We start from the raw sequence: 57,671 nt of genomic DNA on the forward strand, positions 1-57,671 counted from the left end.
TGACGAGGCGATTGTGCGCTATATGCGCAAAAAGCATAATCTGTTGATTGGTGAGAGGACTGCGGAGGATTTGAAAATCAAGATTGGCTCCGCGTACAAGCGGCCCGAAGTAGATTACATGGATGTAAGGGGCCGCAATCTGGTGACCGGTCTGCCCAAGACCGTGAAAGTATCCTCCGAAGAGACGGAGGAGGCTCTCCGGGAGACCACATCCCAGGTGGTGGAGACCATCCACAGCGTGTTGGAGAAGACTCCCCCGGAGCTTGCGGCGGATATCGCTGACAGAGGGATTGTGCTGACGGGAGGCGGAAGCCTTCTGCGGGGGCTGGAGGAACTGATTTCCTCCAAGACAGGCATCAATACCATCACTGCCGAGGACCCTATGACGGCAGTGGCCATCGGAACCGGAAAATATGTGGAGTTCCTCTCAGGCTACAATGAGAGATAGTTTTTGGGAATCAGGAGGCAACAAGACAAATGCTAAAAGGATTATATACCGCTTACACCGCCATGGTCAACGAGCAGCACAGGCTCGACACCATGACCAATAATCTGGCTAACGCGTCCACAGTGGGATTTAAGAAAGAGGGGGCTACCAGCGAGAGTTTCAAGGATGTGCTGACTGTGAAGATTAAGGATGCTTCTGCAGGGCATGTGGGGCCTGAGCTTATCGGCAGGAACAATCCCGGCGTGAAAATCGGGGAGAACTATACGGATTATACCCAGGGCTCTTTCCGCATCACGGACAATACCTATGATTTGGCGTTGTCAGGAGACGGCTTTTTCGCCATCGAGTTCACCAACAAGGCGGGAGAGACTTCCACCATGTATACCCGGGCCGGTCAGTTCACCCTGAACAGGGAGGGCTATCTGGTGACGGAGGACGGCGATTATGTGCTGGACAATCAAAGCCGGAGGATACGGCTGAATACCTTGCTGGATTCAAAGATTGACGAAAACGGGACCATTTATCAGAATGACGTTGCCGTGGCCAGAATCGGACTCACTGACTTTGAGGATTATGATTATCTGGAAAAATACGGGGAGACCTATTACAGGCCCATAGAGGGAGCAAGGACCACGCAGGCCAACGCGGAGATTAACTCAGGCTACCTGGAGATGTCCAATGTGCAGGTGGTATCGGAAATGGTGAACCTGATTGCCATCACCCGGAATTATGAGAGCAGTCAGAAGATTATCCAGACCTATGACGGTTCGCTGGAAATCGCGGCGACTCAGCTGGGCAGGGTTTAATGTAGCGGAAAACCGAGGAAGAGGACGGAATAAGAGAGCTGATTAAATCAGCCGGAGGACGGAAAGGAAGGAATCGGCATTATGGTACGTAGTTTATGGACAGCGGCAACGGGCATGATTGCGCAGCAGACGAATCTTGACACGATCGCGCACAATCTGGCCAATGTAAATACACAGGGTTATAAGACGCAGGTGAATGAATTCAAGACCTTGCTGTATCAGACCCTGCAGACGAAGACCACCACGGCCAACGGCGAGCAGAAGCCCACCAGCGCTCAGGTGGGACTGGGTGTGCGCAATTCCGCCATCACCACCATATTCAGAGAGGGCAACGCATTGGCGTCTGACAGCGACACCGCGTTCATGATAGACGGAAAGGGTTTCTTCGCAGTCCGCGGGGAAGACGGCAATACCTATTATACCCGTAACGGTAATTTCCAGTTCACTCTGGCCACCAACGGCAATATGCTGGCTAACGAGGATGGTCTGCCGGTATTGGACACTAATGGACGGCCTATCATCCTGAATCAGAATTACATAGTCAGCAACATCACGGTGAGCGCTGACGGAGAACTGTGCTATCCGGATGCGAGCAAGAATCCGCAAGGTATGGGCATCCGCATCGCGCTGTTCCAGTTCAATAATCCCAACGGCCTGAACCGTCTGGCGGACAGCCTTTATGAGCAGTCTGCAGCCAGCGGCCAGCCTATCAATGAAGCGACCAACACAGCGGTGGAGAAGAGCAAGGTAATCCAGGGTTATCTGGAAGGTTCCAACGTGCAGGTTGTGGATGAGATGGTGAACATGATTGTGGCACAGCGTTCCTATGAATTGAACTCCAAAGCCATCACCGCATCTGACGAGATGCTGCAGCAGGCCAATAACCTGCGCAGATAAGCATAAAGCATAAGGGAGAGAAAAATGGATTTCAGCAATATAACAGCAATGTACAGCGACACATATGCCAATGCGGCTAACCAGAGAGCGGCGAAACTGCAGGATAAGCTCAAGGACGCGGATTATGCGAAAGCTACAGATGCGGAGCTTATGGATGCCTGCAAGCAGTTCGAGGCCTATTTCATCGAGCAGATGTACAAGGGCATGATGAAGACAGTTCCCACCAGTGAGAATACTTCCAATTATACATCTACTATGATGGATTATTACAAGGATCAGATGATTCAGAGCCTGGCGGAGGAGACCACGAATCAGAACGGCGGCCTGGGGCTGGCTCAGATGCTGTATGATCAGATGAAGCGGAACTTCAGCACGACGGAACTTCATCCGGATGCCGGAAAGTCTGAGAACAGCGAGACCGTAGCTGCGGTGGGCGAGGATTCATAATCGTAATCCGGCAGGTTCTGCGGAAAAGTCAGATGTATTGGAATCATGAGATACTATGGAATTGGTCTGTGCCGCTGCAGGCGGCATGGTGGAAAGTAGGATAGACATCAATAGAATTCGTGTTCTGTGGGAAATCTATTGTGAAAAATAAATTCAGGACAAGGCTGCTTGCATGAATAAGCAGCCTTGTTCTGATATATGAGATTGTGGGGAAGCCGGATGGAGACGGTCAAGGGATATGTGGAACATATCATCTTTCAGAATAATGAGAACGGCTATACGGTCATGAATCTGATGACAGAGGGCAGTGAGATTATCTGTGTGGGTATGGGAAAGGGCCTGACCCAGGGAGAGAATATCGCTGTCCAGGGAGAATATGTGGACCATCCGGTCTATGGGACCCAGCTGAAGATGGCCAGTTTCCAGGTGGTGGTGCCCAAGGACAGTATCGGCATGGAGCGGTATCTGGGCTCAGGCGCCATAAAGGGAGTGGGGCCTGCGCTGGCGGCCAGAATCGTGAGGCAGTTCGGAGACGACACTTTCCGGATCATCGAGGAGGAGCCGGAGCGACTGGCGGAAATCCGGGGCGTCAGCGAGCGGAAAGCCCGGGACATCGCCGTGCAGATGGAGGAAAAGCGGGATCTGCGGGACGCGCTGGTCTTTCTGCAGCAGTACGGCATCTCCAATGCGCTGGCCGTGAAAATATACGAGACTTACGGAGCGAATCTCTATGGCGTCATGAAAGAGAACCCCTACCGCCTGGCAGAGGACATTCATGGAATCGGCTTTCGGCTGGCGGACGAACTGGCGGAAAAAATCGGCATCCACACAGATTCGGACTATCGCATCCGGAGCGGTATCTTTTATACGCTGCTTCAGACCGTGGGGGAGGGACATTGCTATTTTCCCATGGAAAGCCTGCTGGAGAGAGCCGGGAAGCTGCTGGGGGTGGCGAAAGAGCATATACGTCCCCAGCTGGACAATCTGATGATGGATAAGAAACTGGTGATAAAGGGAGACAATGTCTTTTCCTCTTCTTATTATTACGCGGAGCTCAACTGTGCCCGGATGCTGGAGGAACTGAACATATGGATGCGGCCCGGGGATTCGGAAAGTCCGGCGGAGTCCGGAACGGAACCGCCCGGGAGAGAAAACGGAGGCACTGGCCTGGATCCGGAAGTGGCAGAGCATCTGAAAAAGCTGGCAAAGAGCCTGCACATGGAATTGGACGAGCTGCAGCTTCGCGCGGTGACAGAGGCGATTCACAACGGCCTGTTCATCCTGTCCGGCGGCCCCGGCACAGGCAAGACCACCACCATCAACATGATGATCCGCTATTTTGAGGCGGAGGGCCTGGACATTTTCCTGGCGGCTCCCACGGGCCGCGCGGCCAAGCGCATGACGGAGGCCACGGGCTTCGAGGCCCGGACGATTCACCGCATGCTGGAACTGAACAGCGCGCTGTCGGATGAGGATACGAAAAAAGTAAGATTCGAGAGAAATGAAGAGAACCCGCTGGAAGCGGATGTGATCATCATAGACGAAATGTCCATGGTGGACATTCAGCTGTTCCAGGCGCTGCTAAAGGCGGTTGCCCCGGGAACCAGACTGGTGCTGGTAGGGGATGTGAACCAGCTGCCCAGCGTGGGGCCGGGACAGGTGCTGCGCGATCTCATAGCCAGCAGATGCTTTCCGATGGTGGAGCTGAAGAAAATCTTCCGGCAGGCGGAGGAGAGCGATATCATCGTGAATGCCCACCGAATCAATCGCGGGGAGCAGATCGCCCTGGACAATAAGTCCAAAGACTTCTTCCTGCTGGAAAGAAATGACATAAATGTCATATATAAGCATATGATACAATTGATACAGGAAAAGATGCCCCGGTATGTGAAAGCTACGCCTTTTGACATACAGGTGCTCACTCCCATGCGGAAAGGCCCTCTGGGCTGCGAGACGCTCAACGGCATCCTGCAGAGATACCTGAATCCGTCGGATGGGCGGAAGAAGGAGCACATGAGCGGAGCCGGCATCTACCGCGAGGGAGACAAGGTGATGCAGATCCGGAACAATTACCAGCTGGAATGGGAAATCGTCAGCAAGTACGGCATCCCTGTGGATCGGGGCACGGGAGTCTTCAACGGGGACATGGGCAGAATCGTGGAGATTCAGGAAAATGCCTCCTGCCTGGTAGTGGAGTACGATGAGCAGAGGCGGGTCACCTATCCTTTCTCCCTGCTGGAAGAGCTGGAACTGTCCTATGCCATCACCATCCACAAATCCCAGGGAAGCGAATATCCGGCGGTAGTCATGCCGCTTCTGAGCGGCCCCCGGATGCTGTTCAACCGAAATCTGCTGTATACGGCAATCACCAGGGCCAAAAGCTGCGTCACTATCCTGGGCAGCAGCGCCACTGTGCGGGGCATGATAGACAATGTCAGCGAAAACCGCAGGTATACGGCGCTGGCGGCGAGGATAAGGGAGCAATACGAAAACGCTCCCGGCTAGAAAATGCCTCAGGAAAAAACGCAAAAGGGCGGCGTTTTTTTCCAATATATTTTATAATATCTATAAACTGGAAAAGATAAGTCGGAGAAGGTTCCCGGAACAGGAGGATTCGAGGAACCATGACAAGGAGAACGGAAAAAGCGACAGAGCTACAAAAGCGGGCCATTGCAAGGATGAGACCGAGGGCGGCGGCAAAAGCCTGGGAGGGCGTGCTGCAGCTCCTCTATCCGCTCCGCTGCCCGGCCTGCGACGGCATCGTGACGCCGGCGGGAGAGAAAATCTGCCTGGAATGCCTGGGCAGGCTGCGGCTCCTGACGCCGCCCTGGTGCATGAAATGCGGGAAAAAGCTGGCGGAAGAAGGAGAGTTCTGCGCTGACTGCAGGCGGAAAAGCCATGTGTTTGACAGAGGCAGGGCGCTGTATTCCTACGAGAGCGCTGCAGCCTCTGTCTATCGGTTCAAATACGGCGGCAGACGGGAGTACTCGGATTTTTATGGGGAGCAGCTGACAGAGTATCTGGGGGATTTCATCCGGAGCGTCCGGCCGGATGCCCTTATCCCCATCCCCCTGCACCGGAAAAGGATGGCTGCACGGGGATATAATCAGGCGCAGCTGCTGGCGGAAGCCGTGGAAAAGCGCATGGGGATACCTGTATACAGGGATTTTCTGCTCAGAGTGAAAAATACCGCGCCCCTGAAATATGAAAATCCGAAAGAACGGCAAAATAATTTGAAAAGGGCTTTTAATATAGCGCGAAATGATGTAAAATTAAAGAGAGTGGTAGTTGTGGATGACATCTATACTACCGGCAGCACCATGGACGAAGCGGCAGGGGTTCTGAAAGCGTCCGGCGTTGAGGTGGTCTGTTTCATTGCTTTGGCAAGCGGCGCAGGTATTTGAAATAAGAATAGTGCATAAAGGCACAGAGGAGAATACTATGAATGTGAGAAATTGCAGAAGCTGTGGTTGTATTTTCAATTATGTGGCCGGTCAGGTGATTTGCCCTGCCTGCCGCGACAAGGTGGAGAAGAAGTTCCAGGAAGTGAAAGACTATATCCGGGAGAATAAAGGAGTAGGCATCCAGGAGGTGGCGGAAGCCTGTGATGTGGATGCCGGTCAGATTCGCCAGTGGCTCAGAGAGGAGCGCCTGGAGCTGGCGGAGGGTTCCGCGATGTATCTGAAGTGCGAATCCTGCGGACAGTCCATTCGCAGCGGCAGATTCTGCGACAAGTGCAAGGCGAATATGACCAGGGATCTGCAGGATGCCATCAAGATCAATAAGCCGTTGGATCTGAAGCCTGAAAAGAACCAGGGAGACAGCGCGAAGATGAGGTTTTTGAAATAGGAGGTCTTTCAATGCTCAGTGAAGAACGCATCATCCTGATGACCCGTATGGCTTCCTATGAGAAGGGAGAGGGCAGGGAAAACGTCAAGATAGGAAATTATTTCCGCAGTGACTATATCGCGCTGCAGATTCTCAAGGCTGTAGTCTGCGCAATCATAGCATTCGGGATTATGTTCGGTCTCTATATGTTGTGCAATTTCGAGGATTTTATGGAGAATCTGTACAAGATGGATCTGCTGGCGTTCGCCAAGGATGTACTGACGTATTTTGTCGCCATAGTGGGTGGCTACGCGGTGCTTACGTATAGCGTCTGCACCTGGAGGTATGCCATGGCCAAGAAAAGTCTGAAATGTTATTATCATAATTTAAAAAAGCTGAGTTCCCTTTATAATGAGACGCAGTAGAGGAATCGCAGCTGGAGGTCAGAATGATAGTTTTACTGGAAATGAAGGAAAGGATAAAGCTGATTTACAGCAAATATGAGGCTTTCATCATACCGGTCTTCAAATTTTTGCTTGCCTTTATCGTTTTCAACACACTCAATAGCAGGATGGGCTATATGACGCGGATCGATGATATGACGATTGAGCTGATTACCGCCCTGGCCTGCTCGTTTTTACCGCTCGGGCTGATGGTCCTGATTGCGGCGGTATTCAGCCTGATGCATATGTATGCGCTCTCCATGGAAGTGGCGTTGGTGGGGTTGTGCATGTACCTGATTATGTACCTGCTGTTTTTCCGCTTCAGCCCCAAGGATTCCCTGGTGGTGGTATTGACGCCCCTTTTGTTCGCTTTTAAGATTCCCTATGTGGTTCCGATTGCGGTGGGGCTGTTGTGCGGACCGTCTTCGCTGGTGTCCGTGGGCTGCGGCATAGCCGTGTTCTATCTGCTGCAGACAGTGATTGACAGCGCGCCCAACATCCGGACCATGGGGGATGAGGCAATCCTGGAGAAAGTGCGGATGATGGTGGAGAGCATCGTCGGGAACAAGGCCATGCTGGTGATGATCGCGGCATTTGCGTTCACTGTGCTGGTGGTCTATCTGATTCGCAGGATGTCCGTGGACTATTCCTGGACTATCGCCATGGTGGCGGGAGCCATGATAAATGTGGTCCTGCTTCTGATAGGGGATTTGCTCTATGATGTCAACCTCTCTGTGGGAAGCGTGCTTTTAGGCTCTCTTCTGGCCATAGTGGTGGCCAAGGTGCTGGAGTTCTTCCGTTTCTGTGTGGACTACAGCCGCACGGAGAAAGTGCAGTTTGAGGATGATGAATATTATTATTATGTGAAGGCTGTCCCAAAGATGACAGTCGCCGTGCCCACTAAGACAGTGAAGAGAATCAACTCCCAGCGAGGCGGGGAATCGGAGCCGGGGATGTCCCGGCAGCCGGGCCGGAGCGTTGAGACCCAGAGGACGCCCTCCGACAGGAACGGTTCCAGGGCGGCGCGCCCCCAGGGACGAAGCGGAGCCCGAAAGGGGCAGCGGGGCATGACTATGGGGAATGCCGAGAGGCAGATGGATCCGGATGATAATCTGGAAGAAATATGAAGAGTGGCCCAAACAGGCCCCAAAAGTAAGGTTGGTATGAGATGCAGTGGATTGAGACAGCAAATGAATACCTGAAAAATATCAAAACATACGCGAACACCATTGATTTGTATGATGTGCTGGAAATCCTGATCATAGCCTTTCTGGTATATTCTATCCTGGCGTGGATGAAGACTACCAGATCCTGGAGGGTGCTGCGGGGCCTGGTGGTGATTTTCCTGTTCGTATTGGTAGTGGACCTGATGCAGATGACCACTATCATGTGGATGACCCGGAACGTGCTGGGTTTTGCGGTGACGGCAGTCATCGTGGCCATGCAGCCGGAACTGCGCCAGGCTCTGGAGCAGCTGGGGGAAAAGAATTTCCTGCCATCGTTTTCCAATTCTTCCCGGAAGATGGAGGAGACATTTTCCGAGAAGACGGTAGGTGAAATCGTAAAGGCCTGCGTGGAGATGGGCAAGGTGAAGACCGGTGCCCTAATTGTGGTGGAGAGAAAAGAGTCTTTGAAAGATTACGAGAGGACCGGCATCGAAGTGGACGGAGTTGTGACCAGCCAGCTGCTCATCAATATCTTTGAGCATAATACACCTCTTCATGACGGTGCAGTCATCGTGAGGGGCAACAGGGTGACCTATGCCACCTGCTATCTGCCCCTGTCCGACAATCTGGGCCTGAGCAAGGAGCTGGGCACCAGGCACCGGGCGGGCGTAGGCGTATCGGAAGCGACGGATTCCATGACATTGATCGTATCGGAAGAGACGGGCGGCATCAGCCTGGCTTATGAAGGCGAGCTGCAAAGGCATCTGGGAGCGGAGGAGCTGCGTGACAAAATGCGGCAGATTATGGATTTGAATGGAGAAGAGGATGCAAAAGGCATACACAAACGGAGAGGAAAAAACAGGGCGAAAGGTGAAAAGAAAGATACTGAATAACTTGGGGCTGAAGCTGCTTTCCATCGCGCTTGCCATTGTGTTCTGGTTCCTGGTGGTCATAGCGAACAACCCGAAAGATTCCGTGTCCTTTTCTAATATACAGGTAAACCTGATCAATACGGAACTGCTGGAAAAGGGAAATAAATTCTATGAAGTTCTGGAGAGCTCGGACAGGATCCGGGTCACGGTGGAGGCGCCCAGAAATGTGGTGCAGGAGCTGAACGCGTCCGATATCGTGGCGGAAGCCGATGTGAGCAGGCTGACGGAGGTGAATACCATACCCATCAGCTTCCGGGTGCTGAATGACGATATAGAGATATTGAGTATCACCGGCAGTCGGGACGCCGTGCTGCTGAATGTGGAGGAAAAGGCCAGCAAGTGGGTCAATGTGAGCTGCGACGCCAGGGGAGACGTGGCGGAAGGGTATATCGTTTTCAACACGAAGCTGGATCAGACCCGCATAGAGATCACCGGTCCCCAGTCCGTGGTGGAGAACATCAGGAACGCGGGGATTGAAATCGACGTGACCGGCGCCACCACTAATGTGTCAGGAAACGCGGACATTCATTTCTATGATGCGGAGGGAGAGGTGGTGGACGACTCTGACATCGTGAAGAACGCGGACAGCATGCACGTGGAGGTGCAGGTGCTGGCCACCAAGGAAGTTCCGGTGGAGGCGGCTTTTGCCGGTGCTCCTGAGGAAGGGTATCTTGCTACCGGCGTGGTGGAATGTGAGCCGTCCAGCGTGATGTTGGCCGGGACGGCCTCTGCCCTGGCGGAAATCAGTAAAATCAGCATACCGGAGAAAGAGCTGGACATCACGGGTGAAAGCGGCAATGTGGAAAAGGTCGTCGATATCAGGAAGTATCTGGAAAATGCCAGCCTGGCAGACGGCAGCTTCAACGGAAGGGTGACGGTCACTGTCCATATCGAACCGGTGGTGGAGAGGACGCTGGTGCTTTCCCAGCGAAATATTACTTTGGTCAATCTGCCGGAAGGATATGAATGGGGATTTACGGAAGAGAATGAGACATATAGAGTGAGGATATCCGGTCTGGATGAGGCTATGGCGGCTGTGAACCAGAACACGGTACAGGGTACGATTGATATAGGCGCATGGATGACCGCCGGGAATATGCAGGAACTTACAACAGGAGGATACGAAATTCCGGTAAGCATCGCGCTGCCTGACGGTGTCAGCGCCGAGAATGAGATATCTGTGAGAGTGAATATCGTCAAATTGGAGGATGAATAAGGAATGGCTAGATTGTTTGGGACAGATGGCGTAAGGGGGATTGCCAATGAAGAACTGACTCCTCTGATGGCCATGCAGTTAGGGCAGGCGGGAGCCTGTGTCCTGACCAGGGAAAAAGAGCACAAACCTACCATTATGGTAGGCTGTGATACACGTATTTCCGGTGACATGCTGGCAAATGCGTTGATGGCAGGGGCATGCTCCGTAGGGGCCAACTGCATCTATGTGGGCATCATGCCTACTCCTGCGGTGGCATACCTGACGCAGAAGTACAAAGTGGATGCGGGAGTCGTGATTTCCGCCTCGCACAACCCGGTGGAGTTTAATGGAATCAAGTTCTTTGACGGAAATGGCTACAAGCTGCCCGACGAACTGGAGGACGAAATCGAAAGCCTGATGAAGAACAACATGCCGGGGGTGAAATTCCCTACAGGCACTGCCGTGGGAAAGGTAAAATACCGCACCGATGCCAGGGAGGAGTACATCAATCACGCGATCCAGTCAGTGCCCGTGGCGCTGGACGGGATGAAAATTGTAGTGGACTGTGCGGAGGGGGCTTCCTACTATACTTCAGTGGAGGCTTTAAAAGAGCTGGGAGCCTGCGTGGTCGCGATTCACAACAATCCCGACGGAACCAACATCAACGCCAACTGCGGTTCCACCCATATGGCTGAGCTGCAGGCCAGGGTAGTGTATGAAAAGGCTCAGATCGGACTCGCTTTCGACGGGGACGCGGACAGACTGCTGGCAGTGGATGAAAACGGCGAAATCGTGGACGGCGACCAGATTATGGCCATTGTGGGCAACTATATGCGGGACAACGGGAAGCTGAAAGAGAATACCATCGTGGCTACCATCATGAGCAATCTGGGATTCTTCCTGATGGGGGAAAGGAACGGGCTCACCATAGAGCAGACGAAAGTAGGCGACCGGTATGTGCTGGAGCGTATGAAGGAAATCGGCGCCAGCCTGGGCGGAGAGCAGTCGGGCCATATCATTTTCCTGGATGAGAATACCACCGGTGACGGCCTGCTCAGCGCGCTGCACCTGCTTCAGGTCATGGCGGATACCGGAAAGAGCCTGTCGGAACTGGCGGGCATCATGGAGGTGCTGCCCCAGGCGCTGGTGAACGCCAAGGTGGCCAACCACAAGAAAGAGAAGTACATGGAATATACGGTCATTGCCGAAGCCATCCGGAAACTGGAAAAGACCTTTGCCGGAGAGGGCAGAGTACTGATCAGGCCTTCAGGCACGGAGCCGCTGGTACGCGTCATGATAGAGGGCAAGGATAAGCGGATTATCCGGGAAGAGGCAGAGAAGCTGGCCACGCTGATACAGGATGTGATGTTTTAGAGAAACAGATTGGAGGATAAAAATGGTAAGTCAGAAAGTAGTAATCAAGAATCCTACTGGCTTGCATCTGAGACCGGCAGGGATTTTGTGTAAGGAAGCAATGCAGTTCAAGTCTCTGATCACATTTCAGTTCAGAGGGAGTACGGCCAACGCCAAGAGCGTGCTGAGCGTGCTGGGGGCCTGTGTGAAGAGCGGTGATGAAATCGAATTCTTCTGTGAAGGGGAAGACGAGCAGGAAGCTTTGGACTCGCTGGTGAGGGCTGTGGAAAACGGGTTAGGTGAATAAAAAGGCGCCGCGTATGCGGCGCCTTTTTATCTGAATGTGAAATTGTCATCCTCTTCTATGATGCATATCATGGTCTTTCCCGTATTCAAAATGACTTCGTTCCCATAGTCGTCATAATATCTCGTGGTTCCATAGTCGCCGGTCTTTTCCCATCTGACATGAATGCCCTTTCCGTTTGTGAAGTACCAGCCCTCCCGGGTAGTATCCTGACACTGGAAAGACAGATAACCCTCTCCCAGCTCGTCGTAGCGGATAGACTGTACCAGGATATTCTTGAAAGAAAGCTGGGTTCCGCCTGCGTCCACGTGAGGGCCGTCAGTGCTGCCGGAGAGATGCTGGGAGCGGTAATAGAGGCCGTCCGGCTCATTGAATTCAAAATAGCATCTGGTCAGGGGATAGCAGCCTGACATGTCGATGTAGGTAGCGTTTTTGGCTTCGGTGCCATATTGACTCAGCGTGTTGGGATTCAGCTTGCTGGCAAACCGGAAATGGTTGGACTCTGCCAGGTCCCTGTAGTTCAGGGAATACCCTTTCTGATTGATGACATTGAGCAGACCGGAACCCGTGGCATACCCGTTGTGGGGCGCAGGACGGTCGGAGGAGCGGAAAAACGCGCCGGCATCAGAGTCGAGATTGCCATCGATATACTCCGTGTTGGGAGCGGCAATCAGGTCATTGATGAAGAACGGACCGCCAAAATGAACGATAAAGGCATCCCATTCAAAAGCCCAGTACATATAATATGTGCGCAGACTGCGGACATTTCCGATTTTCTCCAGGTTCTTCCAGTCCTCAAAGACAGCCATCATCCTGGACATGCGGCCTTCCACATTGGCCTCATAGACGACGGAGGCCTTTGACAGGCTGTAATGGGGGATGGCGTTGGCCTCGTTGGGAATCATCACCGCTATGGGGCGGGTATCGGCCACGGCCACATCCACCCATTCGTTGGTCAGGCGGCTGCGCACCATGCCTTCCCTGGGAGGGACGGAATCATCCTCGATCACGATTGAGGGGGAGGCAGGCTGCTGGATATCGGACGGCTGCGATATCTGGGGCGTATCCGGGACCGCAGGCTCGCTGGATTCCGAAACAATCGGATTCGCGGGCGCATCCTCCTGTCCGCAGGCCGCCAGGACTGCAAGCACAGCCAGGAAAAGAATGCTGATTTTTATTTTCTTCATAATGTATTCTCCTATGGTATCTGACTTTACATTATACCACAAAAGATGACGGCAGTCACTTAATTGATGAAAAATTAAGAAATAAACCAGTGATATCCATTATTTTATCTTGCAGATTGCAGAGGAAAAAGGTATACTAAAGCCAAAATACCATGATGGAAGGAAAGATAAAAACCCATGAGCCTGCTGACAGTAATCGTGCCCTGCTACAATGAAGAGGAGAATGTGTCTTTCTTTTATGAAGAGCTTATGAAGAATGAGCCCTTTTTCGTGAAAAAAGGAATAGAGCTGGAGCTGCTCTATGTGGACGATGGATCCAGGGACGGGACGGTTTCCGAGATAAAGAAGCTGCGGGGAAAGGACGAGAGAGTGCACCTGGTCTCATTTTCCAGAAATTTCGGGAAAGAAGCGGCCATTTATGCCGGACTGGAGAACTCCAGAGGCGATTATGTGGTGATGATGGATGTGGATTTGCAGGATCCTCCGTCCCTGCTGCCTGAAATGTTCTCCTTTATAGAGCAGGGATATGATTCCGCGGCCACCAGAAGGGTCTCCAGAAAGGGAGAGCCTCCGGTCAGGAGCTTTTTCGCCAGGATGTTCTACCGCCTCATGAAGAAGATTTCCAGGACGGAGATCATGGACGGCGCCAGAGATTACCGGCTGATGACCAGACAGATGGTGGACGCCATCCTGTCCATGCAGGAGTACAACCGCTTTACCAAAGGAATCTTCGGATGGGTGGGCTTTCGGACCAAGTGGATTGAATATGAAAATGTGGAGAGACTGAAGGGAGAGACCAAGTGGAATTTCTGGAAGCTGTTCCTGTATTCCATAGACGGAATCTGTGCCTTTTCCACAGTGCCTTTGATGCTGGCCTCCGTGATGGGGGTGTTCTTCTGCGTGGTAGCCTTTCTGATGATTGCGTTCATCATTGTCCGCAAGCTGATATTCGGCGATCCGGTATCGGGCTGGCCCTCTCTCGTGTGCATCATCCTGATGACCAGCGGCGTACAGTTCTTCTGCACGGGAATATTGGGCCAATACCTTGCAAAGACCTATATGGAGGTGAAAAAGCGCCCCATTTATCTTGTGCGGGAGAGTTTCTAGGGAGGTTGATAAAAAGTCTTAACGAATTCTTAGCGGTCTTAAGTCTTTTCCTATGCGGATTTTTGTGGTAGAATGTGATATGTTCATCGTAGTAAGCAAGCAGCAGTCAACATAAGAAAGGGGAATTCATATGGAGATTACTGCAGTAAAAGATTGTGATCTTGAAAAATACATTACGGAAATCATGCTAGATGTAGGAGTTCCGGCACATTTGAAGGGATACCACTACCTCAGAAGCGCCATTCTTCTGTCCGGAAGGGATATGGAGGTAGTGACCAGCGTGACGAAACTGCTGTATCCGGCAATTGCCAGAAGATTCAAGACAACAGACCAGAAAGTAGAACGTGCTATTCGTAATGCCATCGAGGTGTCATGGAACAGAGGGAATGTGGAAACCTTTGAAAAAATGTTCGGATATTCCGCGTCGTCAGGCAGAACCAGACCTACCAACAGTGAGTACATAGCCCGCATCGCGGACAAAGTCCGGCTGGATATCAAGGCTATGTAGGTCTGAACCGAAGGAACAACAGAAGATAGAAACGCTTCTTACTGCGGGAATGAAAGGCAGCCGGGTGAAAATCCGGCTGCTTTTGTGGACTTTGCCGGATAAGTGTGGTAGAATGTCCTTATTCAAGACAATGGAGGCTGGAACCGGGCCGGACAGGAGTTTTTGCGGCGTGAAGAAAAATACTTTCGGGGATTATCTGATTATAGGAGAGATTGCCATTATCGGCCTGGCGGAGATTTCGCATCTGACAGGTGTTTTTTTAAAACGGTCTTTTGCGGACTGCGCCATGCTGCTTGCCATTCTGCTGTGTGCGCTGTTGATTACGGGAGTGGGATTTCTGGCAGTGCGGTGGAAGGATATTTTTGCGGAATCAGCGGGGGAACCGCGTGTGAGCGGCACAGAGAAGCTTTTATACGCGATGTTTGCGCTAATAGTAATTTCACAGCTTATTTTCATTGGTATGGGGAATGCTATCTACAGAAAAGGCGACATGACCGTGGAGACAGTGGAGAGCTTCCTGACTTGTGACAGGATTTACCAGGTCAATCCCATGACAGGAATGCCATATACAGAAGGAATGCCGTCCCGGCTGAAGATATTGTGCCTGCCCACGCTGTATGGCAGCCTTTGCAAATGGACAGGACTGCCGCCGGCGCTGGTGGTTCAGAAGATTGTTCCCATGGCGGTATTGCTTGGCAGCTATCTTTCCTTTTCTCTGCTGGGCAGGACATTGTTCGCGGAGGACGGCAGGAAACGGGCCTGTTTTCTGTTGCTGGTATCGCTTCTTTTGTGGGTGGGATCCTACCGTTACGGAATAGAAGGATTTGATTTGCTCTGCTGCGGCTGGCGCGGTGTGGCTGTCCGGGGGGGAGTGCTTCTGCCCTGGGTGGTGTCCCTGTGCCTGCGGCGGAAATGGTTCGGCATCTTATTATGTGCTGCAGCTGAGGGCTGTATAGTCTGGACATTGTATGGATGCGGCGTCTGTCTGGCGGTGGCGGCAGGGATGACGGCGGCAAGGATAATCTGCCGGAGGATTCCGGGCATGGCCGACAGGGGAATGACTGCACGCGCTGGAGAAAAGGGGGACGTGAAATGACGGAGCTCCTTCAAAATGCGAGCCTTAGATGGGTCGGTTACAAGGGCAGCGGGAAAATAGTGGCGCTGTTGCTGGCGGTTCTGCTGTTTTGGTGGTTTGCCGAAAAGGAAAAAAAGCAGAGGGCTCTTTTGCTCTATACCACTGTAGCGGCGGCATGCTGTATCGTGCCTGTGACAGCTGCTTTCCTGATGTTATATCAGACGAAATTTTACGATTATGAGTGGATATGGAGTATGGTGCCCGTGACGGCCGTGACAGCATATGGCCTCACACTGTTCCTGGCAGGACACTGGAAAGAAGCGCAGGGAAACTGGCGCAGGGGATTGCCTGTGACATTGCTGCTGCTGATGGCCATGCTGTTCTGCGGGGATCTGGGTGGAGATATGGAAGCCCGGGCAGAGACGAATGCGGAAAAGGACGAGGCCTATGAGGTAGTCGGGATGCTTTCGGAGAGATGGTCCCGGGAGGATATCTGTCTCCTTGCCCCGCAGAGAATCCTGGAGTACGCCAGAGAGGCGGACGGACGCCTTCGGCTTGCCTATGGAAGAAATATGTGGGATCCGTGGCTGAACGCGTATGCCTATGATACCTATGACGGGAAAGCGGAAGATTTATGTCAGTGGATGGCGTGGGCCGAGCAGGCTTCCTGGATCTGGATGCCTGAGGCGGACAAGGAAGAAATGCTGGACACGCTGGAGAAACAGGTGGAGACGGCAGTGGAAATGGGCGTGAACTGTCTGCTGCTTCCCGCGGGGATACCCTCAGATATGTCGGAGAGGATAGAGAAAGCCATGGGCGCAGAGGTGCAGACACTTGGGGACTATGTCGCCTTTACGCTGTTCTAGGACAGGATTTGAGAGATAAGATTGCCGGAAAAGAGGAAAGCTATGGATGGGCTGGTCAGCATCATCGTGCCTGTATACAATGTAGAGAAATATATCGGGGAAACCATTGCCTGTGTGGAGGCACAGACTTATGGGAACTGGGAACTTCTGCTGGTAGAGGATAACAGCAGCGACAGAACGTTGGCGGTGATAGGGCGCTGTATGGAGGAGAGGGAGGACTCCAGGATACGGCTGATTCGCCAGCCCTCCAACATGGGGGCCGCCAGGGCCAGGAACAGAGGACTGAAAGAGGCCCGGGGAAGATATATCGCCTATCTGGACGCGGATGATCTGTGGGTGCCTGAAAAGCTGGAAAAGGAACTGCGCTTTCTGCGGGAAAAAGAGGCCGCGTTTGCTTTCACCGGCTATGAATTCGCAGATGAGCAGGGCAGAGGCACAGGGAAGGTGGTACATGTGCCGGAGACACTGTGTTACAGGAGGGCTTTGAGCAATACAACGATTTTTACGACTACGGTCATGTTCGATACCGAGAAAATTGACAGAGAACAGCTGGAGATGCCGGTAGTCAAGAGCGAGGACACCGCGCTCTGGTTCCGGGTGTTGAGAAACGGGTATACTGCTTATGGGCTGGATGAGAATCTGGTGCGTTACAGGCGCTCGGACAATACGCTTTCGGCCAACAAGCTGGAGGCGCTGCGGCGCATCTGGCATCTCTACCGGCGATGCGAAAATTTGAGCCTGCCCCGCAGCGCATGGCATTTCTGTTTCTGGGCAATCAGGGCAGTCAGAAGAAGACTGTAGTGATGGGGAGGATTTATTGTGAATCTGAGTACCAATGAAAAGAAACTGAGACATTTGGAGACATTCAAGAGGCTGATCAATCTGGGGCTGACTACGGTGTGCCTGGGACTGGAGATCGCGATATTTGCCTATTGGTGGCAGATGCAGTTCCGCTGGAGCGTGGTGGAAGCGCTGCGGTACTTCCAGGGCAAGGGCCATGTGCTGGAAGTCTCTATCTATGGAGTGGTATTGATTCTGCTGTCCTCCATGTACGGAGGCATCCGCCTGGGCTATCTTAAGAACGTGGAGCTGATTTTTTCCCAGGTCTTTGCCACCCTGATGGCTAATATCTTCATATACGCGGAGCTTTCCGTGATGGCCGCCCAGCCTTTTGTCCCTGACGTGTTCATTCTCATGATGGTGGAACAGACGATTGTGGTAATCATATACATCAATGTGGCCAACCGCCTCTACCGCGCCATTTTCCCGCCCCGCAGGCTGTTGCTGATTCATGGGGACAGGCCCATAGAGAATATCAGCAGCAAATTTGCGCTCCGCAAGGACAAATATATCATCACCAGGACCATTCATGTGGAGGAGGGCTTTGAGGCTGTCTGCAGGACGATTCAGGAGTCCTACGAAAGCGGCGAGTGCAATGCCGTGGTGCTGGGGGACATCTCCGTGGCGGACAGGACGCCTTTGATTAAATTCTGTTACGGGCATTCCATCCGCTTCTACCTGCTGCCCAAGATAACGGATGTGATACTGATGGGGGCAGAGGAGCTCCATGTGTTTGACAGCCCCATGTTATTGACCCGTGAGTACAGCCTCACCATAGAACAGCGGATCATCAAGAGATGCATCGATGTGACGGGCGCATTGATATTGCTGGCGCTGGCATCTCCCTTTATGCTGCTGACGGCTCTTGCCATTAAGCTCTATGACGGCGGCCCCGTCTTGTACAAGCAGGTGCGCTGTACCTTGAATCAGAGGGAATTCTATATCATGAAATTTCGGAGCATGCGGACGGACGCGGAGAAAGACGGCGTGGCGAGGCTCGCTCAGAAGAACGACGACCGCATCACGCCTGTGGGAAAAATCATCCGGAAATGCAGGCTGGACGAGCTGCCGCAGTTAGTAAATATCCTGAGAGGGGACATGTCTTTCATCGGCCCCAGGCCGGAACGGCCGGAAATCATTGCCCAGTATCTGGAGGTCATGCCGGAGTTCGCCTGTCGTATGAAGGTGAAGGCCGGGCTGGCCGGTTTTGCGCAGGTATATGGAAAATATAATACATCCCCTTACGACAAGCTGAAGCTGGATCTGACTTATATCGAAAATTATTCTGTCATGCTGGATATCAAGCTGATGCTGCTGACTCTGAAGATTCTCTTCTGGCCGGACAGCACAGAAGGCGTGGAGGCGGAGCAGATTACGGCTTTGCGGGAAGAGCGCAAAAAGCAGCAGGAGAGGCAGGACAAAAAGGATGAGGAATGATATGTGGAAAGGATATTACGGGAAAGAACCCTTTGACCTGCGTCTGACAGTACTTCGTTTGGCATACCGGCTGCCGCTCATCATAGCCGTCACGGTTCTGGGCACATTGCTTATCGGCGGCGGATATTATGTGAAAAATGTGCTTCTGCAGGGGGAAAAGATATATACGGCCACGTCCTCCTACCGGGTGGAGTATGCGGTGGACAGTGTGGAAGACATTATGAGCGTGTATATCAATGAGATGAGCTGGAATACCTATATGCAGTCCCGGATGTTTCTGGACGCAGTAGAGGACTACCTGGGGGAGGCTGGCGTGAAGGGGATAAGCAGCCAGGAACTGGCGGAGTCGATTTATGCCCGGGTGCTCTCGGATCTCAGGCTGCCCTCCACGACGGTCACTACGGCCAGCCCGGAAAAGAGCGTGGCGATAGCCCGTGCCGTGGAAGCCGCCATGGTGCAGGAACTGGCAGAGGAAGTAAGCGAGATTGACTACATTACGGTAATAGACCCGGGCGATGCTGCGGAGGAGGTACGCCCGGTCCTCAGGGTGAGGAGAGTGTCCGTCTTCGGCGCAATTCTGTCCTGCTTTTCCGTAATCGTGATTCTGCTTTTGAAAGAGACAGGGGATGACTGCATCTGGCTGCCTGCCTCTATCCGGAAGCGGTATGGCGTAAAGGCGGCAGGGACCATAGAGAGCAAAGAACTGGGTGAAAACATAAAGTATTTTTTCCGAAAAGAGGAAGTGCCGAAGGAAAGTCCCGGAAAAGCTGCTGCGGTCGCGGTCTGTCCGGTTCAGGAGGAGCTGGATTCGGAAGAGGTGCTGAAGCGCCTTCAGGAGATATGCCCCGACATCTGCGGAGAGTGGTCCGCCGTTCTGTCTCCGCTGAAGAATCCTCAGGTTGCAGAGCAGCTTAGGGAGGCGGAGGGCATTTTGCTGGCGGTAAAGGCGGGGAGTCATGCGGGCAGGATGTTCGAGCGGGTCCTGGAATACCTGGAACAGCAGGACTGCCAGGTGACAGCGGCAATCCTGTGGGATGCGGATGAGAAGCTGCTTCGGAGATACGACTTTCTTAAGATATGAACCAGAAAGGCTGAGGCATACGGACGGGGAGAAAGATATGAAGGTTCAGGTACTGGCATCTGTCATGAATGAAGAACCGAAAGCGCTTCTGGAGCGTATGAGGCTGGAATCGGACGCGGTCATCATCAATCAGTGCGACAGGCTGGATTTTGAGAAAATAGCATATAAGGGGTATCAGGTGCAGTTCTTTTCCTTTCCGGACAGGGGCGTGGGCAGGAGCCGCAATGAGGCGATCCTCAGGGCGGACGGCGATATCTGTCTTTTCTCGGATGCGGATATTGTGTATGAGCCTGGATACGCGGAAAAAATAGCCGCGGAATTTCAGAACAACCGCCAGGCGGATATGATACTCTTCAATATCACAGTGGAGGAGGCCCGCAGGACCTATCATATCACGGAGCGCAGGCGGGTCCGCTGGTACAATTGCGGCAGATACGGAGCGGTGAGCTTCGCTGTCCGCAGAAAGAGCCTGTTTTCCTCCGGGGTGACTTTTTCTTTGCTGTTCGGCGGCGGAGCAAGATATGGCAGCGGCGAGGACAGCCTGTTCTTAAAAGAATTCATGGATAAGGGTTATTCTGTGTATACGGCGCCCGTCACCATCGGACGGGAGATTTCCGGGAAATCCACATGGTTTTCCGGCTATGATGAGAAATTTTTCCGGGACAAAGGGGTATTGTACCGTTATCTGTACGGAAAGATGGCGTGGGCCATGGCGCTTAGGTTCCTGCTGGCGCATCGGGACAAGCTGTGCGCCGAGGTGCCTCTGGGGCAGGCGTTCCGGTGGATGCGGGATGGAGAGGAATCGCAGGGAAAGGGATAGATGATGGAGTGGAGTGCGCTGGTTTATATCCTGTTGACTGTAATTACGGTGGCTTTTGGGCTGTGCGTGGACAATCAGGACTATGTGCCCGACTATATCAGAGGGGGCCGCAGGTATCCGGGGCCTCCCGGCGCGGGGAGCGGAAACGGGCTGTGCGAACGGCGGCAGGTCAGGAACCGAATTGCGGTGGCCGCAATCTATTGCCTCCTGACAGGAGTGTCCGCCTGCCGGATCGCGGTGGGCAATGACTACTGGGTGTACCGGGACAATTTCAACCTGATTGCGGAAGAGCGCCATGTGGCCTCGGAGTTTGGCTTCAATATGATCGTAAAATGGATACAGGGCGTGTTTGGTTATGATAAATATGTGCCTGTATTTGCTTTCTTTTCCATCGTGACAGTCTGGTTCTTCGTAAGGGCTCTGCACGATCAGGGAAGGCATTTTGCGTTTTCGCTGTATTTACTGATGACAGGAGGATTTTATTTCAACAGCCTGAATTCCGTCAGATATTATCTGGCGCTGGCAATTGCGCTGTTTTCCATGAAATATGTGCTCCGGAGCGAATATGGGAAGTTTGTTCTGATGATACTGGCGGGGGCTATGTTCCACAAGTCCATCCTGCTGGTGATTCCTGTATATCTCGCGGCGCATTTCCTTGCGGCAGCTCCTCTGAAAAAATGGCATTATGCGGCAGGCACCGTTTTCCTCTGCAGCCTTGTATTCGGGCAGAATCTTTACCGGGAAATCATCTTTTTATTCTACCCGTTTTATCGAAATTCCGTATTTGACGACGGGCAGCTTTCCTATGCCAATATTTTGAAATGCGGCAGCGTGCTGATCCTTTGCCTGATTTGCTATCGACAGAGCCTGAGGGAGAATCTGGCGAACCGCTTTTACTTTTTTCTGAATCTGTTCGGGCTGACGGTCTATTGCTGTGGTTCCTTTATTCCGGAGGTGTCCAGAATAGGATATTATATGATCATATCTCAGATATTCCTGGTGCCGGAGCTTCTGGCGCAGATGCCCTGGAAGAGACTGCGCAGGCTGTGCCGTGCGGGGGTGGTAGTAGCGTTTGGATGCTATTTCCTGTTGCTCTTAAAGGGAATGTACGCGATAGATGTAAGGCTGCTGCCATATTTGAACTGGATTTTTGATGACAGCGGCGTAATCAGCGCGCTGTGAGAGACAGGCAGAAAGAGAGGAAATCGATCATGAAAGTCTTATGGCTATGCAATATCGTGCTGCCTATGGCGGCGCGCCAGATGGGGATGGAGGTTTCCAATAAAGAAGGCTGGGTCAGCGGGATGGCGGAATCCGTGCTGGCAGGCCATGGGGAGAACCGCATCGAGCTTTCCGTGGCTTTTCCTCTGCCCCGCTGCAGATTTCCCCGGGGGCAGGAAATCCGCAGCGGGACGGTGGCGGCACAGAGTGGGGGATCCTTTTCTTTCTACGGTTTTCCGGAGGATGTGAACCATGCGGAAAAATATGACGAGAGACTGGAACCAGCGCTTGAAAAAATCGTCTCTATAGTAGAGCCGGACATCGTGCACTGCTTCGGCACGGAATATCCCCACACTCTGGCCATGTGCAGGATTTTCCCCGAAAAAGAAAGGCTGCTGCTGGGCATGCAGGGGCTCTGCACCCTGCTGGCCCAGGGGTATTACGCGGATCTGCCCGAACAGGCCATCCGCCGGGTGACGCTGCGGGACTGGGTGAAAAAGGACAGCTTACGCCGGCAGCAGGAGAAGTTCGTCCTGCGGGGGAATATGGAGCGGGAGGCAGTGGGCCTGGCCGGGAACATCACCGGGCGCACCCGCTGGGACAGGATGTATGCCAGGGATTGGAATCCGAAGGCCCGGTATTTTGAGATGAACGAGAGCCTGCGGCAGGAATTCTACGGGCCGGTGTGGGATTCGGAGGCCTGCGAGCCCTATTCCATCTTCCTGAGCCAGGGGGACTATCCCCTGAAGGGGCTGCACTATATGCTGCGGGCATTGCGGATCATATTGGCGGAATACCCGGAGGCAAAGCTGTATGTGGCGGGAAACAGCCTGGTGGCATACGGTACATGGAAGGAGAAGCTGAAGATATCGGGCTATGGGAGATTCCTGCGCGAAATGCTGACTGGCCTGGGGCTGGAGGGGCGGGTGTGCTTCCTGGGGAAGCTGGACGCGGGGCAGATGCGGGACAGATACTTAAAGTGCGGCCTGTTCGTCTGCTGCTCCTCTGTGGAGAATTCCCCCAATTCCCTGGGGGAGGCCATGCTTTTGGGGGTGCCCTGCGTCAGCGCGGACGTGGGCGGCGTCTCCAGCATATTTACGGGAGGGGTGGACGGCATCCTGTACAGGGGGTCTGACCGCGGCGGCGCATCCGGGGGCCCGGGGGCGGAAGGGGCCGGAGAGCTGGGGGCGGTGTCCGGGCGGCTGGCGGAGGCGGTGCTTGAAATGTGGCGCGATCCCGGGAAAAGGGAGGAATACTGTCGCAATGCCAGGAATCATGCGCTGCGCACCCATGACAGAGAGAAAAATTATCAAAAACTGGTGGAAATATATGGGAAAATCCTGTAAAATAGCTTTTATATCCAACTACATCAATCATCATCAGATTCCTTTCTGTAATGCCATGTACCAGCTTCTGCAGGGAGGCTTCGTATTCGTACAGACGGAACCCATGGAGGAAGGGCGGGTGCGGATGGGATGGCATGCGGCAGAGCGGCCGGCGTATGTACGCTGTTTCTATGAGGAGCCGGCGGGCTGCAGGCAGCTGATTCTGGACTGCGATGTGGCGCTGTTCGGCGGGACGGATGATGAGAGCTATATTCAGGAAAGGCTGGAGGCCGGGAAGACAGTCATCCGCATCAGTGAGAGGCTGTATAAGACCGGACAGTGGAAAGCGGTATCCCCCAGGGGGCTGTGGAAGAAGTACCATGATCACACCCGGCATCGGAAGGCGCCGGTCTACCTGCTTTGCGCGGGAGCCTATGTGGCTTCCGATTTCGCAATCATTCGGGCGTATCCCGGGAAAATGTACTGCTGGGGATATTTTCCGGAGACGAAACATTATGATGTGGATATGCTTTTAAGTGAAAAAGGATACGGAAAAACAAAGATTCCTTATCTGCTCTGGGCGGCCCGGATGATTGATTGGAAACATCCTGAGCTGTCGGTGGAGACGGCAAGGTTTCTGAAAGAAAAGGGGCTGACGTTCCACCTGGATATCATCGGGGATGGACAACTGCGGTCACAGACAGAAGACTTGGCGGAAAAATACGGACTGGGCGACTGTGTTTCGTTTCTGGGCTATCAGCCGCCGGAGGAGGTACGCCGATATATGGAACAGGCGGATATTTTCCTGTTCACCAGCGACAGACAGGAGGGCTGGGGCGCAGTGGCCAATGAGGCCATGAACAGCGCCTGTGCCCTGGTGGCGGATCATATGATCGGCGCGGTGCCTTATCTGGTAAGAAACGGAGAAAACGGCCTGATTTATCAAGACGGAAGAGCGGACCGGCTGTTTGCGGCTGCAGAGCGGCTGGTGCGGGACAGGGCTTTTGGAAAGGAACTGGGAAAGGCGGCTTACCGGACGATTGCCGATGTCTGGAATGCGGAGAATGCAGCGGAAAGGCTGCTGGAGCTGATAGGGCATCTTACAGGGCTCTCATGTGCGGAGACGGATACGGGCGGGAACATGGACAAGCCGGGACAAAGGTCTGCGGAGACAGTCCGGAAGCCGGAAGGACAGCAGATTGCAGGAAGGGCCGGATATGCGCCCTGTGCCCAGGCCGGGGCGCTGTCAGAGCGATTTCAGAAACAGGTTTGATTTCTTGAATATAAAAAGACGTAAAAACATACGGAGCTTAATAAAATGGATAACCCCTTGATTACGGTCATCATACCAGTTTATAATATAAAAGATTATCTGCCCAGATGCGTCCGCTCCATTACGGCACAGACCTACCAGCATCTGGAAATCATTCTGGTGGATGACGGCTCCACGGATGGTACGGGACAGCTCTGCGACAGGCTGGCAGAAGAGGATGAGCGCATCAGGGTCTGTCATAAAGAGAATGGAGGCTCCTCCTCCGCCAGGAATCTGGCGCTTGCGCATGCAAAGGGAGAGTATGTGGGATTTGTGGACAGCGACGACTACATTGCCTCCGATATGTATGAGCTGCTGATGCGGGGGATTCAGGATTTTCATGTATCCGCGGCCCAGGTGGCCAGAGATGAGACAGATGAAAAGGGAAATCCTTTGCCGGATATCTGTGTGCCGCCAGAGGTACCAGAGGTAATAGAAAACAGGGAGTTCATGAAAGAACTGCTGATGCACCGGGGGGACTGCTCTTTCTGTACCAAGCTGATCCGCAGGGACTTATTTCCGCAGGAGGCTTTCCCGGTAGGGAAACTGAATGAGGACTTCCATCTGCTGGTACGGATGCTGCCGCGGATGGGGAGAGTGCTGTCGCTGCCGGAGCAGGCATATCATGTGTTTTATCGAATAGGCAGTAATTCCAGAAAGGCGGATAAGGAGACTTTTTCCCGGGTCTACGCGGACTGTGTGGAAAATGCGGATATGGTGGAGGAAATCGTGAAAAGGGATTATCCGGGACTGGAGGAGACGGCGTTCCGGTTCGGGATTTTTCAGAGGCTGGAGTATCTGCTGCATATTCCGATTTCGCAGATGACGAAGGACAACGGGATGTATTGCGGGATTGTGGCTTATCTGCGGAGAAGCTGGGGAAAGGCCATGTGGAATCGGATATTGACGGGGAAGAATAAGGTGTACCATACCTTATTCGCTATAGCTCCCAGGGGAATACGAAAGCTGCACGCAGCCTTACGGCGCATAGCCTGATGGGATTTAGAAACAATTACCAGAGTGTTTGGGCAAATAATATGCTATGCTAAGCAAGGCGGCTGTTCACGGGATGATATAGGTTGCACTGGATAGAAACGAAGCTGATTCGGAAAAATTACGGGCTGCCGGAGCGGCCAGATAGGAGTAGGTTTGAAAAGATACGGAAGGTACATATGCGGAATATTGACAACGGTGGCTCTGCTGAGTGCCAGCATCAGATGGTCCCAGGTGGCCTGGGCAGCGGAGGATTCCGGGGCCGTGGACATACGGCAGGAAGAGAGCGGCGGAAATTCTGAGGCCGCGGACGGGCAGCAGGGGAGCAGCTCGGATAATGCCGAAGCGGCGGATGGGCAGCAGGGAGAGAACGGCGGCATTCCGGAAGATGCGGATGGACAGCAGGGGGACGATGCCGGTATTCCTGAAGGGGCCGATCCAGGGCAGAAGGACAATTCCGGGGACGCGGACGGGCAGCAGGAAGATAATCCTGACGATTCCGGGAGCGCGGACGGGCAGCAGGAAGATAATCCTGACGATTCCGGGAGCGTCGATGGGCAGCAGGAAGGCAATTCTCGTATTTCCGGGGATGTGGATGAGGAGACTGCGGAATGGATTCGGACGAGCGGGGAGGCTCTGGCCCAGATCGCTGCCGAGAGGGACATCATGGCTCTGGTGTATCTGAGCGATGAGTATCCGGTGCGGACAGCGCCCTCTTATGAAAGCGAAGCGGCGGTCACAGTGCTCAGCGGACAGACGGTGAATATCCTGGACATGGCTGTGGACGAGAACAGGGAGGTGTGGCACTATGTGCGCCTGGACTATCAGGGGCGGGCGATATATGGCTATGTGCCCAGGACATACCTGGCCTGCTCGGATGAGCGCTTTCTGGAGTGGGAGGAGGTTTACGGCATGAATGACGCCGCCTATGCGGCGGGTGGGGAAAGGGCCGGATATGCGGACATCGAGCAGTTCCCGGAGAGCTACCGGCAGGCGCTGACTGTCCTGAAGCAGAAGCATCCTAACTGGACTTTCGTGGCAATGAATACGACTCTGGACTGGCAGGCAACAATCGATGCCGAGCTTCAGGGCGGAAAGAGTCTTGTATACAAGACCCTCCCGGCGTGGATGAAAAATGGGCTGTATGACACCGGAAACTGGTATTATGCTTCCCGGGCGGCTGTGGAGAAGTATATGGATCCCAGGAACGGCCTGACAGAGAACGCTATCTTCCAGTTCGAACTGCTGACCTACAATGAGACGTACCATACACCGGATGCCGTAAGCAAATTCTTGAAAAATACCTTTATGACGGATGACGGCGGAAGGGTGGCTCCGGGAACCAATAAGAGCTATGCGGCTTTGTTCTGGGAAGTTGGCAGGGAAGAGGGACGGAAGGTGAGCCCTTTCCATCTGGCGGCCAGAGTGCTGCAGGAGCAGGGCCAGGGCACTTCGCCGCTGATTTCCGGCACTTATCCGGGATTTGAGGGGTATTACAATTATTTCAATATAAGCGCTTCGGGTACTACGAACGAGCAGATTTATAAAAGCGGTTTGACATATGCGAAGAACCATGGATGGAATAATGCGGAGAGCGCCATCCGGGGCGGAGCGGATTTTATTGCTGCGGATTATATTAAACGTGCGCAGGACACCCTGTATCTTCAGAAGTATAATGTGAATCCGCCGGGAACGCCAAATGCCTATGCGCCTTACACACATCAGTATATGCAGAATATCAGCGCTCCCACTACGGAGAGCTCAAGCATTAAGAAGCTTTATGAGGGAGTGGGGGCTCTGGACAGTACTTTCGTGTTCAAGATTCCGGTCTTTTTGAATATGCCCGCACAGCCTTGCGGGGAACCGGGTGTTTCCATGGAAATAGTGCTGTCGCTGCCGGAAGGTTACGGGGATTCCGTTATGTGGCTGGACGGCGTAGCCTATCAGGGGGAATTGCGGAACGGAAGCCTGGTGGTCACCGCGCCGAATGCGAACGCTAAGACAGCTGTGGTCTATAAGTATGATAACGATGTGCCGGTGGGCATGTACATCTGGAGCCTGACGCACAACGGAACCGTATACACTGCCACGCCAGAGCCTGGCCTGCAGGATTTGCTGACCTATCACGGATTTTCCATCCGTGTCACTGGCAACACGGGGATTCGGTTCAAGACCGGCATCTCCACCGATTTGCGGTCGAAGCTTACGAAAAATGGCGTGAACGGCTATGTGCTGAAAGAGTACGGCACGCTGGTGATGAACAATGCCAATATGAGCCAGTACCCCATGATAAAGGGCGGCGCGAAAGTGGCGGGAGGCATCTCTTATGGCACGGACAGCAATGGGAACAGGACGGATATTGTATTTGAAATAGCGGAGGGACGCTATCGGTTCACCTCCGTGTTAGTGGGGCTTCCGGTGGAACAGTACAAGACGGAGTTCGCTTTCCGGGGCTATGCGGTGCTGGAAAAGAAAGGGGAGCAGGTAATCATCTATGGGCCTGCAAGGGCCAGGAGCATCTATGAACTGGCCAGGGTGCTGCTGAGCAATGGCACTTATGAACAGGGCTCGGAGTCTTACGCATTCCTGCAGAAGCTGGTCAGTGACGCGGATGCGCAGTAGCGGCCGCAGACGGCAATGGAGCAGCAGACTTGTGACGGTGCTGCGGGAAAAGATGAATCAAAACGCATTGCGGAACAGAAATGGGAGGATACTATAATGAAAAAATGGAGATACAAGATAGGCGCCTGCATACTGCCGCTGGCCATACTGGCAGGATGCGGAGACGGAAGCGGCGCCGGTATCGGCTTTGGTGAGCAATCCAGCGAAAGCGTCGTGGATGAGGTGGAACCAGTAGATGTGAGTGAGCTGGTGGAGACACCATCGCCGGATCCGGAGGAAACAACAGAGCCTGAGGCAGCGGCATCTGAGACAGCAATGTTGTCCTACGCAGGTATGCTGGCGCCGGAGAAAGAAGCGGCAGTGCTGGAGGCCATGACAACCTTGCGCCAGAATCTGGAGATTCCGGAATATATCGGAGAGGGTATCCATGCGATAAGCGCGGAAGAATGGCTGGAAACCATGTGTGACGGAATCTATGAGGGTGGCAGGAGCTACTCCCTGCAGAAAGGAACGGACACGCTGCTCACCTTGCAGATTAGCTTTGATATCGAGGGAGATTCCCATATCAATGTGTTCTGTCCGGGCGAGAACGGCAGTATATTGATACTCAAGCAGGAAGGAAAAACTACATGGCTGCTGCAGACCGGTGTGGCGGACGGAAAGTATGAGGGGGAGTTCGAGACATGGCTGTTCGACGGAGAGAGCGGCCGTATCCAACGGGAACAGGGAACCTATGCCGCGGGAATCATCGTGGGCGAATACAAGAAATCCGAATACACCGGAGGCGCGGGAGAAGCTTTCGATATGTGGACCAACCGGGAGAATTTCGATTATAAGGTTACGACAGTGACGTATGACGAGAATGGGGAGATTGCGCCTACACCTACGCCTCAGCCTACGGCGACACCAAAGCCGGCCGTGCAGACGCCTCAGCCTACACCTGTGCCTACGCCTGTACCGACACCCGTGCCTGCGCCGGAGCCTAATCCGCCGGCCCAGAATCCCGATCCGCCCGCTCAGACTCCTGAGCCTCCGGAGATGACGCCTACACCGGGCGGAGATACGGACATCGGCTGGTCACCGGATTTGATGTAGGACAGGCTTAAACAGAAGCGTAAGAGGTAGTTCAATGTATATTGCTGTCAAAAAAATCATGGACAGGATTCTGGCATTGCTTGGCATGATTGTGCTGTCACCGGTTTTCCTCTTGCTGGTGGCAGCCATCAAGCTGGATTCCAAAGGGCCCGTGCTTTTCAAACAGAAGCGGGTAGGCATCCATAAGACACATTTCTATATCCTGAAGTTCCGCACCATGCGGATTGACACGCCGAAGGACATGCCCACGCATCTTTTGGAGAATCCTGAGCAGTATATTACCAGGACAGGCAGATTTTTGCGCAAGAGCAGCCTGGACGAGCTGCCGCAGATCATCAATATCCTGAAAGGGGACATGGCAATCGTAGGCCCCAGGCCTGCCCTGTGGAATCAGTTCGACTTGATTGCGGAGCGGGACAAATATGGGGCCAACGAGGTGCTGCCCGGCCTTACCGGCTGGGCTCAGGTCAACGGACGGGATGAACTGCCCATCGAGGTGAAAGCAAGGCTGGACGGAGAATACGTGAAAAAGATGGGTTTTGCCATGGATTTTAGGTGCCTTTTCAGGACAGTGATTTCCGTGGCAAGGCAGGAGGGTGTCGTGGAGGGCGGAACGGGCGCTCTGAAAGAGGAAAAGCGAAGGGACAGCTGAAATACGTGAGAGGTATGTGCAAATGGAGACAAGGAATTTCTCGAAGATTCCTCTGAATCGAATTATCGCATTGGTGCTGATGGATATCATGTGCATTATCGTGACATCCTTTGCGGCGCTGTATATTCGGTATGAATTTAGTTTCAGCAGCATAGATCCTTTTTTCATGCAGAGCTATGAGAACACCATGGTGCCCAACGTCCTGCTGACCCTGTTCTTTTTTGTCATCTGGAAACTGTACAAAAGCGTGTGGCGTTATGCCAGCGCCAATGAGCTGATCAATATCATCCTGGCTGCGACCTGTGCGGCTATAGGTCAGCTGCTTTACTGCACAGCCTCCGGCAACAGGATGCCGAGAAGCTACTATGTGCTTTACTGGTTCCTGCTGACCACGGCCACCTGCTGCATCCGGTTCGGATACCGTATCCTGCGGATTATCAATAATAAGCGGGCCAGTATGGTGGAACGGAAACAGAAAGTCAGCACCATGATCATCGGTGCGGGCGCGGCCTGCAACATGATTCTCAAGGAGCTGGAGAACAGTCAGTATCTGAATCTGTGCGCGAGATGCATCATTGACGACCAGCCGGGCTGCCATGGAAAGCTGATGCGGGGCGTCCCCATTGTGGGGGGCAGGGACTGTATCCTGGACGCGGTGATTCAGTATGGAATCGATGAGATTATCTTCGCAATTCCGTCGGCCAATAACAAGACGAAAAAAGAAATCCTGGATATCTGTAAGGAATCCGGGTGTAAGCTGCGGACAGTTCCCGGTACTTATCAGCTGATAAACGGGGATGTGTCCGTGTCTGCGTTGAAAGAAGTGGAGATAGAAGATCTGCTGGGGCGGGAGCCCATTCAGATTAATTCCGAGGAGGTTCTGGGCTATGTCAGTGACCGGGTGGTGCTGGTCACGGGGGGCGGCGGCTCCATCGGAGGAGAGCTGTGCAGACAGATTGCCGCCCATCACCCCAGAAAGATGATCATACTGGATATTTATGAGAACAATGCCTATGAGGTGCAGCAGGAGTTGATGCGGCAGTATCCGGAGCTGAATCTGGTGGTGCTCATCGGGTCTGTGCGCAATACCAGCCGGGTGAATTCGGTTTTTGAGACATACCGGCCTGAAATCGTGTACCATGCGGCGGCTCACAAGCATGTGCCCTTGATGGAGGACAGCCCTAATGAAGCGATTAAGAACAATGTCATGGGTACCTGGAAGATTGCCACGGCGGCGGACAGGTACGGTGCGGACAGATTTGTGCTGATATCTACGGATAAGGCGGTGAACCCCACCAATGTCATGGGCGCTTCCAAGCGTATCTGTGAGATGATCATCCAGATGATGAATCAGAGGTCGAAGACAAATTATGTGGCGGTGCGGTTCGGAAATGTGCTGGGGAGTAATGGCAGCGTGATTCCTCTGTTCAAGCAGCAGATTGCGGAGGGCGGCCCTGTAACGGTGACTGACCCGGAAATCATCCGCTATTTCATGACCATCCCTGAGGCAGTGTCTCTGGTGCTGCAGGCGGGAGCCTACGCGAAAGGCGGGGAGATTTTTGTCCTGGATATGGGAGAGCCGGTGAAGATTCTGGATTTGGCCGTGAACCTGATCAAGCTCTCGGGATATCGGCCCGGGGAGGATATCGAAATTAAGTTTACCGGGCTGCGTCCGGGAGAGAAGATGTACGAGGAGCTGCTGATAGAGCAGGAAGAACTGGAGAAGACGGCGAACCGGATGATTTTTGTCGAAAGACCGGTCGGATTCGACGCGGCTGTTTTTGAAAGGCAGCTGGAGAAGCTGATAACCGCGGCGAAAAAGGAATCCTCGGATATCAGGAGTGAGATTCGGGAGATTGTGGGCACCTATCATGCGGATGGTGAGGATGTGGAATGAAGAGAGTGTTGATTACCGGGGCAGGCAGCTATATCGGCACTGCCTTTGAGAACTGGATAGCCGGGCATTCCTCCCAGGTTGTGACCAAGACGCTGGACATGAAGGGCGAGGCATGGCGGGAGCATGATTTTCATGGATATGACAGCGTTTTCCATGTGGCGGGGCTGGCCCACGCGGATGTGGGAAATGTCTCGGAGGAGCGCAGGCAGCTTTACTATAAGGTGAACTGTGATCTGGCCGTGGAGTGCGCCGGGAAAGCGAAAGCAGAGGGCGTCAGGCAGTTCATCTTCATGAGCAGCATCATTATATACGGAGAAAGCGCCGGAATCGGAAAGCGGAAAGTGATTACCAGAGATACGCTTCCAAGTCCGGCTAATTTTTATGGAGACAGCAAGCTCCAGGCGGAGAAAGGATTGGAGGCGCTGGACGGCGATGAATTCAGGGTGGTGATTCTGCGGCCTCCCATGATCTACGGAAAAGGCTCCAGGGGAAATTATCCGCTTTTGGCGAAACTGGCAGTGAAGCTTCCCTTTTTTCCAAAGGAGGACAATCAGCGCAGCATGCTCTATATCGGAAATCTGTGCAGATTCGTGGAGCTGATGGTGGAGAATGGGGAGCGGGGCGTCTTTTATCCCCAGAACAGGGAATATGTGCGCACGGCGGATATGGTGACTGCCATTGCGGCGGAGCATGGGAAGCGGATGCCCCTGACCTGCGTCTTTCATCCGGGTCTGGTGCTTTTGGGCAAAATCGGGGGAAAGCTCGGGGCGCTTACGGACAAGGCCTTTGGAAGCATTGTCTATGAGAGGGAAATGAGCGAGTACAAAGAGGAATACAGGGTGTATGGGTTTAAGGAATCCGTGCATCTGACGGAGAGTTGAGATGCTAAAGACAGTGAGCATAGTGACCGTAACCTACAACAGTGAGAGGGCTCTTGGCGTCACCATGGAATCGGTGCTGAACCAGAGCTATTCCGGGATAGAATATCTGATTATCGACGGCGCGTCCTCGGACGGCACTGTGGCGCTGGCGGAAGGCTACAGAGAGCGGATGGAACGGAGAGGGATTCGGCTTCGCATAGTTTCGGAGAAAGACGGCGGTATTTATGACGCCATGAATAAGGGGATTCGCCTGGCTGCCGGGGATGTGATCGGGATTCTGAACAGTGACGACTGGTATGAGAAGGATACTGTGGAGACGGTGGTGAGGGAGTTTGAAAGGGGCGGGTGCGACCTGCTTTTTTCTGATATCAGGCTGCACAAGGCAGATGGCAGCTGCTTTGTGAAAAAGGCAAGACTTCGCAGATTTCAGACTTCCAGGGACTGGAACCATCCTACTATGTTTGTGAGAGCTGATTTGTATAAGAGCCATCCTTTCAGGAACCAGGGGATTCATGACGACTATGGGTGCTATCTGCAGCTTGTCAGGGAGGGGTACCGCGTCAGAACCCTGGACAAAGTGCTGGCTAATTTCCGTATGGGCGGGGTCAGCAACCGCAAGAACCTAAAGGAGGCTCTGGGGAGAATTCGGGACAGGTATCGGTACTGCTATCGGGTGAATGGGTATAGCAGGTGGTATCTGGCGGAATGTGTGGCTATTGAGGCGGCGAAGATGATTCTGGGATAGCTTTGGGGCAGTTGTTTTGGCGATATATTTGAGAAGAGGCTTTTCGCGGGCTGGCGGTTTTGGCTGAGGAGATAGAAGAAAATGAAAGTATTACAGATTAACAGTCATTATGATCAGGGCGGGGCGGCCAGAATCGTGGCCTGCATCCACAGGCAGCTCCTGGCGGAGGGGGAGGAGTGCTATGTGGCGTTCGGGAGGGGAAAGATGCCCCGGGAGACCAACATCTACCGCTTTGACAATGATGCGGATATCTGCTTTTCCGCTTTTCTGAGCAGGTTTGCCGGGATAAACGGGTGGTGGAACCGCCGGGCCACCAGGCGTCTGATTCATTTTATGGAAGAAATACGGCCGGATGTGGTTCACATGCATGCGCTCCACGGCTACTATCTGAATTTTCCGATGCTTTTTGAGTATATCAACAGTCATGATATTCCATGTGTGTGGACTTTTCATGACTGTCATGCTTTTACCGGGAATTGCGGATATCATTTTCAATGTGACCGCTGGCGGACAGGCTGCGGAAACTGTCGGCAGTTGGGCGGATATCCGAAAAGCCAGTTTTTTGATTTCACTGCTTTTATGTGGAGGAGGAAGAAAGAACTGTTCACGGCAGGCGGTAAGAAAATAATCGTCACGCCGTCCGAATGGCTGACAAATGAGGTGAAGAAATCCTTTTTGAAGCAGTATCCCTGTGTCACTGTAAGGAATGGTATTGATGTGGAGCATACTTTTTTCCCGAGAGACAGGATGAAATGTCGGGAAAAATACGGATATGGGGCGGAAGAGAAGCTGGTGCTGGGCATTGCCGTGGGCTACAGTGACCCGAGAAAGGGCGCGGAATATATCATTCAAACGGCGAAAGACCTTGAGGGGGAAGCGAAAGTCATTTTGATAGGATGGGAGACGAAGAATGACGCTATGCTGGCGGAGTGCGGGAATGTCGTTCCGCTGCCGGCCACGGACAGTGCGGAGATGCTGGCGGAATACTACAGCGCGGCAGACGTGTTCGTGCTGCCGTCCCTGGCGGAAAATTACGCCACCACGGCGCTGGAGGCCATGGCCTGCGGCACGCCGGTGGTGGGCTTTGGCGCAGGGGGGACGCCGGAGCAGCTGGCCGGCGGGAGAGGGATTGTGGTAAAGGCCGGTGACCAGAGGGCTTTTACGGATGCCGTGAGAAAGGCGCTGGATGAGGGGAGCGGACTGCTGCGGGGCAGGGAGCTGGCGGAGCGGATACAGGAGGAGAATTCTGTAACAGGGATGGCGGAAAGGTATCAGGAGATATATCGGAGCCTGCTGGATGGGTAATGTCTGTCTCTTGTCCAGGCCTTGTAGTGGTATATTTTATCAAAAAACATATAATGTAGAAAATGTCAAGTCTTTTTTGGGAATAATATATGTGTTATAATAAATTCAATGTCAAGTCTTGACATTTGCTTAAAAATATGATATAGACACTGATCTTAATAGATATAAGAGGACAAGAGAGATGCAGTTAGATGATGAAATATGTATGAAGTTTCCTGCTGTGTTAAAAGATAAACTATTAAGAAAAGAAATCGAGCTGCCTGACACAGCTTTGCTTGATTATGAACCTATATTGACCTATAGAGCAGTTGTGCGGGAAAAAGATGATTATCGGACTATACAATCTGAAGATTTTAAATCATATTTCGAGTTAAAGAAGACACCTAAAAATGCCAGAGGGATAAAAAAGGATTGGAGCAAGGATCCTCATTATTATGGAGTATCTAGTTTTTTGGATAGGAGAATAGTGGAACAAAAAATGAAATTTCCAAATCCTAAAAAGAAGATTGCGGTAGGAAATGTATATAAAGAAGGAGGCCCGGCGGAAACAAACGAAAAGGACGGGCATGTTTGCTGGTGGCTGTTTGAGAACGCGGATGTAAGTGGGTTTAAGATAGAAGAGGGATAAAGAGATGGAAAAAGAATTATGCTTTAATATTGAAGGCAATAAACTATATTTGGAGCAGGCATTGGTCGATTATAATGATATACCGATTTTTTTTGTGTGCAAGGATGACGAGACATATTATGTGGTATTATGTTCAGATATAGAGGAACTAAGCTATATTGTTGTCAACCTTTCAGAGTTGGAATTATATAATTTATTACATGGAAAATTGTCCATGAGGGAAGTTTTCACAAAACAGCCAAAATACTGGGAGATTATATCCGGGGAAGAAATTGAGTCGGATACAGTAATCTGTAAACATATAGAGGGAATAGATTGTTCTGTTTTGCCGCAGGAAGGGGCATATTTTGAGATTTTAACAGATGAAGTATCATCATATGTTAAAAAATTTGATAATATGTTCTTATCAACGGAACGGTTTGAAGATTTGCTGCAAAAACCAGATTATAATGAGAATCTATTAAACGAGATTTTGGAAAATAGTCTTGAATTTATGGAAAGATTTGTGGAGTTATGGGATTGTCAACAAAGAATATCAGTCGGTTTTCAGAGTAATGACATAGCTTATGGGGAGACTATGGATGCTATGTCCAATCCAAATACAATAATAACAAAACAAGAAAATTATGAAGAATGGATGTCAACTGATATAAATATTTTAGCATATGCAGCATAGAGGAGAAATTATGCAAGACAAAGATGGTATCCGCAGTGTATTAAAATTGGAGAAGCTCGTTTTTGATAAAATTGAATTTAAAAGATTGGGGTTTAAAAATGACAAAGAAATCGAATTAAGGATACGTTCAAATATTTCTCAAAAGCAGGGTGCTGATATATATAGGATTACTTTGGTTTTGAATGGCGATAAACCGGAAGAATATTCTTTTGAAATTAGCCTGACAGGTTTTTTTGCTATTGAGGATTGTCCTGATATTACACAAGAATTAAAGGATGATTTAGTCAGTAAAAATGCGGTTGCTATTTTGATGCCATATTTAAGAAGCGAAGTTTCGTTATTGACGGCACAACCGGGGATGGAATGTGTTGTGCTGCCGGCATTTAATATTAATAAGATGCTTGAAGAGTAAATGAGCCATGTTGGGGAAAAGCAAAATCTTGCAGTTCTTGTATAATAAAACAAGAATTGCAAGATTTATTGCGGTTTATGGCTAAAGGTGGTATGGGTAATATATGACGATATCTGTATGTATGGGAATTTATAATGGAGAAAAATATATTGAGAAGCAGCTGGATTCTATTTTCAGGCAGACCAGAAAGGCAGATGAGGTTATCCTCTGTGACGATTGCTCTATGGATGGGACAGTGGAGACTGTCCGGCGGTTTATAGAAAGGAACGGTCTGCAGGAAAGCTGGAGACTGTATTGTAATAAGGAGAACAGGGGATATCCGGGGAATTTCTATGATGTGATGAGCCTGTGCAACATGGATGTGGTGTTCCTGGCGGATCAGGATGATGTCTGGGCGGAGACAAAGCTGGAGCGGATGTGCGCGGCGTTGGAGCGGCATCCGGAGGCGGCGGTTGTGGCATGTAAGTTCGGGCTGATGGATGGGGAGGGCGAGAAGATTCATGCCGTGATGGCGCCTACCCATAGTCTGGAGACGGGAAAACTGCACAGGGTGGAGCTTCGGGAGATTTTCTATAAGTATCAATGGCCCGGGATGGTGCTGGCGTATCGGAATGGGTGGTACCGGGAGCGGAGACAGGATAGCACAGAGGCGTATCGGATTCCCCATGATATCTTCCTCTGTGCCATGGCAGCGGAGGAGGGAGCCTTTTTTCAGTTGGATGAGGAACTGGCTTACCACAGGCGGCATGAGAGCAATACGGCAGCGGAAGAGCACCGGGTGGGGAGGCTGCTGGAGAAAGAGAGGAAACTTTGGGAGATAGAGAAGTATCTCGATATGCTTCGGGCGTTCCAGGGCGGGGAGGTATTGCGGACAGAAGAGGGGAAGCGGACTCTGCAGGAGAAGCTGAGTACGATGGAGGGGCGGTACGAGGCGCTGAAGTCCGGGAAGATGTGGATGGTGCTGCGGCGGGCTTTTCGGGACAGACGGAATGTGCGGCTGGCTACGGTGGTTTGTGATTTGGTGATTGTGCGAGGGGAAAAGGGGAATGGAGAAAAAAGCAAAACTACCTATCGGAATAGAAAATTTTGAAAAACTTAGGACAGAGAATTTCTACTATGTGGACAAGACAGGGCTGATAAAGGAATTGCTGGATAACTGGGGAGAAGTGAACCTATTCACTCGCCCCAGGCGCTTCGGCAAGTCTCTGAACATGAACATGTTGCGGTATTTCTTTGAATATGGCTGTAGGGCTGAAATCTTTGATGGGCTGGAAATCAGCAAGGAAAAATCGTACTGTGAAAAATACATGGGGAAATTTCCGGTCATTTCCATCACATTAAAGGGAGTGGACGCAAGGGACTTTGAGGGGGCAAAAGATATGCTGCGCTCTATTATAGGAGATGAAGCCATGCGGTTCCAGTTCCTTTTGGAGAGTGGGAAGTTGTCAGATGAAGAGAAAGAGCGCTATCAACGGCTGATTGCGATTGACCCAGATGGTCAGAGGCAGTTTGCCATGTCGGACAATGCGCTTACGGATAGTCTGAGAACCCTGTGCAGGCTGCTGTGCAAGCATTATGGACAGAAAGTCATCCTTCTGATAGATGAGTACGACGTGCCTCTGGACAAGGCTCAGCAGTCCGGCTGCTATGACGAGATGGTCAGCTTGATTCGAGGTTTGTTTGGCCAGGCCCTAAAGACCAACGATAGCCTGTATTTTGCTGTATTGACAGGATGCCTGCGGATAGCAAAAGAGAGCATTTTTACAGGGCTGAACAATTTTAATACATTTTCGGTCACGGATGTGCCTTTTGGCGAATATTTTGGCTTTACTGACAAAGAAGTTGCCGCAATGCTGGAATACTATGGGGTGGCTGATAAATTTGACATCGTGAAAAACTGGTATGATGGATATCGATTTGGGATGTCGGATGTCTATTGTCCATGGGATGTCATCAACTATTGCAGAGAACTGCGGTTTGACAGGGAAGCTTATCCAAGGGCTTTTTGGATTAATACCAGCGGCAACGACATCATCAGACGTTTCATCCGGATGGCGACATCCGGGACAAAGCGGGAATTGGAAACTCTGATTGCGGGGGAGACAGTCTTTCACCGCATCCGTCAGGAGCTGACCTATCGGGAACTGTATGAAAGCATCGATAACCTGTGGAGTGTGCTCTTCACCACTGGTTACCTGACCCGGCGCGGGGCAGAGGAGGGCGATATGTATCGGTTGGCTCTTCCTAATCTGGAGATTCGGCAGATTTTTGTGGAGCAGGTCATGGAGTGGTTTCAGGAAGAAGTTCAAAAAGATATCTCTGGCTTGGACGCATTTTGTGACTCTTTGCTCAAGGCGGATGCTGCTGCGGTGGAGGCGCAGTTTGGTGCATACTTGCGCAGGACAATCAGTATTCGGGATACTGCCGTAAGAAAGAACCGAAAAGAGAATTTTTACCATGGTATACTGCTGGGGCTGTTGGGACATCGGGAAGACTGGATTGTGACTTCCAACGCAGAATCTGGGGATGGATACAGTGACATTCTGGTAGAACTGGCGGAAGAGGGAATCGGTATCGTGATAGAAGTCAAATATGCGGAGGAGAAACAGTTGGAGGCGGCCTGTACGGAAGCACTGGCACAGATAGCAAGAATGGATTATGATGCCCGGCTGCGACAGGACGGAATGGATACTATCATCAGATATGGGATTGGCTGCTGCAGGAAAAAGTGTAAGGTAGTGGTGCAGGGATAAAAGCATGTGGAATGTTATGAGGCCAGCAGTTTATATCTGGATTTCGGGCAGAAATTGATGGTTTTACTATTTGATAAGCAGTTTGAGCGGCTGAGGTATATTAAAATTTGAAGATCTCTTAAATAAAGCTATCGGCATTGAACAGCAAATGTATGATTTTAAACTTGGTTTGACATTATTAGAAGATGGTTCAAAAAATCCCAATATTGTATCCAAGATTGTAAAAACGTTGACAGCTATGGCAAATACAAATTCAGACGAAGAAGGTATTGTAATAATTGGTGTGGCAAATGATATTGCTTCTGCCCAAAATTATCAAAGCCATTACAATTCTAATTGGATAGAGATTGATAAATGTTTTGTTACAGGCATTAATGATGAAGTAAAGAAGTATTGGGGTAGTTTAGAAAATTATGTTCAATATTTAAAGAGAGAGATTTCTAAACAGCCGATTCAAGATGACGTAAAAAGTCAAATTCTGACTAATTTTAATGTCATAAATTATGAGGAGAAAACAGTTGTTATTCTTAAATGTAAAAATAATGGACATTCTTTTACATACAAAAATGAATTTTACGAAAGGAGAGGTAGCAATACAGAAAAAGTAGAAATTGGTTCTGCTTCATTTAATGAATTAATGCGTAGGACTACCAGACAAGGCTTTTAGTTGAATTCAGAGTACAATTATTGCAATATTTTGCTGCTAGGTATCAATTTTGAGGCTGTAAATTTTTTTGTGTCTGTGGAGGAAAAATCTTTCCGTTCCGGTCGCTGAGCATCCTTATCCAAAACTTGGAGCTTTCATTGGTGCCTACCGTGATGTTGAGTCTCTCCTTGTATACTTCCGTCGTGACACCCAGCACCATATGGGCCTTCAGGCTGAGGATTCGTCTGTCCTCCTTAATCCTGTAGTGGATGCAGTCCATGAACTCGAAAGGGTCGCTGCCTGTCCTGGGGGACATCAATCGGGAGCTCCTCATACTGGCTTTTGAGTTTCTTGGGGGAATGGCACTTGCGCTTGTTGGCGGCCTCCATGTCCCCCAACAGCATGTTCGGCTCTGCCTCTATGAACTCTGCAGGATGCCCTTGAAGCCATCCTGCAGGAAAGCGTAGACGTCTGCCGCACTATGGATGCTATTATCATAAACTAAAGCGTCTGCAGACTTTGATAGCCATCTTTAAAAAAGAAAGAACAATTCTGCAGAATTGTTTTGGGGTTCACGCACTCCAACATGGCCCCTCCCTGCTTGTCTTTAGAATAGGAGATTGTCGGATGTTCTTTTTCTGGCATGTAATCTTCCAGGAAATCGATTTCCTGAAGCGCTCGTTGAATTTCTGCACTGAGTTTCCTATATTTTTCTTCAAAATAACCATATCTCTCAATACAATTTCTATATGTATCTGTCAAAATACTGTCATTCACATACTTGCGGAATTTTATACTAAAGTATTCATTTTGACGCACTGTGTAGACATCTTTATATACATTGCCAAATCCGTTACTCCAATCTGCCAAAAACCATGCCTCTATTTCCGGTGCCGCATAAAAAAAGATGACAGGGATATCGGGGCGTATTTTATTCAAACGCTCTATGACCCTATTTTTAAAGCATTTCCAGCTATCCTCATCGATAATGCCTGTGCCGTCTTCCTGCACCGAAAGGAATCGTCCATCCTTGTCGTCCTCTATCAGAATAGCTTCATAGCCTTCCTCTTCAAATCGCTTTTTCCCTATAAATTCAGCCGCAAAGTCAATTAGTTTTTCTCCAGTCATTCCGTTTTGCTCTTTTAAAATTTGATGTTTATGCCTATCTTTGATAGCTCCTTTACTTTTTCTTGGTCCAATGGGACACAGCTGGATGTATTCAACTCCGTCATTTATTTTCTGCATAAACGACTTCATAGCGTTCAATTCTGTATAGCCTGCGGTAAAAAAACAGGCTACCCGCTTCTTTTCACTCACTGAGGCCACCCTCCAATCATCGGATCTCCTATGCGGTACAAATCGCCAAGCGTCCATTCCCCTAGCTCTGGCCTCATTTCTTCTATATCCAGCTTGCGCAGCGGAATTCTGCTAAGCGGGTCAAAGACAAATATCCCTACCTCGCCCAAAAGGAATCCATCTGTAAACTCATCCAAAAAATCTGGCGAATGCGTGCTGATAAAGCACTGTTTAAAGCTTTGGCAACGCAATATCTCCTTTGCCAGCAATTTCTGCCATGCCGGATGGAGATTCATTTCCGGTTCGTCTATGGCGAGCATCGAAATGCCATTATGCTCTGGAAGATTCAGCATCAGCAATAGCAGTAGCAGATGAATCGTACCATCGCTAAGCTCCGATAAAGGGAAATAATATCCGTTCATTTTCAGTTCCATCCATATTTTCCCCCCGGCCTCGGGCACACGGATGTCTTCACAGGAATTTACAAGCTTTTTCAGCACAGATAAATACTTATCCCTGAATTCCGAATCCATATTCATCGTATTCAAAAAGACATTGACAAAGTTTGAGCCGTCCTTTTTCAGATAACTGCCGTCAGCCTGTTCATCCTGCATTTCACGGATGGCCGCAATATTAAATGCCGTGCAGGAATAGGAGAAAAAGCTGCGGAAGTATATGCGCATGGCTTCAAGCACATTGCGTATCTCATCGCGCACAAACGGCGTACTGAACAACTCTTTCTTCTCAAAGAAAAGATTGTCCATCTGCAGCAGCACCGATTCATATTTATTGACATCTGTATACAGCCGTTTATTCTTTGCCCCTGTCATTCCTGCCGTTGAAAAGGCTCCGATTCCCGATTTAGGAGAATGGCACCGGAAAAAATTATATGGCACAAGAGCGCCTTCCCGCGCCTCAGAGCTGTCTAAGGATTCCTCCGCAATATAGTTTTCCTCTCTTTTTTTGCCAACATTCGCACAGAGCGTGTAAACAACCGAACGCCCTTTCAGCAGCTCAAGATTCCAGACAAATCGAAACGATGAGTCATGGGCATGCCTGTCTACAGCAGTATTCCATCCGTTTCGCTTCAATTCTGACAAAAATCCTGTTGTCTCCGCTTTCGGATTGCTCACCATATTAGCCGCAAAAGACAATGCCCTGATAAAATTGCTCTTTCCTGCATTGTTCGCACCAATCAGTATATTTATCTTTGCAAATTCCAAATCTTCGCAAAAGACATTCCGAAAATTTTTACATGAAAAACTACGAATCATATGATTTGCTCTCCATATTCTTTGACCAGTTTTTGGCTCTGCTTGTATAGTTTAACATAATTCTGTTCTGGTTAGCAACATTATTTTCGCAAGAATTTTCTTCGCTTCGTTGTTCGGGATTCAAGTCTCGCTGTATAATTCAATAGATTCTGAAAAGTATATGTTTTTTATCATTCATTCTTTCGTAGCCTCCAACTGTAATTACCCATTTTTTAGTTTTTTGAATTTTAATTTTCCACTGCCCAATTAGCATCACACTGCTTACATAGCCTATATTTACCCAGATGATTGTCCAAGGATGCATATTCCCGAATATTGCCTAACTCGTTCTTATTTTCAAAATCAAAGCAACACCCGACAATTGTTCCATCCCATCTTACATTTATCACATGCTGCTTGATGAAATAGCAATTCCTTTGATGGTTCAATGCATCGGCATCCTCCAAAGTTCTTTTTGTTCCCTCGACATTTCCTGCCCAGGTATGTACGGGAATCATTTGCAGTAAATGCCTAAATTCATCTGGGATATTATCTAAAGTATTTCTGACATATTTTCCCTGCTCTTCATCAGGCGGGAAATCAAGTACTTTTCCTTGAAAGAACATTATGTCTCCACTATTAATGTATTCTTTCAAGTGTCTTTTGGAGAAATTTATTGCTTCAATGCCATTTTCAGAAAACCAACTGCAACACATCAAAAAAGCCTCTAACGATTTCAAAGTATGAAGTGTAATGACTAAATGCCTTAAACCCGCATGATAGAGTTTTATCAGCATTTCCTTTGTCAGTAATATACCATTTGTGCTGATTACAGGTTTGATACCTGCATCAACGCCCCACTGTATATAAGTGCACAATTTAGGATGCAGCAATGGCTCTCCTACCCTGTGATAATTTAATGTCTGCCCTTTTCTTGTCCAGGCTAAAGTCGCCAAAACAGTGCCATCATCAATGAACCCCTTTTTATAATGTGTGGTAGGTGTTCCACAATTATGACAATTAAGATTACAGCTATTTGTCATTTCCATTTCTTCGATTTTGAAAAAATTGCAGTACTTATTTTTCCCATAATAATAGACAGCTGGTGTTTTCTGAATGCTTGTCTCAGTTCCTTTTCTTTCAAACACTGTTACATAATATTGTCCATATCCTTTCAATTCAAAATTGCATACTTTTGCTTTTGAGTACCATATCTTTTCTATCACAATTTCATCTTTCATCAAATAGAAAGCATACTGTGTTTCGGGGGGGTAATTTCGTCTTCAATCTGTACATACAGTACATCCTCTAGGATTTTGAATTCAATTTTCATCCTTGATCAACTCCATTTCTTTTTTTAGTATTTCATACCTTTTCTCCCACGTATTTGTATTGAGAAAAGTCTGTTGCTGTTCTTTACTATATTTAGGTGGAAAATGTTTCTCTATAAGGCTTAATAGTAAATTTATGTACTCATCTCTATCATTATAAAAATATACAAAGTCATGCAAGCGCTCTATTTCCGGATAGTATACACTTATAATACATTTCCCAAAAGCGATATATTCATACAATTTTACGGGATCTACAGCTAACACTATGTCGTTTACGATAAAAGGCATAATAAGGCAATCGTATTCTTTGATTGCATCCCATAATGTATCATGGGGAATTGAGCCATGATAAACGATTCCGGTAGTGTAAGGCTTTTTAATGACTACAGGGCCAACTAAATGATACTCAATATCAGGTATCATTTCTAAACTGCTCTCAACCAGAGGGAAGTCGAACCAGCTCGATATTGTGCCAATATATCCCAATAAATATCTCGTTTTCGGTGCAGGCCGAGTTATATGATGTATATCATGGGAGACAGTGCCATTCCTGATTAAAATACTTTTCGGATGACCTGCAATGAAATCCACTTTTTTTCGCAGCGATTCAGATGATGCTATCAATAGCCTGCTCTTTTGAATTAGCTTGACTTCCTGGGTCAAAATATTGGCGACTCTTTTTGAATCAGGATATAAGAACTCATAATTATCCATACAATCATAGATTATACTGCCCTTATAATCATCAGGAATATAACGGGCATATAAGGGATACCCAATAAAAACATATTGATAACGGTTTAGGTTTCTAAATAAGCCGGCATTTAGCAAGGCTGAAATCTTACCAATCAACCTGCTTTTTTCCTGATAAGGAATTGTCCACAGGATATGAAATTTGATTCCTGGCTTATTGGGAATTTTTTTCTTCTTTTTCAAAATACTTCTCGGAAATATGACTGTTAATCGATAATCTCGAGATAGTTTATCGGCAAATATATGCGGACGTTGGTATATCCAATCCCAATCAATTCCCATAATATATAGCATCTGAGTTTCTTTCATAATATCACCATGACATATTAATCCCCGGTATAATTGATTATAGGAAAATTCCAGAATTCATTATCGCCATTTGGTGTAGTTAAATAATACATAACTGTGTAGTTGCCAGGTTCATCAAAAGAATAGGTCAAATCTCTTCCGGAAGAATTCATGGTAGTGTAATAGCCTCCATTTTTATAAATATACCATTTAATATTGAAGTTCCACGAATAATCAAAGTCTACAGAAAATTTATAGGTGGATTCATCAATCTGCTCCAATGTCTGGCCTTTATAGTTCAGGTTATAAACAGAACCATCATTCACAACAGTGGCTTCGTCACCGGATACATTCGCGATTTCAGCAATAATCGCAGATTTACGCTGCCCATTTTTTGACTTGACATAGGCCTTTAACAGATATTCGCCCTGTGGAACTGTGCAGGAGAAAACAGGGCTTTCTGCATAATCGGATTTTAGTATTGTAGTAGCTGTCAGTTTGTCTATCAGATAATAAGCATAGGATAAATCTTCTCTGGCTGTAAGGTTATCGGCGGTTAAAATAGTTCCATTTGTTTGGACTACTACATTCTGCAGGTCGAAATGCTCCCGAGGCTTTAGTGGTATGGAAATGGTATCCAATGATATGGTTTTACTGATGCTGTCATATATAATATCTGACTCTTTAATTTTCATAGTTTCAGCCGCTTCTTTCTGCGTTAGTTCTATATATTCGTTTTCATCTTCTATAGTAATGACTGTTATATAAGAACCAGAGGAACAATGCATATCAAATTTTAGAGTTGTTGTTGTATCTAAAAGCCCCATCGAACGGGATATATGTCCGTAATCTGTTTCATCAGTACCACTAATCAATTCTAAATAAGGGGGGGGTATCACTTATTTGTCTGATGCGTACAACATAATTTGTATCAGCTAAAGCCATTATTACTTCTGTATCGCTATGGCTGAGTATTTTCATGGATTCAGATAATTGGAACAATTGGGAATAATCATGTTCTTCTTCGGATTCAATATTGTCAAACAGAATAACTGCATCTCCAAGATAATAGAAATGCCGATCGATTTCGACGCCATGATACATCGAGTTGAAGCCGAGAACATAGTCATATTCATTTGTAAGAGAATAATCTATTATGCCGGTTTTTGAACTATTTTCAGCTGTAGGAGAGTAAGTTTTGCCATCAACGAGAATTGTATTGTGTGCCTTGGATGAAATAAAATAATCCCTATATTTATCTCCGCTTATATAATTATACCAACCAGGATCCACGAAAATATCATGGCCCTTGGAATAAAGCATAAAAGAACAATCATCAGCATGTTTATGTGTTTTGCTGCTATATCCTGCTTTGAACATACACCATGTTGAATCAGGGAAATTTTCCGCAAGCCAGGCCGATTTGCCGAAATAATAGCCGGAAACTGGATATATACAGGAACACGAATCAGGCTGTGTCCCTGATTCCCCTAAAGTAGAGGAGTAGATTAAGTGCTCATTTCCGTATTGAGACAAATCTTTGTAATGTGTCGATTCATAATCGGGTATAGAGTTTGTATCCCCAATTTCTGCAATAGTGCCGTTAGGTTTTATCATCCAGGACATAAACTCAGCTGAACCATAAATATCGGCATAAAGCTCTTCTCCATAGGAATCTCCAAATTGAGAAAGAAAATTGCTGATATCCAGAAATAACTCCATAACTCCGAAAGCGTATCCAGGTGAGTTTTCCACATGTACATTTTCAGCGTTAAATGCATAATCATGTTGTGCCTGTAGACGTTCTTTTGCCAGCGCCACCCATTCGTCAGACCGTTCATTATTTAATAAATAGGCAATATAAATCAGGGCTCTGTCCTGAAAGATTCCATGATTGTGATTTGAAGTATATTTTTGCGGATTTGCGAGAAATTCCGCATGCTCGATTAAAAGATTGTCTATTGTCTGGATGAAAGCATCATCCGCTTTCCCGGCTTTTTGCATTATAAGGGCATAATAGATAATGGTTTCTGAACGGAGAGCTGTGCCATGATCGTACCAGAGGAAAGGATTTCCCCCGGAAGAACAATCCGTATAAGAAATCCAGCTGTCCAATATTGCCTGTGCCTGTACAAGATATCTTTCGTTACCCGATAATTCATATCCTCTTGTCAGATAAGCGACAGGATTTAAGCATTGCAGGTACAACTGGAAAGTATTTGGCGAATTGGAATATTGTACATTCCAGTCAAATTGGCTCATATCATCCGGATTGTATGCAAGCATATCTTCCGATGAATACAATACAATCATTTTGCCTTCCATTATCAAATCCGCAATTTCTATCACATCGGAATCCGCAGGAAAATCAATGGGACAGTTAAACTGTTCCAGCGTAATGCCCCAGGAAAAAGCAGTTTGCTCAATCTGTGACTCATGGATATCTTCGCCTTTTGCGCAGCCTATAAGTAATAGGAACAATATCAAAATACAAAATAGAATTTTTTTTCGGCATAGCAAAATCATAGGTTTGAATCCTCCAATTGAAGCCCAATATAGGAATTTATTTCACTCAGTACTTTCTGATAATATTCTTTTTGGAAATGTATCGGGGATAAGCCCCATTTGTGCTTTTGGTAAGCGTAATATCCTCTGGATATATCAATGTTGCATGTTTTTCTTTGGAATTTATTATGGATATATTCATACATATATTCATATAAATAATTGTCATGTTTCACCCGCCCTACAGTATTTTGGTCAAATGGATGTACCTCTCCCGAATCGTCTATATAACATTCGGCACCATATACTCTATGCAGAATAATTTGCTTTGCAGAGTAAAGTGTCATGAGTTTATCGCAAAACTTATCCAGAAATTCATCTAAGTTTTTTCCATCTATCTTATAAGATATTTCACCACTATTCAGGCACACACTCTCTTTACGAGCAAAGGAAACATGTTCAGGCAATAGGCCGCTCTTTTGGCATTCCAGACTGTAAGTCACATAACTGCCCTTATATTTTGCCAATTGGAAACGCTCATCTACCAAATCAATTAACATGTATTGCGACTTTTTGTGACGAAGCAAAGTGAAAGTCAATTTATTAAAGTCATTAAAAACCTGTTCTTTCTGAAATGCAGAGTCAAGTCGAATTTCGCTCTCACATACAGGAATAGACGCACTCACCGCTGAAACGACCGACTGGCGGGCTATATAATATATCAGCTCTATATTCTTAGAGTATTCTAAAAGATCACGGGACACACAGCTTCCAAAGATACTTATTGTACTTGACGGATAAGCCTTTGCCTCTTCCAGGGGGGGTAGAACCTGAATAGGATAGCTTGTATAAATCAAAGGGGAATCTTCTGCCTCCTTAATAAAAACGGCAGCATAATAAATGCCATCCTTATTGATGCCGAAATCACAATTTGGTATGTTGCTATACCATTTCGTTTCTACTTTGACTCCGTTACGGAATAAATAGAATGCATACTCAGCGTTGCCGTATCTTTTGGAAATCGCCGTTTCAACATGAATATAATTATTTCCTTCTTTCTGGCTATGCTGAATTGTGATAGCATTCTGGCTGTCCATAGTAATCGGTCCCTCCTTGAGAAATATGTTTCTATATCATTTATGTGGGTCAATTAGCATAAGTTCCCTGTCTATGGTATGTTCTTTTGACGTTTGGCTTCGGATTCGCGCCGCGGCATTGGCCGACATTTGCAAAAACAATTCGGGCTTATGGTATAGTTCATCTATTCCATCAGCCATTGCCATATAATCTTCCCCAGATGTCAAAATTCCACAAGTTTCGTCCACAAATTCAGGAATTGCCGCTATTGCATTTGTAATAGGAACCAATCCGCTTGACATAGCTTCATCACGTGATACACCTTGGCTGTCCCAACGAGTTGGTACAAGAAATAATCCATATTCTTTGTGTAACTCGGCTATTTCATTTTGATGCAAAAAACGTCTTTCACATAGTACATTTTTATATTTTCTTAAGGATTTAATTACTTTATCAAATAAAATACCATCTCCAAGTATTCTAATGTTTAACTGATTAAAATAATCCTTTTTTGCTAATTCGTGTATACATTTTACAGTTAAGTCATTGGCATATTGATTGCTTGCAAAAGGGCGGATAGATAGAATTTTAGTTCTCTGTTCAGCTTGTTTTGGCACATAGTTAAACAGCGCTGTATCAATACAATTATGTATAATTGAATAGCTTCCTTGAGGAAGATGAAGATTGTAATCTTCAAATATTTCCGTTGCAAAAGTTTTCGATACAAAAACAAAATGTATGTTAGGATATTCTTCTATATGCTCAAAAATATCGTTCCACATGCTTTCTTTTTTTTCTGACGCAAGTTTGGCTTGTGTTTCTTCTTCGGAATTCTTGTAATTGTATTTTCTGCGCCACCATGGATGTATATCAGAACCATGGCACCAAATCAAGATTTTAAGCTGTTTGGTATAATGCCTAAGCACATCCCACATCATGGCATCCAAAAAGTGAACACATATAATACCTATTTCGCCACTGTCTAATATTGATGTCAACATAGTTTGGCCACCATCAACTACATTAATTCCATCAAATTCTCGATAAGAATCTTGGATTTGCGGATTTATTCTCATAACATCAAAAGTGTATCCTTTTTCCTTATAGCAAAGTATTCTTTTATGGACAAACATGTTGCGATACAATGCTTCATGTGTAGGATATTGATTGCTAATCACCAATACATTAGATCTGCACAAAAAACATGCCGCTTCATCTACAGATCCAATGCCACTACCTAATATAATTTTATGGACAATAAAAGAACCAGTTCCCTTTGGACGAAAACCTAGTTTTATGCTCTTAGAGCCAGCTGGTACAGTTAAATCTGTTGTTATTTTTGCTTTGGGATATTGTGGTTCAATTTTTTTCCCTTCCGAATCATAAAAAACACAGACACAAATGCAATCTAAATCACCTTCTGCATCAAACTTTACTTTCAATACGTTTTCTTGTACTAAATTTTCCAGGAAGTAGTTTTGGTTAGTGAAGATATATTCATGAACCCCCTCCTGTAAATGTGAAGTAATTTTGAAGCTATTTCCAGCTGTTTCGCATACAATTCTTTTAGAAGCTTTCATTTGTTGTGCCAAGGTATTGCCTATGATAATTTCTACAGGGGTGCCGGACAAGTCCTGGGAAGAAATTTTTTCGGCATTGTTTTCAATCTTTTTTAGCGGAATTCCTTTGTCGCAGATAACCAAATCATCTACAAAGGCACATGAATCTTTTGAATAATTGGCACAATAATTAAATACATCAATCGTAAAGAGGTTTTCGTTATTCCATGTATTATCTTTTTCTCCTACCTGCCATAAAGAAAAGCCGGATGTCAATTCCGTGCCGATAATAGAACGCCGCGATTGAAGAGTTGGAACCATGCAATATGTTTTTTGAGATGCCTGTAAGGTATACTGACCATGGTCGAAATCATAATACATTGCCTTACCGATGCCGGAATATGCCCCATAACGGCAGGTCAGTGCCAAGTCAGTTAAATAGTTGGGGCCATAATAGTCATCGCCGCATAAGCAGGCATAAAAATCAATCTCCTCCAAAGAAGCGGAAATATCCTCTGCCTCTTTCTGTGTGAGATTTATAATATCAGCTGTATCATTTACGGTCTGCTGACCTAAAATATATAATTTTTTATGCGGATAGCTTTGGCGCTGGTAGCTCTTGAGTGCATGCGCAACCTGAGATTCATTATCGCAGCGTGCAACCATGGCAATCATCGGCAATTGGGGTTTCAGGTTTACTCCAAATACTTTTTCTACAATGTAATTCAGACGGTCTTCGTATAAATGTTCGGACAGAACTGCCCTTAATCCGGCCAGGCGATACTTTCTGGCAGTATGGGAGTCAGAACAATATTCCTGCAGACAATGTTCCATAGTGCGGTCGTCATCTGTACATATTGTTAAATCACCAAAATAATTTTTCAACCCTCTGGAATAATTTCCAATCGTAATAGTATTGGAAGCCATCATTTCAAATACTCTTCTGGCAAACATGGTCTGTGACTGTTGTACAGAATTCATATTAATGCCATACATATAACCTTTATAGGCAATGTCTATTTGACTGGATGGAAGACTGCCTAAAATGTAGGGATTATAACTTTCGGGAAAAGCATGTTCCGGTCGTGCGTTTTGATAATTTCTATCATAAATGTCCAATCCTTTTGTACGGATAAATATCTTTGCAAATTTGTCAAATATTTCCGCCCGATGCTTATATTTGTGATAATAAGCTCCAGCAAAGCAAAATTTGTCCTTTCTCTCATATTTCTCAATTGGGTTATGGAGCAAAGGCTGAGCTGCAAAATGGAGATGATACACTCGGTCATGTTCGAGTTCGGTTTTATACCTTTGTACACAATCGATGTCAGTAGTGAATACGATATCGGCCATAGAGGCAGTGGTCATAAATTGCGCTGTATAAACTGGATCTTCCTTATTCCAGAAAACGACAGGAATATTCTGATGATGGCAATAGGTTGTCAGCTCATAGATTTCCTTGCTGCTTCGGTCTATTTTTCGGTACCATAAATCATCTTTGCCTTTCCAGGCAGACTCGATAAAAAGTAAATCAGGATCAAAATCACGAATTTCGCTTTCCCAGTTAGCTGGTGTCAGTTCCAACAGCTGACATTCGGGGCGATAGCTTTCAAGAGTAAACTGATCCATGATTGCGGCAACGCGAAGTTCTTTAAGAGACTTTGCTTTCAGGGAAAAAGAACTTCTGGACACATTTTTATCTATCAGAGAATCCAGTAAGGCATTATTTCCTTGTTTCTGCAAATGGTCAATGATTATTTGACGATGCTGTTTTATCTTTTGAATTTGTTCTTCTATCTCGTTAATGATGTTCATGACAGTCTCCTATTTTAGAATGTTTAATACTCTAAGGCGATAATAAATTTTCAAAGCCAATTTGCCATACCATTTGCTGGATAATTTGGCCCAACGTTGTTTGTACAGCTCATTTTCCTGTCTTAGTAGCTGCAATTCTCTTTGCTGGGTCTGTATGAGATGTTTGGCACGCAACAGCACCTGAACCTGTGAATCCTGGGAAAGTATTAGGTTTGCTAATTCCTGAGCAAACTTATAATCCTGAGTTTGGATTTCTTGTAGCTGATGCTCCAATCTATTCTTTTCGTTCTTTATTGAAAGTAGGTATTCTTTCTGCTCTTTTGCTTTTTGTTCAACATAGAGCAAATCCTTTTCCTGTTCTTGAATCTTTTGTCTGACATAGAGCAAATCCTTTTCCTGTTCTTGAATCTTTTGTCTCACATGGAACAATTCCTCTTTCTGCTTGGCATTATACTGCTTCAAGTCCTCAATAATAGCGTTTTTTGCGTTTACCCATCCCTTTGTGGTGATATAATTTTGATAATATTTATTGGTACGGTTCAGGTTATTGAAATGTTGTGCCAAAATATTCATAATATCTGCATTAGGGATATTGGCATGGCGTATTGGAGCTAAAAATAGTACATTAAAGCCTTCTACATCAGCCATAACATAGTTCATAGTCAATAAAGAATCAATAACATGGCGGAAAGATTCTTCTGATACTTCAATCCATAAATCAGGATGGTGCAGTTCTATTACATGCTGCATACCGGCCAGCACGCTTTCCTCGAAGCCTTCTGTATCGATTTTGACAAAGTCGACCTGACTCAGCCCGCGTTCGGATACAAATGAATCAATATCGGTTATGCTGATATCTCCGGAATCGCTTATATTTGTGTCAAGTGTGGTCGCTCCATAATTATCTTCAGAAAAGTTCAGTACATTGGAATATCCTTTGCATGCGCCCACACCATAATTTACCGGAAAAACATTTTTCAGAGAATTGTTTGCAATATTATTGGAGAGCCTTTCATAATTGACATTATAGGGCTCGAAAGAATATATTGCGGCATATTGCATATTTTTTGCCCAGAAGAGAGTATGGTTTCCGAGGTTGGCACCGATATCAAGTATAAATTTGCTGTCTCTGATATAAGGAAGCCATTTTTCCAATATGGAATTCTCGTAAAATGAATTTTGTTTTTTTATGGTCTCAAAGACATAATCGCCTTCGATGCCCTCTATGATCAAATCATTTACTGAGGCAGCAGAAATCTTTTCCATACGGTTCTATTCCTTTCTGAAATGAACAAAGATTAAAACAATTCCATGTCTTCCACATCTTTGCACTTAACGCAATGTGTATTTTCGCAATAATTCCACTCATCAATATAGAAGACTTTTCCCCATAAAGCATTAAGGGTAAAAAAATCCCATATTGTCATCCGGGATACAAACTCTATATTGATAATGGCGCGTCTGACAGCAACATTATCCCCATAGCAATAAGGAGTCCCGGAATGATGGTGCAAAGCGCTTTCCGTGATAGAATAAAACGCATTTTTCCCGATGATTCTGGAATCGCAGTATCGGAGCGTATATATGAGGTCGTATAAATAGTTGGGAGCATAATAATCCCAAGGATGAAAATAAGCAATATATTCAGAGGACACGGTATCTCCAAGAAGACTTTGCATTGTGTGTTCATGAGAGCTAATGTCAGGTGTTCCCAGGGCCAACTCATCTCCATAGAAGAGAAACAGCTGTTTCTTATCATAAGTCTGGGCCTTGAATTCTTCTATAATCCATTGATATTCCAGTTCGTTTTGAACCTGTGAGATAACTGTAATACATGGAAGAGATTTTTTCAGACTGAGGTTGTATACAGTTTTGACTATATCGCTTAACCGGTCTTCATATAAATGCGCTGTTAATATTTCGCGTAAACCCAACAATCTATATTTATGAACGGCAGCCTCTGTGGCACAATAGTTTTCCAGTTTATCAATTAAAACGTTTGCATCATTCGTACATATAGTTCTGTTCCCAAAATAATTCTCCAGTCCTTTAGCATAGTTTCCAACTGTAACCGTGTTGGATGCCATAAGTTCAAATACCCGCCGGGAAAACATCGTGCTGGAGGAAGTGACTGTATTCATGTTGATGCCAAAAATATATCCTTTGTGTGCCTTTTCGATTTCATCTGCCTTTAAATTTCCTAAAATGTAAGGCTTATATTTGGAGGGGAATTTATAAGCCGAATGCCTTTTCCCATATTCTCTGTCATAAATCGCAAGACCTTTGGTTGAAAGAAAAACCTGTGCAAAACGTTCAAATACCTCCGCACGTTCCGGATAACAGCGATAATAAGCTCCTGCAAAGCAAAATTTATCCTGACGATTACCGATTTCGATTGGATTATGGATTCTGGGCTGTGCAGCGAAATGTAAGTGATAGATTTTGTTCGTTCCCAGGCGGGAACGATATTGAGGAATCATATCACTGTCTGTGGTAAAAACAAAATCTGCTGTTTTCGCTATAATCAGAAAATCTTCAAAATGAAAAGGATCTTCTTTATTCCAGAAAATAATTGGAATATGCTTCTTATGGCAATAACTTGCCAGCGCAAAATATTCTTTGCTGCCATGGGCGATTTTGTCTTTCCATAGTCCGTGGTTTCCGTTCCATGCGGATTCTACAAAAAGCATATCCGGCTGAAAAGAAGCCAGTTCCTGTTCAAAGTTATCTGGACTGACTCCAAAAAGCACACATTCGGGCTGATAACAAAAAAAGGTAAATTCGTCCATGATGGCAGCAATCTTTAACTCTTTTAAGGTAACAGCATCTGTATGAAATTCCGGAGTATCTAAATTCAGAGAAATCCCTTTATCAGAAAGAAAGCTCTCTATACGTTTTCTGGCTGCAAGGATGCTTTTACGTTCATATCCTAGTTCCCCATAATCAAATTTCATGCACTTACCTCATTTGCCGTAACTTATGATATAAATGATACAGCCTTAATCCTGCTCTGCTGAGCGGGTTGTTGGTAAGGAGAGATAATTTTCTTTCATATTCCGTATTCTTTTCGGATAGAAAATCATTTTCTGCTTCAAGGATGCGAAGTTGTCCTTTTAAATCTTGCAGGTATTCTTCTGATTTACGAAGTTGCCTTGCACATTGTATCAATTCAGACTGATATTCTTTTTCCCAATTATTAGATAAAATCATTTGCTTAAATATTTTTCCTGATATTCTGATAAAGTAGGTTTAAATTCAGCTCTTTCACTGTTTGTCATCGCATTGAATTCCCGCGCAAATCCGCAATAGGGTGCAATGATTCGGGATGGAACATCAATTCCCAGAATATTCCCACGATGAAGCCATAATACCTTGTCACAAAAGGTTTCCATCTGAGTGACGGAATGGCTTACAAATAGGATGGTTTTTCCGTTTTTCTTGAATTCATCCATTTTTGCCAGACATTTATCGGAGAAACTGTTGTCTCCAACAGCTAATGCCTCGTCGATAATCAAGATATCAGGATCCATGTGTATGGATATGGAAAAACCCAGGCGGGAGCGCATGCCGCTGGAATAGGTACGCAACGGCTGCTCGATATGTTCGCCAATATCGGCGAATTCGATGATGTCATCCCGGATAGCGATGATCTGCTTATCGGTCAGTCCCATCAGCAGTCCCTTGTATCGGATATTTTCCAAACCTGTCAAGTGATTTTCCATACCTGCATTGGCGGACAGCATATTTACTTCTCCGGTGACTTTTATGCTCCCTTTGCTGGGAGAGGTGATTCCCGTTATGATACTGGAAAGAGTGGATTTACCGGAACCATTCATTCCGATAATTCCGGTAATTTCTCCTTTTTTAAATTCCAGATTGATATCCTGTAAGGCGGTGAACTGTTTTGGCATATAGCGAAAAGAAAAAAGGGTCCGCAGCCTTTCGCGGTCGCTTTTGAACATGGGATATTCTTTCCACATATTTTCTATCTTGACAGCTGTTTCGCTCAAATCAATTACCTCTATAGCAAATCGATAAACTGTTTTCTGAATTTCATATGCATATTGCTTCCGATTACAAATAGAATGAGAGTAATACTCCAAAAATATAGCATCTGTCGCCAGTGGTACAATAATCCATGGGGATAGAGCAGGCTTTCGCGGTATCCTTCCACCAGGTAATAAAAAGGATTCAGCTTCAATACAAAAACCAAAGTAGGATTCAAAGACAGCTGACTCCATACGATTGGGGTGATATAGAACAACAATCGTATGGCAGAACTGAGGAACTTCTGAAAGTCTTTGAAAAGTACTGTAATGGAAGAGAACAGCAGCGACAAGGCAATTAAAAAGCATAGTCCACTGAACATGAAATAAATTAGCTGCAGATTTCGCAGGGAGAATCTGACTCCTGCGCAAATCATGACAACAAATATCACTAACAATGCCCAGATATGTCCTATAAACTGCGATAAAACAGTTTTTACCGGTACAATGGCGAGAGGAAAGCGCATCCGTTTCAATATGTTGGAATAAGCATATATGCTTGTAGCCGAGGACTGCATTGCGCCGCTGATATAAAACCATGGAATAATACCCGCTATCATCCAAATCAGATAGGGATAATCATCCTGAGGGGAGGCTTGCCTCAGCCCTATGGCAAATACGAACCAATATACAAAAATCTGTAGGGCAGGGTTGAAAAAATTCCACAAGAACCCAAACATAGTACCATAATTTTGAGCTTTCAGTTCATAATTAGCCAATCGTATCAATCGATAACGGTTCTGCCAATTTTCTGTTATAACTGTTTTCACTGATTGAAACATATACCGTTTTCCTATTTTTTATATTGATAGATATTACCATAATTAATAATCTCAAGTCCGCTGCCAGGCTGTTCCTTTACAATGTTCTTGGTATCAAATAGAACAGAATGGCGCATTTTTTTGGCCAGCTCTCTGTGAGGCAGTTCTTTGTATTCATTGTGGTCGACTAAAACAAGTATTAAATCTGCATTTTCCACGGCCTGCTCCAGTGTTACAAAATCGGCTCTGGCTACATGGGAATCATGAACCGCAATGTTCATGCCCTCGTTTTTGAGCAGGCTGATGATTTCCAATGCAGGGCTTTCGCGTATATCATCCACATTCCCTTTATAAGTAGCTCCAAAGACGGCAATCTTGGGGTTTTCGATTTCCTTTATGAGCATCTTGGCCTTATCCGCTACATATGCCGGCATGCTGCAGTTGGTATCCCTGGCCAGTTTGATAATCTGAGCCCGTTCGGGTGCCTTGGCATAAATGAAATAAGGATCAATTGCAAGGCAGTGTCCGCCAACTCCAGGCCCGGGCTGATGGATGCTGACGCGTGGATGCTTATTGGCCATTTCTATTACATCCAGGCAGTTCACATCCAGCTCGTAGCAGATTTTTGCCAGTTCATTAGCCAGGGCGATATTCACATCACGGAAAGTGTTTTCCATACATTTTGAGAGTTCTGCAGTCTTTGCTTCTGTCCTGATGATTTCACCTTCCACAAAAGCAGCATAGATATTTGCAGCATGCTCTGTACAGGCGGGGGTAATGCCGCCGACGATGCGATTGTTGTGCCGTAATTCATAGAGAATCTTGCCGGGCAGGACCCTTTCCGGACAGTGGGCCAGATAGATATCCTTTCCAACGGTGAAGCCGGCCTCCTCTATGATGGGCTTGACAAAATCATCCATCGATTTCGGAGCAATGGTTGATTCCACGATAACAGTGTTATCTTTTTCCAGATAAGGGATGACAGATCTGACTCCCTCCAATACATAAGTGAGGTCACAGCTTAAAAGCTCGTCATCATGATTAGGGGTAGGGACTGATATGATATAAGCATCAGCCTTTT

At 47.9% G+C, this 57,671-nt stretch carries 54 protein-coding genes (2 of these 54 only partly in view); 38 read left to right on the top strand and 16 right to left on the bottom strand.

Annotated elements, in window-relative coordinates:
- From mreB to NFS35_RS12760, 13 genes are all read left to right on the top strand, one after another.
- Window positions 1-448, top strand: the final stretch of a protein-coding gene (gene mreB / locus NFS35_RS12700) for a rod shape-determining protein (RefSeq protein ID WP_251207498.1). It extends 545 nt beyond the left edge of the window; the window shows 448 of its 993 coding nt (coding positions 546-993); the start codon falls outside the window, past its left edge; it ends in the stop codon at window positions 446-448.
- Between the two features lie 29 nt (window positions 449-477).
- Complete coding sequence (locus NFS35_RS12705) at window positions 478-1,254, top strand: flagellar hook-basal body protein (protein ID WP_251207499.1); 777 nt, start codon at window positions 478-480, stop codon at window positions 1,252-1,254.
- Between the two features lie 81 nt (window positions 1,255-1,335).
- Window positions 1,336-2,151: a flagellar hook-basal body protein gene (locus NFS35_RS12710; RefSeq protein ID WP_251207500.1), complete on the top strand. Its 816-nt coding sequence runs from the start codon at window positions 1,336-1,338 to the stop codon at window positions 2,149-2,151.
- Window positions 2,152-2,175: 24 nt separating this feature from the next.
- Window positions 2,176-2,598 (top strand): rod-binding protein, encoded by a 423-nt coding sequence (locus NFS35_RS12715; protein WP_251207501.1) that lies wholly within the window; start codon window positions 2,176-2,178, stop codon window positions 2,596-2,598.
- Between the two features lie 219 nt (window positions 2,599-2,817).
- Complete coding sequence (gene recD2, locus NFS35_RS12720; RefSeq protein WP_251207502.1) at window positions 2,818-5,103, top strand: SF1B family DNA helicase RecD2; 2,286 nt, start codon at window positions 2,818-2,820, stop codon at window positions 5,101-5,103.
- A gap of 119 nt (window positions 5,104-5,222) precedes the next feature.
- Complete coding sequence (locus NFS35_RS12725; protein ID WP_251207503.1) at window positions 5,223-6,002, top strand: ComF family protein; 780 nt, start codon at window positions 5,223-5,225, stop codon at window positions 6,000-6,002.
- 37 nt (window positions 6,003-6,039) lie between these two features.
- Window positions 6,040-6,447, top strand: coding sequence for a flagellar protein (locus NFS35_RS12730; RefSeq protein WP_251207504.1), 408 nt, complete (start codon window positions 6,040-6,042; stop codon window positions 6,445-6,447).
- An 11-nt stretch (window positions 6,448-6,458) separates the two neighbouring features.
- Window positions 6,459-6,851 (top strand): hypothetical protein, encoded by a 393-nt coding sequence (locus NFS35_RS12735; RefSeq protein ID WP_251207505.1) that lies wholly within the window; start codon window positions 6,459-6,461, stop codon window positions 6,849-6,851.
- A 23-nt stretch (window positions 6,852-6,874) separates the two neighbouring features.
- Window positions 6,875-7,996 carry a hypothetical protein gene (locus NFS35_RS12740; protein ID WP_251207506.1) on the top strand — a complete coding sequence of 374 codons (1,122 nt, stop codon included), beginning with the start codon at window positions 6,875-6,877 and terminating at the stop codon, window positions 7,994-7,996.
- A gap of 41 nt (window positions 7,997-8,037) precedes the next feature.
- Window positions 8,038-8,928, top strand: coding sequence for a diadenylate cyclase CdaA (cdaA, locus tag NFS35_RS12745; RefSeq protein ID WP_251207507.1), 891 nt, complete (start codon window positions 8,038-8,040; stop codon window positions 8,926-8,928).
- Window positions 8,906-10,183 (top strand): CdaR family protein, encoded by a 1,278-nt coding sequence (locus tag NFS35_RS12750; protein WP_251207508.1) that lies wholly within the window; start codon window positions 8,906-8,908, stop codon window positions 10,181-10,183. Before cdaA ends, NFS35_RS12750 begins: the two co-directional genes overlap by 23 nt.
- A 3-nt stretch (window positions 10,184-10,186) precedes the next feature.
- Entirely contained in the window at window positions 10,187-11,536 is a 1,350-nt protein-coding gene (gene glmM / locus NFS35_RS12755; protein WP_251207509.1) for a phosphoglucosamine mutase, read from the top strand.
- Window positions 11,537-11,558: 22 nt separating this feature from the next.
- A complete protein-coding gene (locus tag NFS35_RS12760; RefSeq protein WP_251207510.1) occupies window positions 11,559-11,822 on the top strand; it encodes an HPr family phosphocarrier protein in 264 nt (87 codons plus the stop codon).
- Window positions 11,823-11,848: 26 nt separating this feature from the next.
- On the opposite strand, the gene NFS35_RS12765 is transcribed toward NFS35_RS12760, so the two are convergent.
- Window positions 11,849-13,006, bottom strand: a complete 1,158-nt coding sequence (locus NFS35_RS12765; RefSeq protein ID WP_251207511.1) for a DUF3048 domain-containing protein — start codon at window positions 13,004-13,006, stop codon at window positions 11,849-11,851.
- 177 nt (window positions 13,007-13,183) lie between these two features.
- On the opposite strand from NFS35_RS12765, the gene NFS35_RS12770 reads away from it, so the two are divergent.
- The 25 genes from NFS35_RS12770 to NFS35_RS12890 all read left to right on the top strand — a co-directional run bounded on the left by NFS35_RS12770 (window position 13,184) and on the right by NFS35_RS12890 (window position 39,924).
- Window positions 13,184-14,113, top strand: coding sequence for a glycosyltransferase family 2 protein (locus tag NFS35_RS12770; protein WP_251207512.1), 930 nt, complete (start codon window positions 13,184-13,186; stop codon window positions 14,111-14,113).
- Between the two features lie 130 nt (window positions 14,114-14,243).
- Window positions 14,244-14,621 carry a sporulation initiation factor Spo0A C-terminal domain-containing protein gene (locus tag NFS35_RS12775; RefSeq protein ID WP_251207513.1) on the top strand — a complete coding sequence of 126 codons (378 nt, stop codon included), beginning with the start codon at window positions 14,244-14,246 and terminating at the stop codon, window positions 14,619-14,621.
- 169 nt (window positions 14,622-14,790) lie between these two features.
- On the top strand, window positions 14,791-15,717 hold the full coding sequence (locus tag NFS35_RS12780) for a DUF6077 domain-containing protein (protein WP_251207514.1): 927 nt from the start codon (window positions 14,791-14,793) through the stop codon (window positions 15,715-15,717).
- Window positions 15,714-16,562, top strand: coding sequence for a hypothetical protein (locus tag NFS35_RS12785; RefSeq protein ID WP_251207515.1), 849 nt, complete (start codon window positions 15,714-15,716; stop codon window positions 16,560-16,562). The genes NFS35_RS12780 and NFS35_RS12785 overlap by 4 nt, the downstream gene beginning before the upstream one ends.
- Before the next feature lie 42 nt (window positions 16,563-16,604).
- Window positions 16,605-17,363 carry a glycosyltransferase family 2 protein gene (locus NFS35_RS12790; protein WP_251207516.1) on the top strand — a complete coding sequence of 253 codons (759 nt, stop codon included), beginning with the start codon at window positions 16,605-16,607 and terminating at the stop codon, window positions 17,361-17,363.
- An 18-nt stretch (window positions 17,364-17,381) separates the two neighbouring features.
- Window positions 17,382-18,839 (top strand): exopolysaccharide biosynthesis polyprenyl glycosylphosphotransferase, encoded by a 1,458-nt coding sequence (locus NFS35_RS12795; RefSeq protein ID WP_251207517.1) that lies wholly within the window; start codon window positions 17,382-17,384, stop codon window positions 18,837-18,839.
- A 1-nt stretch (window position 18,840) separates the two neighbouring features.
- Window positions 18,841-19,920, top strand: coding sequence for a YveK family protein (locus tag NFS35_RS12800; protein ID WP_251207518.1), 1,080 nt, complete (start codon window positions 18,841-18,843; stop codon window positions 19,918-19,920).
- A 37-nt stretch (window positions 19,921-19,957) separates the two neighbouring features.
- On the top strand, window positions 19,958-20,740 hold the full coding sequence (locus tag NFS35_RS12805) for a glycosyltransferase (RefSeq protein ID WP_251207519.1): 783 nt from the start codon (window positions 19,958-19,960) through the stop codon (window positions 20,738-20,740).
- Complete coding sequence (locus NFS35_RS12810; RefSeq protein WP_251207520.1) at window positions 20,741-21,922, top strand: EpsG family protein; 1,182 nt, start codon at window positions 20,741-20,743, stop codon at window positions 21,920-21,922. It abuts the gene before it with no gap.
- A 29-nt stretch (window positions 21,923-21,951) separates the two neighbouring features.
- Window positions 21,952-23,307 (top strand): glycosyltransferase family 4 protein, encoded by a 1,356-nt coding sequence (locus NFS35_RS12815; protein ID WP_251207521.1) that lies wholly within the window; start codon window positions 21,952-21,954, stop codon window positions 23,305-23,307.
- Entirely contained in the window at window positions 23,291-24,559 is a 1,269-nt protein-coding gene (locus tag NFS35_RS12820; RefSeq protein WP_251207522.1) for a glycosyltransferase family 4 protein, read from the top strand. The genes NFS35_RS12815 and NFS35_RS12820 overlap by 17 nt, the downstream gene beginning before the upstream one ends.
- Before the next feature lie 45 nt (window positions 24,560-24,604).
- Complete coding sequence (locus NFS35_RS12825; RefSeq protein WP_251207523.1) at window positions 24,605-25,594, top strand: glycosyltransferase family 2 protein; 990 nt, start codon at window positions 24,605-24,607, stop codon at window positions 25,592-25,594.
- Window positions 25,595-25,747: 153 nt separating this feature from the next.
- On the top strand, window positions 25,748-28,213 hold the full coding sequence (locus tag NFS35_RS12830) for a hypothetical protein (RefSeq protein WP_251207524.1): 2,466 nt from the start codon (window positions 25,748-25,750) through the stop codon (window positions 28,211-28,213).
- Window positions 28,214-28,309: 96 nt separating this feature from the next.
- On the top strand, window positions 28,310-29,308 hold the full coding sequence (locus tag NFS35_RS12835) for a hypothetical protein (protein WP_251207525.1): 999 nt from the start codon (window positions 28,310-28,312) through the stop codon (window positions 29,306-29,308).
- A gap of 34 nt (window positions 29,309-29,342) precedes the next feature.
- Entirely contained in the window at window positions 29,343-29,960 is a 618-nt protein-coding gene (locus tag NFS35_RS12840) for a sugar transferase (RefSeq protein ID WP_251207526.1), read from the top strand.
- Between the two features lie 22 nt (window positions 29,961-29,982).
- Window positions 29,983-31,857 (top strand): polysaccharide biosynthesis protein, encoded by a 1,875-nt coding sequence (locus tag NFS35_RS12845; RefSeq protein ID WP_251207527.1) that lies wholly within the window; start codon window positions 29,983-29,985, stop codon window positions 31,855-31,857.
- Window positions 31,854-32,738 (top strand): NAD-dependent epimerase/dehydratase family protein, encoded by an 885-nt coding sequence (locus NFS35_RS12850; protein WP_251207528.1) that lies wholly within the window; start codon window positions 31,854-31,856, stop codon window positions 32,736-32,738. Before NFS35_RS12845 ends, NFS35_RS12850 begins: the two co-directional genes overlap by 4 nt.
- A gap of 1 nt (window position 32,739) precedes the next feature.
- Window positions 32,740-33,483, top strand: a complete 744-nt coding sequence (locus NFS35_RS12855; protein WP_251207529.1) for a glycosyltransferase family 2 protein — start codon at window positions 32,740-32,742, stop codon at window positions 33,481-33,483.
- Between the two features lie 81 nt (window positions 33,484-33,564).
- Window positions 33,565-34,788 (top strand): glycosyltransferase, encoded by a 1,224-nt coding sequence (locus NFS35_RS12860; RefSeq protein WP_251207530.1) that lies wholly within the window; start codon window positions 33,565-33,567, stop codon window positions 34,786-34,788.
- A gap of 181 nt (window positions 34,789-34,969) precedes the next feature.
- A complete protein-coding gene (locus NFS35_RS12865; RefSeq protein ID WP_251207531.1) occupies window positions 34,970-35,416 on the top strand; it encodes a hypothetical protein in 447 nt (148 codons plus the stop codon).
- Between the two features lie 4 nt (window positions 35,417-35,420).
- Window positions 35,421-36,092 carry a hypothetical protein gene (locus tag NFS35_RS12870; protein ID WP_251207532.1) on the top strand — a complete coding sequence of 224 codons (672 nt, stop codon included), beginning with the start codon at window positions 35,421-35,423 and terminating at the stop codon, window positions 36,090-36,092.
- Between the two features lie 10 nt (window positions 36,093-36,102).
- Window positions 36,103-36,504, top strand: coding sequence for a protein-export chaperone SecB (locus NFS35_RS12875; RefSeq protein ID WP_251207533.1), 402 nt, complete (start codon window positions 36,103-36,105; stop codon window positions 36,502-36,504).
- 103 nt (window positions 36,505-36,607) lie between these two features.
- Window positions 36,608-37,594 carry a glycosyltransferase gene (locus NFS35_RS12880; protein ID WP_251207534.1) on the top strand — a complete coding sequence of 329 codons (987 nt, stop codon included), beginning with the start codon at window positions 36,608-36,610 and terminating at the stop codon, window positions 37,592-37,594.
- Complete coding sequence (locus NFS35_RS12885) at window positions 37,551-39,257, top strand: AAA family ATPase (protein WP_251207535.1); 1,707 nt, start codon at window positions 37,551-37,553, stop codon at window positions 39,255-39,257. The genes NFS35_RS12880 and NFS35_RS12885 overlap by 44 nt, the downstream gene beginning before the upstream one ends.
- Window positions 39,258-39,405: 148 nt before the next feature.
- Window positions 39,406-39,924, top strand: coding sequence for an ATP-binding protein (locus NFS35_RS12890; RefSeq protein ID WP_251207536.1), 519 nt, complete (start codon window positions 39,406-39,408; stop codon window positions 39,922-39,924).
- Window positions 39,925-39,967: 43 nt separating this feature from the next.
- On the opposite strand, the gene NFS35_RS12895 is transcribed toward NFS35_RS12890, so the two are convergent.
- From NFS35_RS12895 to NFS35_RS12960, 15 genes are all read right to left on the bottom strand, one after another.
- A complete protein-coding gene (locus NFS35_RS12895) occupies window positions 39,968-40,219 on the bottom strand; it encodes a transposase (protein ID WP_251207537.1) in 252 nt (83 codons plus the stop codon).
- 185 nt (window positions 40,220-40,404) lie between these two features.
- Window positions 40,405-41,220: a hypothetical protein gene (locus NFS35_RS12900; protein WP_251207538.1), complete on the bottom strand. Its 816-nt coding sequence runs from the start codon at window positions 41,218-41,220 to the stop codon at window positions 40,405-40,407.
- Window positions 41,217-42,473 carry an AAA family ATPase gene (locus tag NFS35_RS12905; protein ID WP_251207539.1) on the bottom strand — a complete coding sequence of 419 codons (1,257 nt, stop codon included), beginning with the start codon at window positions 42,471-42,473 and terminating at the stop codon, window positions 41,217-41,219. The genes NFS35_RS12900 and NFS35_RS12905 overlap by 4 nt, the downstream gene beginning before the upstream one ends.
- A gap of 227 nt (window positions 42,474-42,700) precedes the next feature.
- On the bottom strand, window positions 42,701-43,678 hold the full coding sequence (locus NFS35_RS12910; protein WP_251207540.1) for a radical SAM/SPASM domain-containing protein: 978 nt from the start codon (window positions 43,676-43,678) through the stop codon (window positions 42,701-42,703).
- Between the two features lie 96 nt (window positions 43,679-43,774).
- Complete coding sequence (locus NFS35_RS12915) at window positions 43,775-44,848, bottom strand: glycosyltransferase family protein (protein WP_251207541.1); 1,074 nt, start codon at window positions 44,846-44,848, stop codon at window positions 43,775-43,777.
- Between the two features lie 17 nt (window positions 44,849-44,865).
- A complete protein-coding gene (locus tag NFS35_RS12920) occupies window positions 44,866-45,654 on the bottom strand; it encodes a hypothetical protein (RefSeq protein ID WP_251207542.1) in 789 nt (262 codons plus the stop codon).
- A 40-nt stretch (window positions 45,655-45,694) separates the two neighbouring features.
- Window positions 45,695-47,353 (bottom strand): heparinase II/III domain-containing protein, encoded by a 1,659-nt coding sequence (locus NFS35_RS12925; RefSeq protein ID WP_251207543.1) that lies wholly within the window; start codon window positions 47,351-47,353, stop codon window positions 45,695-45,697.
- Window positions 47,350-48,429: a DUF6270 domain-containing protein gene (locus NFS35_RS12930; protein WP_251207544.1), complete on the bottom strand. Its 1,080-nt coding sequence runs from the start codon at window positions 48,427-48,429 to the stop codon at window positions 47,350-47,352. Before NFS35_RS12930 ends, NFS35_RS12925 begins: the two co-directional genes overlap by 4 nt.
- A 36-nt stretch (window positions 48,430-48,465) precedes the next feature.
- Window positions 48,466-51,783 carry a glycosyltransferase family protein gene (locus tag NFS35_RS12935; RefSeq protein WP_251207545.1) on the bottom strand — a complete coding sequence of 1,106 codons (3,318 nt, stop codon included), beginning with the start codon at window positions 51,781-51,783 and terminating at the stop codon, window positions 48,466-48,468.
- A 9-nt stretch (window positions 51,784-51,792) separates the two neighbouring features.
- Entirely contained in the window at window positions 51,793-53,049 is a 1,257-nt protein-coding gene (locus NFS35_RS12940) for an FkbM family methyltransferase (protein WP_251207546.1), read from the bottom strand.
- Window positions 53,050-53,081: 32 nt separating this feature from the next.
- Window positions 53,082-54,737 (bottom strand): CgeB family protein, encoded by a 1,656-nt coding sequence (locus NFS35_RS12945; RefSeq protein WP_251207547.1) that lies wholly within the window; start codon window positions 54,735-54,737, stop codon window positions 53,082-53,084.
- Between the two features lie 4 nt (window positions 54,738-54,741).
- Window positions 54,742-54,993: a hypothetical protein gene (locus NFS35_RS12950; RefSeq protein WP_251207548.1), complete on the bottom strand. Its 252-nt coding sequence runs from the start codon at window positions 54,991-54,993 to the stop codon at window positions 54,742-54,744.
- Window positions 54,990-55,763 (bottom strand): ABC transporter ATP-binding protein, encoded by a 774-nt coding sequence (locus NFS35_RS29885; RefSeq protein ID WP_408629637.1) that lies wholly within the window; start codon window positions 55,761-55,763, stop codon window positions 54,990-54,992. The genes NFS35_RS12950 and NFS35_RS29885 overlap by 4 nt, the downstream gene beginning before the upstream one ends.
- Window positions 55,764-55,804: 41 nt before the next feature.
- Window positions 55,805-56,611 (bottom strand): ABC transporter permease, encoded by an 807-nt coding sequence (locus NFS35_RS29890; RefSeq protein WP_408629634.1) that lies wholly within the window; start codon window positions 56,609-56,611, stop codon window positions 55,805-55,807.
- A gap of 11 nt (window positions 56,612-56,622) precedes the next feature.
- Window positions 56,623-57,671: the 3' portion of a nucleotide sugar dehydrogenase gene (locus NFS35_RS12960; protein WP_251207550.1), read on the bottom strand. It continues 211 nt past the right edge of the window; only the last 1,049 of its 1,260 coding nucleotides appear in the window; its start codon lies off the right edge, out of view; it ends in the stop codon at window positions 56,623-56,625.

The organism is Acetatifactor aquisgranensis (assembly GCF_943193215.1).
Lineage (GTDB): Bacteria > Bacillota > Clostridia > Lachnospirales > Lachnospiraceae > Acetatifactor > Acetatifactor aquisgranensis.

What these genes read in the sequence shown, in the direction of transcription:
- NFS35_RS12890 (WP_251207536.1), top strand. Translation starts at nt 39,406, where the DNA reads ATGTATGATTTTAAACTTGGTTTGACATTATTAGAAGATGGTTCAAAA.
- NFS35_RS12805 (WP_251207519.1), top strand. Translation starts at nt 19,958, where the DNA reads ATGAAGGTTCAGGTACTGGCATCTGTCATGAATGAAGAACCGAAAGCG.
- NFS35_RS12915 (WP_251207541.1), bottom strand. Translation starts at nt 44,848, where the DNA reads ATGAAAGAAACTCAGATGCTATATATTATGGGAATTGATTGGGATTGG.
- NFS35_RS12930 (WP_251207544.1), bottom strand. Translation starts at nt 48,429, where the DNA reads ATGGACAGCCAGAATGCTATCACAATTCAGCATAGCCAGAAAGAAGGA.
- NFS35_RS12850 (WP_251207528.1), top strand. Translation starts at nt 31,854, where the DNA reads ATGAAGAGAGTGTTGATTACCGGGGCAGGCAGCTATATCGGCACTGCC.
- NFS35_RS12840 (WP_251207526.1), top strand. Translation starts at nt 29,343, where the DNA reads ATGTATATTGCTGTCAAAAAAATCATGGACAGGATTCTGGCATTGCTT.
- NFS35_RS12735 (WP_251207505.1), top strand. Translation starts at nt 6,459, where the DNA reads ATGCTCAGTGAAGAACGCATCATCCTGATGACCCGTATGGCTTCCTAT.
- NFS35_RS12905 (WP_251207539.1), bottom strand. Translation starts at nt 42,473, where the DNA reads ATGATTCGTAGTTTTTCATGTAAAAATTTTCGGAATGTCTTTTGCGAA.
- NFS35_RS12940 (WP_251207546.1), bottom strand. Translation starts at nt 53,049, where the DNA reads ATGGAAAAGATTTCTGCTGCCTCAGTAAATGATTTGATCATAGAGGGC.
- NFS35_RS12865 (WP_251207531.1), top strand. Translation starts at nt 34,970, where the DNA reads ATGCAGTTAGATGATGAAATATGTATGAAGTTTCCTGCTGTGTTAAAA.
- NFS35_RS12760 (WP_251207510.1), top strand. Translation starts at nt 11,559, where the DNA reads ATGGTAAGTCAGAAAGTAGTAATCAAGAATCCTACTGGCTTGCATCTG.
- NFS35_RS12835 (WP_251207525.1), top strand. Translation starts at nt 28,310, where the DNA reads ATGAAAAAATGGAGATACAAGATAGGCGCCTGCATACTGCCGCTGGCC.
- NFS35_RS12925 (WP_251207543.1), bottom strand. Translation starts at nt 47,353, where the DNA reads ATGATTTTGCTATGCCGAAAAAAAATTCTATTTTGTATTTTGATATTG.
- NFS35_RS12800 (WP_251207518.1), top strand. Translation starts at nt 18,841, where the DNA reads ATGTGGAAAGGATATTACGGGAAAGAACCCTTTGACCTGCGTCTGACA.
- NFS35_RS12765 (WP_251207511.1), bottom strand. Translation starts at nt 13,006, where the DNA reads ATGAAGAAAATAAAAATCAGCATTCTTTTCCTGGCTGTGCTTGCAGTC.
- NFS35_RS12820 (WP_251207522.1), top strand. Translation starts at nt 23,291, where the DNA reads ATGGGAAAATCCTGTAAAATAGCTTTTATATCCAACTACATCAATCAT.
- NFS35_RS12730 (WP_251207504.1), top strand. Translation starts at nt 6,040, where the DNA reads ATGAATGTGAGAAATTGCAGAAGCTGTGGTTGTATTTTCAATTATGTG.
- NFS35_RS12770 (WP_251207512.1), top strand. Translation starts at nt 13,184, where the DNA reads ATGAGCCTGCTGACAGTAATCGTGCCCTGCTACAATGAAGAGGAGAAT.
- NFS35_RS12845 (WP_251207527.1), top strand. Translation starts at nt 29,983, where the DNA reads ATGGAGACAAGGAATTTCTCGAAGATTCCTCTGAATCGAATTATCGCA.
- NFS35_RS29890 (WP_408629634.1), bottom strand. Translation starts at nt 56,611, where the DNA reads ATGTTTCAATCAGTGAAAACAGTTATAACAGAAAATTGGCAGAACCGT.
- glmM (WP_251207509.1), top strand. Translation starts at nt 10,187, where the DNA reads ATGGCTAGATTGTTTGGGACAGATGGCGTAAGGGGGATTGCCAATGAA.
- NFS35_RS12790 (WP_251207516.1), top strand. Translation starts at nt 16,605, where the DNA reads ATGGATGGGCTGGTCAGCATCATCGTGCCTGTATACAATGTAGAGAAA.
- NFS35_RS12825 (WP_251207523.1), top strand. Translation starts at nt 24,605, where the DNA reads ATGGATAACCCCTTGATTACGGTCATCATACCAGTTTATAATATAAAA.
- NFS35_RS12715 (WP_251207501.1), top strand. Translation starts at nt 2,176, where the DNA reads ATGGATTTCAGCAATATAACAGCAATGTACAGCGACACATATGCCAAT.
- NFS35_RS12740 (WP_251207506.1), top strand. Translation starts at nt 6,875, where the DNA reads ATGATAGTTTTACTGGAAATGAAGGAAAGGATAAAGCTGATTTACAGC.
- NFS35_RS12920 (WP_251207542.1), bottom strand. Translation starts at nt 45,654, where the DNA reads ATGGGGCTTTTAGATACAACAACAACTCTAAAATTTGATATGCATTGT.
- NFS35_RS12945 (WP_251207547.1), bottom strand. Translation starts at nt 54,737, where the DNA reads ATGAAATTTGATTATGGGGAACTAGGATATGAACGTAAAAGCATCCTT.
- NFS35_RS12875 (WP_251207533.1), top strand. Translation starts at nt 36,103, where the DNA reads ATGCAAGACAAAGATGGTATCCGCAGTGTATTAAAATTGGAGAAGCTC.
- NFS35_RS12710 (WP_251207500.1), top strand. Translation starts at nt 1,336, where the DNA reads ATGGTACGTAGTTTATGGACAGCGGCAACGGGCATGATTGCGCAGCAG.
- NFS35_RS12935 (WP_251207545.1), bottom strand. Translation starts at nt 51,783, where the DNA reads ATGAACATCATTAACGAGATAGAAGAACAAATTCAAAAGATAAAACAG.
- NFS35_RS12775 (WP_251207513.1), top strand. Translation starts at nt 14,244, where the DNA reads ATGGAGATTACTGCAGTAAAAGATTGTGATCTTGAAAAATACATTACG.
- NFS35_RS12855 (WP_251207529.1), top strand. Translation starts at nt 32,740, where the DNA reads ATGCTAAAGACAGTGAGCATAGTGACCGTAACCTACAACAGTGAGAGG.
- NFS35_RS12895 (WP_251207537.1), bottom strand. Translation starts at nt 40,219, where the DNA reads ATGTCCCCCAGGACAGGCAGCGACCCTTTCGAGTTCATGGACTGCATC.
- recD2 (WP_251207502.1), top strand. Translation starts at nt 2,818, where the DNA reads ATGGAGACGGTCAAGGGATATGTGGAACATATCATCTTTCAGAATAAT.
- NFS35_RS12705 (WP_251207499.1), top strand. Translation starts at nt 478, where the DNA reads ATGCTAAAAGGATTATATACCGCTTACACCGCCATGGTCAACGAGCAG.
- NFS35_RS12725 (WP_251207503.1), top strand. Translation starts at nt 5,223, where the DNA reads ATGACAAGGAGAACGGAAAAAGCGACAGAGCTACAAAAGCGGGCCATT.
- NFS35_RS12815 (WP_251207521.1), top strand. Translation starts at nt 21,952, where the DNA reads ATGAAAGTCTTATGGCTATGCAATATCGTGCTGCCTATGGCGGCGCGC.
- NFS35_RS12860 (WP_251207530.1), top strand. Translation starts at nt 33,565, where the DNA reads ATGAAAGTATTACAGATTAACAGTCATTATGATCAGGGCGGGGCGGCC.
- NFS35_RS12950 (WP_251207548.1), bottom strand. Translation starts at nt 54,993, where the DNA reads ATGATTTTATCTAATAATTGGGAAAAAGAATATCAGTCTGAATTGATA.
- NFS35_RS12885 (WP_251207535.1), top strand. Translation starts at nt 37,551, where the DNA reads ATGGAGAAAAAAGCAAAACTACCTATCGGAATAGAAAATTTTGAAAAA.
- NFS35_RS12785 (WP_251207515.1), top strand. Translation starts at nt 15,714, where the DNA reads ATGACGGAGCTCCTTCAAAATGCGAGCCTTAGATGGGTCGGTTACAAG.
- NFS35_RS12880 (WP_251207534.1), top strand. Translation starts at nt 36,608, where the DNA reads ATGACGATATCTGTATGTATGGGAATTTATAATGGAGAAAAATATATT.
- NFS35_RS12810 (WP_251207520.1), top strand. Translation starts at nt 20,741, where the DNA reads ATGATGGAGTGGAGTGCGCTGGTTTATATCCTGTTGACTGTAATTACG.
- cdaA (WP_251207507.1), top strand. Translation starts at nt 8,038, where the DNA reads ATGCAGTGGATTGAGACAGCAAATGAATACCTGAAAAATATCAAAACA.
- NFS35_RS12870 (WP_251207532.1), top strand. Translation starts at nt 35,421, where the DNA reads ATGGAAAAAGAATTATGCTTTAATATTGAAGGCAATAAACTATATTTG.
- NFS35_RS29885 (WP_408629637.1), bottom strand. Translation starts at nt 55,763, where the DNA reads ATGTGGAAAGAATATCCCATGTTCAAAAGCGACCGCGAAAGGCTGCGG.